Source organism: Brevibacillus sp. NPDC003359, from assembly GCF_042878995.1.
GTDB lineage: Bacteria > Bacillota > Bacilli > Brevibacillales > Brevibacillaceae > Brevibacillus.
In genome coordinates this window covers 68,428-126,098 of the sequence record NZ_JBIAOR010000015.1, presented here as the reverse complement: position 1 = coordinate 126,098, position 57,671 = coordinate 68,428, and the positions used below count along the sequence as shown (strand labels likewise).

The 57,671-nt window shown below is 45.6% G+C and carries 61 protein-coding genes (1 of these 61 running past the window's edge); 52 read left to right on the top strand and 9 right to left on the bottom strand.

The genetic code is table 11. From position 1 onward, the window contains the following. Both dnaN and dnaA read right to left on the bottom strand, forming a co-directional pair. Positions 1-112: the start of a DNA polymerase III subunit beta gene (dnaN, locus tag ACFYU8_RS25915; protein ID WP_390305248.1), read on the bottom strand. It extends 1,028 nt beyond the left edge of the window; 112 of the gene's 1,140 nt are visible here — the first part of the coding sequence; its start codon is at positions 110-112; the stop codon falls past the left edge of the window. A gap of 207 nt (positions 113-319) precedes the next feature. Next, entirely contained in the window at positions 320-1,705 is a 1,386-nt protein-coding gene (dnaA, locus tag ACFYU8_RS25910; RefSeq protein WP_390305245.1) for a chromosomal replication initiator protein DnaA, read from the bottom strand. Between the two features lie 560 nt (positions 1,706-2,265). Here dnaA and rpmH point away from each other — a divergent pair. The 16 genes from rpmH to ACFYU8_RS25830 all read left to right on the top strand — a co-directional run bounded on the left by rpmH (position 2,266) and on the right by ACFYU8_RS25830 (position 17,288). Next, on the top strand, positions 2,266-2,400 hold the full coding sequence (gene rpmH / locus ACFYU8_RS25905) for a 50S ribosomal protein L34 (protein WP_007720125.1): 135 nt from the start codon (positions 2,266-2,268) through the stop codon (positions 2,398-2,400). 164 nt (positions 2,401-2,564) lie between these two features. Continuing rightward, complete coding sequence (locus ACFYU8_RS25900; RefSeq protein WP_390305243.1) at positions 2,565-3,539, top strand: nucleotidyltransferase family protein; 975 nt, start codon at positions 2,565-2,567, stop codon at positions 3,537-3,539. 141 nt (positions 3,540-3,680) lie between these two features. Then, positions 3,681-4,061, top strand: coding sequence for a ribonuclease P protein component (rnpA, locus tag ACFYU8_RS25895; RefSeq protein WP_390305241.1), 381 nt, complete (start codon positions 3,681-3,683; stop codon positions 4,059-4,061). Between the two features lie 4 nt (positions 4,062-4,065). Then, entirely contained in the window at positions 4,066-4,290 is a 225-nt protein-coding gene (gene yidD / locus ACFYU8_RS25890) for a membrane protein insertion efficiency factor YidD (RefSeq protein ID WP_208637804.1), read from the top strand. A 38-nt stretch (positions 4,291-4,328) separates the two neighbouring features. Then, complete coding sequence (yidC, locus tag ACFYU8_RS25885) at positions 4,329-5,087, top strand: membrane protein insertase YidC (RefSeq protein ID WP_390305239.1); 759 nt, start codon at positions 4,329-4,331, stop codon at positions 5,085-5,087. After that, entirely contained in the window at positions 5,084-5,713 is a 630-nt protein-coding gene (gene jag, locus ACFYU8_RS25880) for an RNA-binding cell elongation regulator Jag/EloR (RefSeq protein WP_390305238.1), read from the top strand. The genes yidC and jag overlap by 4 nt, the downstream gene beginning before the upstream one ends. A gap of 288 nt (positions 5,714-6,001) precedes the next feature. Further along, positions 6,002-7,378: a tRNA uridine-5-carboxymethylaminomethyl(34) synthesis GTPase MnmE gene (mnmE, locus tag ACFYU8_RS25875; protein WP_390305237.1), complete on the top strand. Its 1,377-nt coding sequence runs from the start codon at positions 6,002-6,004 to the stop codon at positions 7,376-7,378. A gap of 16 nt (positions 7,379-7,394) precedes the next feature. After that, on the top strand, positions 7,395-9,293 hold the full coding sequence (mnmG, locus tag ACFYU8_RS25870) for a tRNA uridine-5-carboxymethylaminomethyl(34) synthesis enzyme MnmG (protein WP_390305235.1): 1,899 nt from the start codon (positions 7,395-7,397) through the stop codon (positions 9,291-9,293). Positions 9,294-9,304: 11 nt separating this feature from the next. Continuing rightward, positions 9,305-10,021, top strand: a complete 717-nt coding sequence (rsmG, locus tag ACFYU8_RS25865; RefSeq protein WP_390305233.1) for a 16S rRNA (guanine(527)-N(7))-methyltransferase RsmG — start codon at positions 9,305-9,307, stop codon at positions 10,019-10,021. 160 nt (positions 10,022-10,181) lie between these two features. Continuing rightward, complete coding sequence (locus ACFYU8_RS25860) at positions 10,182-10,745, top strand: MgtC/SapB family protein (protein ID WP_390305231.1); 564 nt, start codon at positions 10,182-10,184, stop codon at positions 10,743-10,745. Between the two features lie 607 nt (positions 10,746-11,352). Then, complete coding sequence (gene noc / locus ACFYU8_RS25855) at positions 11,353-12,207, top strand: nucleoid occlusion protein (protein ID WP_390305229.1); 855 nt, start codon at positions 11,353-11,355, stop codon at positions 12,205-12,207. A gap of 505 nt (positions 12,208-12,712) precedes the next feature. Beyond that, a complete protein-coding gene (locus ACFYU8_RS25850; RefSeq protein WP_087349422.1) occupies positions 12,713-13,471 on the top strand; it encodes a ParA family protein in 759 nt (252 codons plus the stop codon). Next, positions 13,468-14,313, top strand: a complete 846-nt coding sequence (locus tag ACFYU8_RS25845) for a ParB/RepB/Spo0J family partition protein (protein WP_390305227.1) — start codon at positions 13,468-13,470, stop codon at positions 14,311-14,313. The genes ACFYU8_RS25850 and ACFYU8_RS25845 overlap by 4 nt, the downstream gene beginning before the upstream one ends. 15 nt (positions 14,314-14,328) lie before the next feature. Next, positions 14,329-15,483: an aminotransferase class V-fold PLP-dependent enzyme gene (locus tag ACFYU8_RS25840; RefSeq protein WP_390305225.1), complete on the top strand. Its 1,155-nt coding sequence runs from the start codon at positions 14,329-14,331 to the stop codon at positions 15,481-15,483. Between the two features lie 24 nt (positions 15,484-15,507). Then, the gene (locus tag ACFYU8_RS25835) at positions 15,508-16,221 is read left to right on the top strand and encodes a DUF554 domain-containing protein (protein WP_390305223.1); all 714 of its coding nucleotides are present in this window, start codon (positions 15,508-15,510) and stop codon (positions 16,219-16,221) included. Between the two features lie 167 nt (positions 16,222-16,388). Next, positions 16,389-17,288, top strand: a complete 900-nt coding sequence (locus tag ACFYU8_RS25830; protein ID WP_390305221.1) for a diacylglycerol/lipid kinase family protein — start codon at positions 16,389-16,391, stop codon at positions 17,286-17,288. A gap of 89 nt (positions 17,289-17,377) precedes the next feature. Here the strand turns inward: ACFYU8_RS25830 and yyaC are convergent, their stop codons facing one another. Then, positions 17,378-17,983 (bottom strand): spore protease YyaC, encoded by a 606-nt coding sequence (gene yyaC, locus ACFYU8_RS25825; protein ID WP_390305218.1) that lies wholly within the window; start codon positions 17,981-17,983, stop codon positions 17,378-17,380. A gap of 214 nt (positions 17,984-18,197) precedes the next feature. Here yyaC and ACFYU8_RS25820 point away from each other — a divergent pair, with 214 nt between their 5' ends. The 4 genes from ACFYU8_RS25820 (at position 18,198) to ACFYU8_RS25805 (ending at position 20,470) form a co-directional block, all read left to right on the top strand. Then, positions 18,198-18,479 carry a putative Se/S carrier protein gene (locus ACFYU8_RS25820; RefSeq protein ID WP_106838613.1) on the top strand — a complete coding sequence of 94 codons (282 nt, stop codon included), beginning with the start codon at positions 18,198-18,200 and terminating at the stop codon, positions 18,477-18,479. Then, entirely contained in the window at positions 18,476-19,351 is an 876-nt protein-coding gene (locus ACFYU8_RS25815) for a mechanosensitive ion channel family protein (RefSeq protein WP_390305216.1), read from the top strand. Before ACFYU8_RS25820 ends, ACFYU8_RS25815 begins: the two co-directional genes overlap by 4 nt. Before the next feature lie 15 nt (positions 19,352-19,366). Beyond that, on the top strand, positions 19,367-19,576 hold the full coding sequence (locus ACFYU8_RS25810; RefSeq protein WP_007720174.1) for a DUF951 domain-containing protein: 210 nt from the start codon (positions 19,367-19,369) through the stop codon (positions 19,574-19,576). A 114-nt stretch (positions 19,577-19,690) separates the two neighbouring features. Further along, a complete protein-coding gene (locus tag ACFYU8_RS25805; RefSeq protein WP_390305213.1) occupies positions 19,691-20,470 on the top strand; it encodes an Ig-like domain-containing domain in 780 nt (259 codons plus the stop codon). Between the two features lie 217 nt (positions 20,471-20,687). Here the strand turns inward: ACFYU8_RS25805 and ACFYU8_RS25800 are convergent, their stop codons facing one another. Then, positions 20,688-20,774, bottom strand: coding sequence for a YjcZ family sporulation protein (locus ACFYU8_RS25800; protein WP_017246824.1), 87 nt, complete (start codon positions 20,772-20,774; stop codon positions 20,688-20,690). 357 nt (positions 20,775-21,131) lie between these two features. On the opposite strand from ACFYU8_RS25800, the gene pepF reads away from it, so the two are divergent. Further along, the gene (gene pepF, locus ACFYU8_RS25795) at positions 21,132-23,042 is read left to right on the top strand and encodes an oligoendopeptidase F (protein WP_390305211.1); all 1,911 of its coding nucleotides are present in this window, start codon (positions 21,132-21,134) and stop codon (positions 23,040-23,042) included. A 69-nt stretch (positions 23,043-23,111) separates the two neighbouring features. Here pepF and ACFYU8_RS25790 read toward each other — a convergent pair whose 3' ends face one another. Further along, positions 23,112-23,735: an NAD(P)-dependent oxidoreductase gene (locus tag ACFYU8_RS25790; protein ID WP_390305209.1), complete on the bottom strand. Its 624-nt coding sequence runs from the start codon at positions 23,733-23,735 to the stop codon at positions 23,112-23,114. Between the two features lie 216 nt (positions 23,736-23,951). On the opposite strand from ACFYU8_RS25790, the gene ychF reads away from it, so the two are divergent. The 10 genes from ychF to ACFYU8_RS25740 all read left to right on the top strand — a co-directional run bounded on the left by ychF (position 23,952) and on the right by ACFYU8_RS25740 (position 32,873). Continuing rightward, positions 23,952-25,052, top strand: a complete 1,101-nt coding sequence (gene ychF / locus ACFYU8_RS25785; RefSeq protein ID WP_390305206.1) for a redox-regulated ATPase YchF — start codon at positions 23,952-23,954, stop codon at positions 25,050-25,052. 143 nt (positions 25,053-25,195) lie between these two features. Further along, positions 25,196-25,483: a 30S ribosomal protein S6 gene (rpsF, locus tag ACFYU8_RS25780; protein WP_007720183.1), complete on the top strand. Its 288-nt coding sequence runs from the start codon at positions 25,196-25,198 to the stop codon at positions 25,481-25,483. Between the two features lie 29 nt (positions 25,484-25,512). Next, positions 25,513-25,992 (top strand): single-stranded DNA-binding protein, encoded by a 480-nt coding sequence (locus tag ACFYU8_RS25775; protein ID WP_016739386.1) that lies wholly within the window; start codon positions 25,513-25,515, stop codon positions 25,990-25,992. A gap of 40 nt (positions 25,993-26,032) precedes the next feature. Beyond that, on the top strand, positions 26,033-26,263 hold the full coding sequence (rpsR, locus tag ACFYU8_RS25770; protein WP_007720187.1) for a 30S ribosomal protein S18: 231 nt from the start codon (positions 26,033-26,035) through the stop codon (positions 26,261-26,263). Between the two features lie 101 nt (positions 26,264-26,364). Continuing rightward, a complete protein-coding gene (locus ACFYU8_RS25765) occupies positions 26,365-27,273 on the top strand; it encodes a DUF2232 domain-containing protein (RefSeq protein WP_390305204.1) in 909 nt (302 codons plus the stop codon). A 4-nt stretch (positions 27,274-27,277) separates the two neighbouring features. Then, positions 27,278-29,215, top strand: coding sequence for a DHH family phosphoesterase (locus ACFYU8_RS25760; RefSeq protein ID WP_376895154.1), 1,938 nt, complete (start codon positions 27,278-27,280; stop codon positions 29,213-29,215). Between the two features lie 26 nt (positions 29,216-29,241). Next, positions 29,242-29,685 (top strand): 50S ribosomal protein L9, encoded by a 444-nt coding sequence (gene rplI / locus ACFYU8_RS25755; protein WP_007720193.1) that lies wholly within the window; start codon positions 29,242-29,244, stop codon positions 29,683-29,685. A gap of 24 nt (positions 29,686-29,709) precedes the next feature. Continuing rightward, on the top strand, positions 29,710-31,059 hold the full coding sequence (gene dnaB / locus ACFYU8_RS25750; RefSeq protein WP_106835577.1) for a replicative DNA helicase: 1,350 nt from the start codon (positions 29,710-29,712) through the stop codon (positions 31,057-31,059). Between the two features lie 181 nt (positions 31,060-31,240). Further along, positions 31,241-32,527, top strand: coding sequence for an adenylosuccinate synthase (locus ACFYU8_RS25745; protein WP_390305201.1), 1,287 nt, complete (start codon positions 31,241-31,243; stop codon positions 32,525-32,527). 130 nt (positions 32,528-32,657) lie between these two features. Continuing rightward, positions 32,658-32,873, top strand: coding sequence for a hypothetical protein (locus ACFYU8_RS25740; protein ID WP_390305261.1), 216 nt, complete (start codon positions 32,658-32,660; stop codon positions 32,871-32,873). Between the two features lie 68 nt (positions 32,874-32,941). On the opposite strand, the gene ACFYU8_RS25735 is transcribed toward ACFYU8_RS25740, so the two are convergent. Beyond that, positions 32,942-33,313 (bottom strand): hypothetical protein, encoded by a 372-nt coding sequence (locus tag ACFYU8_RS25735; protein WP_483862296.1) that lies wholly within the window; start codon positions 33,311-33,313, stop codon positions 32,942-32,944. Between the two features lie 257 nt (positions 33,314-33,570). On the opposite strand from ACFYU8_RS25735, the gene ACFYU8_RS25730 reads away from it, so the two are divergent. The 6 genes from ACFYU8_RS25730 (at position 33,571) to ACFYU8_RS25705 (ending at position 40,777) form a co-directional block, all read left to right on the top strand. Beyond that, entirely contained in the window at positions 33,571-35,067 is a 1,497-nt protein-coding gene (locus ACFYU8_RS25730) for a LysM peptidoglycan-binding domain-containing M23 family metallopeptidase (RefSeq protein ID WP_390305197.1), read from the top strand. A 208-nt stretch (positions 35,068-35,275) separates the two neighbouring features. Beyond that, complete coding sequence (gene yycF / locus ACFYU8_RS25725) at positions 35,276-35,986, top strand: response regulator YycF (RefSeq protein ID WP_390305194.1); 711 nt, start codon at positions 35,276-35,278, stop codon at positions 35,984-35,986. Next, on the top strand, positions 35,983-37,806 hold the full coding sequence (walK, locus tag ACFYU8_RS25720; protein ID WP_390305192.1) for a cell wall metabolism sensor histidine kinase WalK: 1,824 nt from the start codon (positions 35,983-35,985) through the stop codon (positions 37,804-37,806). The genes yycF and walK overlap by 4 nt, the downstream gene beginning before the upstream one ends. Then, positions 37,803-39,185 carry a YycH family regulatory protein gene (locus ACFYU8_RS25715; RefSeq protein WP_390305190.1) on the top strand — a complete coding sequence of 461 codons (1,383 nt, stop codon included), beginning with the start codon at positions 37,803-37,805 and terminating at the stop codon, positions 39,183-39,185. Before walK ends, ACFYU8_RS25715 begins: the two co-directional genes overlap by 4 nt. Next, positions 39,172-39,945, top strand: a complete 774-nt coding sequence (locus ACFYU8_RS25710) for a two-component system regulatory protein YycI (protein ID WP_390305188.1) — start codon at positions 39,172-39,174, stop codon at positions 39,943-39,945. Before ACFYU8_RS25715 ends, ACFYU8_RS25710 begins: the two co-directional genes overlap by 14 nt. Positions 39,946-39,988: 43 nt before the next feature. After that, positions 39,989-40,777 carry an MBL fold metallo-hydrolase gene (locus tag ACFYU8_RS25705; protein ID WP_390305186.1) on the top strand — a complete coding sequence of 263 codons (789 nt, stop codon included), beginning with the start codon at positions 39,989-39,991 and terminating at the stop codon, positions 40,775-40,777. Here ACFYU8_RS25705 and ACFYU8_RS25700 read toward each other — a convergent pair. Beyond that, positions 40,772-41,008 (bottom strand): hypothetical protein, encoded by a 237-nt coding sequence (locus ACFYU8_RS25700; RefSeq protein ID WP_390305183.1) that lies wholly within the window; start codon positions 41,006-41,008, stop codon positions 40,772-40,774. The two genes, ACFYU8_RS25705 and ACFYU8_RS25700, sit on opposite strands and share 6 nt — an antisense overlap. 281 nt (positions 41,009-41,289) lie before the next feature. On the opposite strand from ACFYU8_RS25700, the gene ACFYU8_RS25695 reads away from it, so the two are divergent. The 5 genes from ACFYU8_RS25695 (at position 41,290) to ACFYU8_RS25675 (ending at position 45,829) form a co-directional block, all read left to right on the top strand. Continuing rightward, positions 41,290-42,522 (top strand): S1C family serine protease, encoded by a 1,233-nt coding sequence (locus tag ACFYU8_RS25695; RefSeq protein ID WP_390305181.1) that lies wholly within the window; start codon positions 41,290-41,292, stop codon positions 42,520-42,522. Between the two features lie 573 nt (positions 42,523-43,095). Further along, complete coding sequence (locus ACFYU8_RS25690; RefSeq protein WP_390305179.1) at positions 43,096-43,338, top strand: CxxH/CxxC protein; 243 nt, start codon at positions 43,096-43,098, stop codon at positions 43,336-43,338. Positions 43,339-43,342: 4 nt separating this feature from the next. Next, positions 43,343-43,822 carry a 23S rRNA (pseudouridine(1915)-N(3))-methyltransferase RlmH gene (gene rlmH, locus ACFYU8_RS25685; protein ID WP_390305177.1) on the top strand — a complete coding sequence of 160 codons (480 nt, stop codon included), beginning with the start codon at positions 43,343-43,345 and terminating at the stop codon, positions 43,820-43,822. Positions 43,823-43,983: 161 nt separating this feature from the next. Further along, a complete protein-coding gene (locus ACFYU8_RS25680) occupies positions 43,984-44,904 on the top strand; it encodes a helix-turn-helix transcriptional regulator (protein WP_391365912.1) in 921 nt (306 codons plus the stop codon). A gap of 79 nt (positions 44,905-44,983) precedes the next feature. Further along, positions 44,984-45,829 (top strand): DUF2785 domain-containing protein, encoded by an 846-nt coding sequence (locus ACFYU8_RS25675; protein WP_390305173.1) that lies wholly within the window; start codon positions 44,984-44,986, stop codon positions 45,827-45,829. A gap of 103 nt (positions 45,830-45,932) precedes the next feature. Here ACFYU8_RS25675 and ACFYU8_RS25670 read toward each other — a convergent pair whose 3' ends face one another. Together ACFYU8_RS25670 and ACFYU8_RS25665 are read right to left on the bottom strand one after the other, a co-directional pair. Next, positions 45,933-47,108 carry an MFS transporter gene (locus ACFYU8_RS25670; protein ID WP_390305171.1) on the bottom strand — a complete coding sequence of 392 codons (1,176 nt, stop codon included), beginning with the start codon at positions 47,106-47,108 and terminating at the stop codon, positions 45,933-45,935. 79 nt (positions 47,109-47,187) lie between these two features. After that, a complete protein-coding gene (locus ACFYU8_RS25665; RefSeq protein ID WP_390305169.1) occupies positions 47,188-47,499 on the bottom strand; it encodes an ArsR/SmtB family transcription factor in 312 nt (103 codons plus the stop codon). Positions 47,500-48,045: 546 nt separating this feature from the next. Between ACFYU8_RS25665 and ACFYU8_RS25660 the strand changes: the two genes are divergently transcribed. The 10 genes from ACFYU8_RS25660 to ACFYU8_RS25615 form a co-directional block, all read left to right on the top strand. Next, positions 48,046-49,719, top strand: coding sequence for a DUF6138 family protein (locus ACFYU8_RS25660; RefSeq protein ID WP_390305167.1), 1,674 nt, complete (start codon positions 48,046-48,048; stop codon positions 49,717-49,719). Between the two features lie 134 nt (positions 49,720-49,853). Beyond that, positions 49,854-50,342, top strand: coding sequence for an imm68 putative immunity domain-containing protein (locus ACFYU8_RS25655; protein ID WP_390305165.1), 489 nt, complete (start codon positions 49,854-49,856; stop codon positions 50,340-50,342). Between the two features lie 308 nt (positions 50,343-50,650). Then, the gene (locus ACFYU8_RS25650; protein ID WP_390305163.1) at positions 50,651-51,478 is read left to right on the top strand and encodes a helix-turn-helix transcriptional regulator; all 828 of its coding nucleotides are present in this window, start codon (positions 50,651-50,653) and stop codon (positions 51,476-51,478) included. Positions 51,479-51,564: 86 nt separating this feature from the next. After that, entirely contained in the window at positions 51,565-52,545 is a 981-nt protein-coding gene (locus ACFYU8_RS25645) for an ABC transporter substrate-binding protein (RefSeq protein ID WP_390305161.1), read from the top strand. 34 nt (positions 52,546-52,579) lie between these two features. Next, positions 52,580-52,930, top strand: coding sequence for a cupin domain-containing protein (locus ACFYU8_RS25640; protein ID WP_390305159.1), 351 nt, complete (start codon positions 52,580-52,582; stop codon positions 52,928-52,930). Positions 52,931-53,037: 107 nt separating this feature from the next. After that, positions 53,038-53,778: an ATP-grasp domain-containing protein gene (locus ACFYU8_RS25635; RefSeq protein WP_390305157.1), complete on the top strand. Its 741-nt coding sequence runs from the start codon at positions 53,038-53,040 to the stop codon at positions 53,776-53,778. Positions 53,779-54,257: 479 nt separating this feature from the next. After that, positions 54,258-54,761 carry a phage tail protein gene (locus ACFYU8_RS25630; protein ID WP_390305155.1) on the top strand — a complete coding sequence of 168 codons (504 nt, stop codon included), beginning with the start codon at positions 54,258-54,260 and terminating at the stop codon, positions 54,759-54,761. A gap of 30 nt (positions 54,762-54,791) precedes the next feature. Then, complete coding sequence (locus ACFYU8_RS25625; RefSeq protein WP_390305153.1) at positions 54,792-55,283, top strand: phage tail protein; 492 nt, start codon at positions 54,792-54,794, stop codon at positions 55,281-55,283. A gap of 18 nt (positions 55,284-55,301) precedes the next feature. Next, positions 55,302-55,817: a phage tail protein gene (locus ACFYU8_RS25620; protein ID WP_390305151.1), complete on the top strand. Its 516-nt coding sequence runs from the start codon at positions 55,302-55,304 to the stop codon at positions 55,815-55,817. Between the two features lie 25 nt (positions 55,818-55,842). Then, positions 55,843-57,671, top strand: a 1,829-nt coding sequence (locus tag ACFYU8_RS25615) for an Ig-like domain-containing protein (protein ID WP_390305149.1), incomplete at its 3' end; no start/stop codon positions are given.

Sequence of the window (57,671 nt, the reverse complement as noted above, 5' to 3'; positions counted from 1 at the left end):
CCGTTTTGATTTTAATCCCGGTCAAAATTGGAATCGTAGTTCTGCTAGAAACTGCTTTGCTAACATGCGATACGGCGTTCGACAGCTTTTCACGCTGAACGGTAATATGCATCGACGTGAGCCTCCCTCTCCGGCGCCATTATTTTTGGTTGGAATCTGCATAATGGCTGCGCCTTTATCATAACTTATTAGGATAGATCTTTTTAACAGAAGTAGTAATAGGGCCTGTGGATTTGTGGATATGTGGGTTCAGTACGTAAAAGAGAGCCTATACACATGTGGGTAAGTTGTGTATAGGCTTTTTGCGTTATGCACAGGTTTAGTGGTTTGCTTTTAACTTTTCAATGAGCGACTGAATGGTTGTTTGCATATGAGGGTCATTCGCCAGTGCACGAGAGATTTTCTCATGGGCATGGATGACTGTCGTATGGTCACGGCCGCCAAATTCATCACCGATTTTCGGCAAGGAGGCATCCGTCAGCTCTCTGGAGAGATACATCGCAATCTGACGTGGGAAAGCGACGGTTTTGGTCCGTTTTTTCGCCTTGAAATCTTCTAGTTTCAGGCTGTACGCTTCTCCGACCGTTCGTTGGATGTCCATAATGGTAATCACGCGCGGGCGGGAGGAAGGAATAATGTTTTTCAATGCTTCCGCTGCCAATTGCGTGTCGATATCGCGATTAATCAAGGAGGAGTAGGCCACGACACGAATCAGTGCGCCCTCCAGCTCGCGAATGTTGCTGTCGATCTGGTTGGCAATGTACGCCATTACCTCATTAGGGATATCGAGATTTTCTGCTTTCGCCTTTTTGCGCAAAATCGCAATCCGCGTTTCGAGGTCTGGCGGCTGAATATCAGTAATCAGTCCCCATTCGAAGCGTGAGCGGAGGCGATCCTCCAGTGTCGGGATCTCCTTGGGAGGCCGGTCGGAGGAGATGATGATTTGTTTGCTTTCTTCATGCAAGGCATTGAACGTATGGAAAAACTCTTCTTGTGTCGATTCTTTGCCTGCCAAAAACTGAATGTCATCAATTAAAAGAACGTCAACACTCCGGTATTTATTGCGGAATTCGACGGCTTTGTTGTCACGAATAGAGTTGATGAATTCATTGGTGAATTTCTCAGACGACAAATAGACCACTTTCGCCGATGGGTTGTGCTGAATGACATAATGGCCAATTGCATGCATTAAGTGGGTTTTGCCAAGTCCGACTCCTCCGTAAATGAAGAGGGGATTGTAAGCTTTTGCAGGAGCTTCAGCTACCGCAAGCGATGCGGCGTGAGCGAATCGATTCCCTGAGCCGATGACAAACGTGTCAAAGGTATATTTGGGATTTAAGATACTGGGTGGCTGGTCATCCGCGACTGTTGGCGGTTCGCTCATTTTCACCCGTGGGGCAGGTTGTTCGTCGGCAAAAGCCGCATCAGGATTTTGCAACGCAACGAACTTTACTTTCATATTGATACCCGTCACTTCATATAGTGTATCGGTAATCAGTTGTGCGTACCTGGTTTCTAGCCAATCACGAGCAAAGTCGTTTGGTGCGACGACGATCAATGCATCTTCTTCCAATGTAGTTGCCTTTGTCGCCTTCAGCCAGGTATCAAAACTGGGTTTGCTTAGCGATTTTTCTATCTTGGCGAGTACTTTGCGCCATAGTTCGCTAATCGCTGCATCCAACCAGAATCCCTCCTTCTGGGCCATCCGAAAAATTGATGAAGCACCGATCCATAATAATCGAGAAAAAGTGCAAAAACCTGCTATGTTGTGACCTAATTGTCAACACAGCCGTATGTAGCGACTGTGGATAAAAAAAGTCGAAATATAGGGATTCCGCTCGTAGAAGTGAAAAAAAGCAGACGGTTATCCTCAATCCTGTGAGTAACGACATACACATAGGAAAGAATCTGTCCACAAACTTATCCACACCCTGTGGAAAAACCGATTCACGTATCGGAGTTATTCACGCTTCAAAACAAAAACATAATAACAGATATAAGGCATGGTATCAATGGTTTTTTCATACTTATCCACAAACACAACTTCTGGTACCTGCCACATATTCACATCCCTATATTTTGTGTACAAGCTGTAGATAAACTTGTCGAAATCTGATTTTGTGGATAAAACGATATCCACAGGTCCGGGAAATAGTTTTATGGGGATATTTGCCTTGGTAATGAAATTCCACCCTCACTTGACTTTTTAGGCATATGTTCTTATAATGCAAAAGAATGTCTTTGCAAGACGGAGGTGTATACGTAATGAAACCATCTTTCAATCCTAACAACCGCAAGCGCAAAAAGGATCATGGATTCCGTAAGCGCATGAGCACGAAAAATGGCCGTAAAATTTTGGCTGCTCGTCGTCAAAGAGGTAGAAAAGTTCTTTCCGCTTAGGCCACACTTTCAGTGGCCTTTTTGTTTGTCTACATATGTCTGAAAATTCTTTTTCTTATAGAAAGAGGAAGACCTTCTCCGATGTGGAAACCTTTTGAGGGATAATCGTTACCTAGCTACTGAAAATCTTTTTATTTCATTATGGAAGGGGCAGGAGGAGGTCGATGGAGCAAGGCAAGGATGAAACCGACTTTTTTGTATCGTTGGCGCGAGATTTTCTGGATGAATGGCCTCTAGCCAGCTTGGTATGTGCCTATGCGGGTGGATCTGTCGGGAGGGGAGAAGCGGACGCGTACAGCGACCTCGATTTACATATTTTTGTGGAGGGAGAAGATGATCCTTCCTGCGAAAATCGTCTGTTTAGAGGGCATGTGATACAGCTTCATGTCCAATCTGCTCCTACAGATGAAGAAGTGTACGAAAATCCGTGGGCATGGCGTTACGTAAAGGAAGCAAAGGTTGTTCTGGACCCAGAGGATCGGTTCACTTCCTGGATGAAGGCCATTTGCGCCTATATGGATTCCCCGGCTGGAAAAGCGAAAATGTTCGCACAGGCAAAAGCGGGAGTAGTTGCATTTCACGAAGAGGCGCAGGCTGCCTTATCGGAAGGCTTTCCATATTCGGCTTACTTGGCTGCATGGGCAGGATGGATTGGGGCGTTGCAAATGCGTGCCTTTTTCCATGGGCATTCATTGAGTGATGCAGTGTTGTATCAGTTGGTACAGAAAGCAGGACATTCGGACGGAATGGATGTTTTTTTGCAGGAGACATACCGGAGTAATCAAAATGTACATGATGTACTCGTGTTATTGGCGGACTACCGAGCTCACCTACGGTCAAAAAATGAGGGGATCGAGTTTGCGTTTGCGCTGGCGGCTGAAAATGATTGGTTAGTAAAGAGGAAGGTTCAGAGATGCCAGGAGAGAAATCAGCTTGATATGGCCGGGTTTCTATTATTTTCAGAGGCGATTTGGTTATATCACAGTGTGGATTCTGACAAGTGGCTGGAGGAGCATTGGGCGGAGCTGCCTTCCCAGATTTATGTGCCACTCAAGAAATTGGGCTTTTTCCAAGCAGATGAGCAATTGCTCTCTCTCTTGCGCCATGTCAGTGCAGAAATCATCGCAGAAATTGGCTGATATCCTGTATTTTTTCCGCTGAATTTTTGATTTTGTTCTAAACCTAGTATACTTAGGGAAAAAAGTGGACGAAACAAGGATATACTGGTAGATGCTGTTTACGTTTTCTACTATAATTGTGATGTTAGGGGTTGTTTACCTTTGCATCGTTCACACCGGCTCAAAAAAAATGAGCAATTCCAAGCTGTGTTTCAACGAGGAAGTTCTGCTGCTAATAAGCAGTTTGTCTTGTATTCAGCAAAGCAAGAGGGACAAACGGCTTTTCGCGCTGGAATTTCCGTCAGTAAAAAAATTGGCAATGCTGTTGTCCGCAATAGAGTCAAGCGGCTTATACGCGAAGTAGTAGCTCGAATGGAGTCTGTTATTCCAGTCGGTCTCGATCTCGTCATCATCGCACGTCCGGGTGTGGAAACGATGACGCTTGAAGCCATTGAGCAATCTCTGTTACATGTGATGAAGCGAGCCAAAGTGATCAAACCGACACCCGTACATAATGGAAAAAGAGATGGAAAAAGAGGGTGAAACGATGATGGTGAAGATCATGGTTTGGTTGATCCGGGGATACCAACTAATGATTTCTCCGTATAAACCACCTTCATGCAGATTCGCGCCCACCTGTTCTCACTACGCGATTGAGTCGATTCGTCGATTTGGCGCGTGGAAGGGAGGCTGGTTGGCCCTTCGTCGCATTTTGAAATGCCATCCGTTCCACCCGGGCGGGTATGATCCAGTCCCGGATCAGCACAAATAAGATTACCTCAATTGAAGCGGGGAAAAGGAGGATCACCCTTGAGTAGACGTACACTCAGCATTCTTATGCTGACTATGCTGGTTCTAGTTTTGTCGGGCTGTAACCCCCAAGCTGCTGCACCAATTGGCCCTGACGCAACCGGCATTTGGGACAAGTATTTTGTCTATCCACTGTCCTGGCTGATTAAAGAGAGCGCATTGATACTCGGAAACAACTACGGTCTGGGTATTCTGATTGCAACGATCATCATTCGAATCATTGTGCTTCCATTGATGATAAAGCAAATTAAGAGCTCCAAGAAAATGCAAGAGATTCAACCGGAGATGCAAAAGATCCGGGAGAAGCACAAGAATGATCCACAAAAAGCGCAAACGGAAACAATGGCTTTGTTCCAGAAAAGCGGTGTTAATCCGTTGGCTGGATGCTTGCCAATGTTGGTACAAATGCCGATTTTGATCGCGTTCTACCATGCGATCATCCGTACGACTGAGATTAACTCGCAAACGTTCATGTGGCTGACGTTGGGAGAAAAAGACCCGTACTACATTTTGCCGATTGTTGCAGCGATTACGACGTACTTGCAGTCCAAGATGATGGGTCAGGCAAACCAAGGAAACCCACAAATGCAAATGATGATCATCATGATGCCGCTGATGATTTTGGCGATTGCCGTCACATTGCCATCAGCGCTGTCTCTGTACTGGGTATACGGTAACCTGTTTACCATTGTACAAACCTACTTCCTGTATCGTGATAAAGGAAATATGCCTACTCCTAAGGGGGGAGCCTCCAAGTGAAAAAGGTGGTAGCTACGGCAAAAACGATCGACGATGCTGTGCAAAAAGCTTTGCTGGAATTGGGAGTGTCGCGTGAGCGGGCAACGATCCAAGTTCTAGAAGAACCAAGCAGAGGTTTGTTTGGACTGATTGGGGCAAAGGATGCTAAAGTGCAAGTAGAATTTCACTTTGATCCGGTTGCACAGGGACGTGACTTTCTTCAAGACGTTTTGTCGAACATGAAGGTGAATGCCAAAGTGGAGACGCGTACAAATGAAGAGGGCATGCTGTTTGACATCCAGGGAACCAATCTGGGAATCATTATTGGCCGCAGGGGGCAAACTCTTGATTCATTACAGTATCTCGTAAACGTCGTAGCGAACCGTCATGCGGACAAACATGTACGTATCACTCTGGATGCCGAAAATTACAGGCTGCGTCGCAAGGAAACATTGGAGCAGCTCGCAGATCGTGTGGCGAAAAAAGCGTTATCGACCAAACGGGATGTACGTCTGGAACCAATGTCTGCTGCTGAACGGAAAGTAATCCACGCCTTCTTGCAAAAGAGAGCGGATGTGGTTACCTTCAGTGAAGGAGACGAGCCGAATCGTTATATCGTGATTGCACCGAAAGAAGCCTCTCGTTAGGCTTCTTTTTTTTGCCCGAATTCAAGAGAGCAAGCGACGACATTTTGAACAATCTCTTCAAGAAGTTGTCCACTGTGGATAATTGACCAAATGGTTGAGGATTTGCGAAAATGATTATACTGTGGATAACCAAAACGGACAGCAACCTTGGCGGATAGGGTTGCTTTTTCCTATTGAATGGTTAGCCACATCGATGGCTGCACTTTCTTTTGGAATTTTTCTAGACGATCTGTTATGCTAGTAAGTTAGTGGCTGACTTGTAAGAGTGGAAAGCTTGAGGTGAACAGCATGAAATTCGATACAATAGCGGCGGTCGCAACACCAATGGGTGAAGGCGGTATTGCCGTGATCCGGGTAAGCGGTGCGGAAGCGATCGAAGTTGTGGATAAGATATATAAAGGAAAGCAGCGGTTGTCCACTGTGGACAGCCATACGATTCACTATGGGCACTTGCATGAGCCAAACACAGGTGCACGAGTGGAAGAGGTGCTGGTCTCTGTAATGAAGGCTCCCCGTACATTTACGAGGGAGGATGTAGTCGAGGTAAACTGTCATGGAGGAATCGTTTCAGTTGAAAAGGTTCTGGAGTTAATCTTGGAAAATGGAGCAAGATTGGCGGAGCCAGGTGAGTTCACAAAGCGTGCGTTCCTAAATGGACGTGTCGATTTGTCTCAGGCTGAAGCTGTCATTGATTTGATCCGGGCGAAAACAGACAGAGCGATGAAGGTCGCATTGAATCAAGTAGAAGGGAAGCTGTCCAGGCTCATTCGGCAGCTGCGCCAAAACCTGATTGAAGCGATGGCCCATATAGAAGTAACGCTGGACTATCCAGAGCATGACGTTGAGGAGTTTACACAAAATTTCTTGCGAGGAAAGTGCCTGGAGGTTAAAGGTGAGATCCAACGACTGTTGCAGACTGCACAGCAAGGGAAAATTTTGCGTGAAGGCTTGTCGACCGCGATTATTGGACGTCCGAATGTAGGGAAATCTTCTCTATTAAATAGTCTGGTCCAAGAGGAAAAGGCGATTGTGACTGACGTTGCGGGAACGACACGCGATGTCATCGAAGAGTATGTCAATGTCCGCGGGGTTCCTTTGCGGCTCATCGATACCGCAGGAATTCGCGATACAGAGGACATCGTGGAGAAAATCGGGGTAGAAAAGTCCAGACAGCTGCTGCAAAAGGCTGACCTCGTGTTGCTCGTGATCAATTATAACGAGCCTCTCTCCGCCGATGATTACGCGATTTTTGAAGCGGCAAAGGGTTTCCATGTGATTGTGATTGTCAATAAATTTGACCTGCCGCAAAAAGTGGATTTGGAAGAGATCAAGCGTCATTTCCCTCAGCAGCCGTTGATTATGACGTCTGCGCGTGAGGAGACGGGGATCGATCTGCTGGAGCAGGCAATTGGGGAGATTTTCTTCAGTGGCCGTGTGCAGCAGGATGACTTGACCTATGTGAGCAACGCCAGACATATTCAACTGCTTCGTCAGGCAGAACGAGCTATAGATGAAGCGCTGGGTGGAATCGATGACTTGATGCCAGTAGACATGATTCAGATCGACATTAAAAAGTCGTGGGAGCTGCTTGGGGAAGTTATCGGAGAAAGTGTCGGCGAAGATTTGATTGACCAGATTTTCTCCCAGTTCTGTCTGGGTAAGTGATAGAGGAGGACAAAAAATGAACGTTGTACCTGCATATGAAGCGGGCTCGTTTGACGTCATCGTAATTGGTGCCGGTCATGCTGGTGCTGAAGCGGCGTTGGCGGCTGCACGTATGGGCTGCAGTACATTGCTGTTGACGATCAACCTGGATGCTGTGGCGTACATGCCATGTAACCCTTCCGTAGGTGGTCCGGCAAAAGGCCACGTCGTACGCGAACTGGACGCGCTTGGTGGAGAGATGGGACGCAATACCGACAAAACCCATATTCAAATGCGTATGCTGAATACAGGTAAAGGACCGGCTGTGCATGCCTTGCGCGCACAAGCAGACAAATTTGCGTATCAGCATGAAATGAAGAAGACGATTGAAAATACTCCGAATTTGATCTTGCGTCAAGCCATGGTGGAAGAGCTGATCGTGAACGATGGGGTTTGCGAAGGGGTTATTACGCAAACTGGGGCACGATACATGGCCAAATCCGTCGTGTTGACGACTGGAACCTATTTGCGCGGAAAGATCATCCTCGGAGATCTCCAGTACGAAAGTGGACCGAACAACATGCGTCCGTCCATTCGTCTGGCACATCATTTGAAGGAACTCGGTTTTGAAATGACGCGCTTCAAGACGGGAACGCCTCCACGTGTTCATAGCAGCAGTGTAGATTTCTCCAAAATGGAGATTCAGCCTGGTGATCCGGTACCGCGAGCTTTTTCGTATGAAACTACGGAATTTATTATGGACCAGTTGCCTTGCTGGCTGACATATACAAATGAAGAAACACATGGACTCATCAATAGCAATCTGCATCGTGCACCTATGTATTCTGGGATGATCGAGGGAACGGGACCGCGCTATTGCCCTTCGATTGAGGATAAAGTCGTTCGTTTTAACGATAAACCGCGTCACCAAATTTTCTTGGAGCCAGAAGGGCGCAATACCGAAGAAATGTATGTACAAGGTTTGTCGACCAGCTTGCCGGAGGATGTTCAGCTTTCCATGCTGCGTTCCATGGCTGGAATGGAAGAAGTCAAAATGATGCGCCCTGGTTATGCGATTGAGTATGATTCGGTCGTACCGACGCAGCTCTGGCCTTCTTTGGAAACAAAAATATTGCCGGGCTTGTTCACAGCAGGACAAATCAATGGTACCTCTGGTTATGAAGAAGCAGCGGGTCAAGGTCTCATGGCAGGGATTAACGCAGCACGCCGCGTTCAAGGGGAACCACCAGTAGTTTTGGGACGAGAAGAGGCGTACATCGGTGTCTTGATTGACGACCTTGTTACTAAGGGAACGCATGAGCCTTATCGTCTGCTTACTTCTCGTGCAGAATATCGCTTGCTGCTTCGTCACGACAATGCAGACTTGCGCCTGACGGATATCGGACGTGAAATCGGTCTGATCAGCGAAGAGCGCTACAACCGGTTTAACCAAAAACGCGAGCTGATTGAGCAAGAAAAAGAACGTGTAGCAAACACGCGCGTACGTCCTGAAATGACACATGTCCAAGAGGTTTTGCGTAACGCAGGTTCTCCTGAACTGACAGATGTCATCGAGCTGGCTCAACTGCTACGTCGTCCGGAAATCAACTACGGACACATTGCTCAAATGGTCCCTGCACCAGAAGCACTGCCAGAGGATGTAACGGAACAGGTTGAAATTCAGATCAAATACGATGGCTACATCAAAAAATCATTGCAACAAGTAGAGCGGATGAAAAAAATGGAGGAGCGCCGCATCCCAACGGATATTGACTACCACCAGATCTCCGGCTTGTCCAAGGAATCCCGCGACAATATGACCAAAATTCGTCCGTTGAACATCGGGCAGGCAGCTCGTATCGCAGGGGTTACTCCAGCAGACATTTCCGTGTTGATGGTATATCTGGAGTACAAACGCGTGGGAGTAGCCGAGTAAGGAGAAAAGCTATGACAAAAGAACAGTTTGCCGAGGTACTTGCAGCCCAGGGGATTTCTTTGACGGATCGTCAGAAGGAGCAGTTTGATCTTTTTTTCCGCCTGCTGGTGGAATGGAACGAGAAGATGAACCTGACCGGGATTACCGAGGAGGGGCAAGTGTACAACAAGCATTTTTATGATTCGATTACGCCGGCTTTTCACTTCCCATTTGATCAGGTGCAATCAGTTGTAGATATCGGTGGGGGCGCAGGCTTTCCGAGCATTCCTTTGAAAATTTGCTTCCCACATCTGAAAATGACGATTATTGATTCCTTGAATAAGCGCATGAGCTTTTTGCAGCATGTAGCAAAGGAACTGGGTCTGGAGAACGTGAATCCCGTCCATGGGCGTGCTGAGGATCGTGGGCAAGAAGCCATTTATCGTGAAAAATTTGATCTCGTAGTGGCACGTGCTGTTGCGAGACTCAATCTGTTATCGGAGTTCTGCCTTCCTTTTGCCAAAGTCGGAGGACACTTCGTCGCTCTCAAGGGAGCGGAGATTACTCCGGAGCTTGCTGAAGCGAAAAAAGCAATCAAAACACTCGGTGGAAAGACGAGAAAGGTCGAGACATTCCAGCTTCTAGAGGAAGCGGGAGAGCGGAGCATCGTCATCATGGAAAAAATAGAAGCGACACCGAAAAGCTATCCGCGCAAGGCAGGAGTTCCTGCGAAAAAGCCGTTAGTGTAGGAGTCAGTAATAAGAGAGGGTCGTAGCCGCGTGCTGCGGCCTTTTTTAATTTAGATGTGCTACGCAGGTTTACTTCTGAGATCATGGAGTCTGTAGCTTGGCATATACATAGTACTAGCTCCTTCGAAAGAATGACATCGTATGAGAGGGTGATTAGACTATGCAAGCAGCAGTACTTTCCTCCTTTTTTCCGCCAGAACTCCCTACCATATTACTTCGGCTCTTTCTTGCTTTTCTAGCAGGTGCGATCATGGGATGGGAGCGAGAGAGGTTTATAAAAGATGTGAGCAGGCAAAGAGGTGCTGGCTTTCGAACGTATAGTCTCGTGTGTTTTGGTTCGTGTTTATTTGGACTAGCTTCCATTTACGGTTTTTCTTCGAGCGGCGTAAATGATGATCCAGGGAGGGTAGCTGCACAAGTCGTGACGGGCATGGGATTTTTGGGAGCGGGAGCTATTATTAAATTCAATGGCACGGTGAAAGGTTTAACGACGGCAGCAGGGATGTGGGTTGCTTCAGCCATTGGTCTGATGTTCAGTGCAGGTATGTATGTCGCAGCGATCGTTGCCGCGATTTTTTCATACCTGACGTTAGACTTTCATAGACTTTTTCCTCGATTATTTTCTGTCACCAAGATTTCACATCCTACTGATGAGAGCATTGGAAGTGATGAGAGGCCAAAACACCGTGATGATCGCGATTTTTATGACGAAGATCACGATTGATGTTTCACGTGAAACGTTTTTCGTTAGCAGGAATTGGACGAATCTTGCAGAATTACATATATATAAATGAACCTGAAGAAAGCGTGTAAGGAAAGAAGATTAGGTCAAAGGCAATTTTACAAACCGACCGGATGGGCAAGAAGAGTCTGTTAAGCAGTATGTACTATAGGGCTTGTGAAGCTTTTTTTAAATGTAGATACATGCTGTCTCTAACGATGTATGAGGAGGATCTATGTAGAAAAAGTAGGACTAGACTCACTTACGACGCCAACACTCCATATTTCCTTAGCAGCTACAATCAAAGAACATATTCAATCTCTCCTATCCGGGCAATGGATGGGCGAGGGATACAAAAATGTTTCGAGGAAGATTCTGTCGGTGATTGGACAGGACTTTTTTCAGTTTCAAGGACGTATTCAAAAGTCGTCTTGAAGAAGGAGGAGCGGATTGTAGGAGCCCTACATGAGCACTGGACTTCGAAAGTGAACGCTAGTTTCAATGTCGCACAAGCTTTCAGGATTACTTCGTCATAAATAGATGACTTTTTGAACAACTTCAAGGAATTAAAATAGCACGGATGGAACGGGTAGAAGTGGGGGATTTTTCTATGGCAGTTAAAGATTCATTTTCTCGGATTTTTGGCTTGACGGACAAGACAGATAACGAAGAAATCAAACAAATACCAGTCGAGGAGATTGTACCGAATCCATATCAACCTCGTACTGTATTTGATGACGAGAAAATTGATGAGTTGTGTCAAACGATCCGAACTCATGGACTCATTCAACCGATTGTCGTGCGGGTTCGCGATGGTCGTTATGAATTGATTGCTGGGGAAAGACGTTTGCGCGCAACTAGAAAATTGGGCATGGAGAGGATTCCTGCGATTGTCAAAGAGTTTAATGACTCGCAAACAGCCTCTATCGCATTGATTGAGAATTTGCAACGAGAAGGTTTGACAGCCATTGAAGAGGCAGTCGCTTATCAAAAGCTGATTGATTTGCACAATTTGACGCAAGAGAGTCTTGCTCAACGTTTAGGCAAAGGACAATCGACAATTGCAAACAAACTGCGTTTGCTCCATTTACCGCAAGAAATTCAAAAGGCATTGTTGGCCAGACAAGTAACAGAGCGTCATGCAAGGGCTCTGATTCCTTTAAAGGATCCAGAATTACAACATAAAGTCCTGCTGGAGATTTTGGAGCGGGAATGGAATGTGAAACAGACGGAAGTGCGCGTGAAGCAGCTTCTAGAATTGGCTGAGAACCCGAAATCAGAAAAAGATGTTAAGCCTCGCTGGAAAGCATTTTCAAGGGATACGCGGATTGCGATTAATACTGTTCGGCAATCGATCGATATGGTGATCCAGACAGGTCTGCCTGTAGAGACGGCGGAAGAAGATCATGATGAATTCTATCAATTCACCATTCGTATTCCGAAAAACAAGGAAACAGGGAAATAAATGATAGTAACAAAAAGGGCGACAAGGTCGCCTTTCTTTTTGGGCAAATGCTGATTATTTATAGGGAATCAGGCACTCCGCATTGATTAATTTCCAGAAAAAAGCATTTTTTCGTAAAAACGCTAGGAAAATCAGTATTCTTGGGACAAAAATCAGGCTTTTTTGTCTCACCATCTAAAAAAAACAACGTACGACCAAGCTGCAAATCTGATAACATGGAGAGTACCTACCTGTGCATACTTGCAGGTTTACTTGATCATGGATGAGGATAACTTTACAGAGACCTTTTTCGTCTTATCATGTACAGGCCATGTAAAGGTTACTGAATGGCAACAAATGGAAGGGTTTGCAAAAAGATCTTCGTTTTACAAGAATACGAGCAAATCGTAAATAGACTCGAATGACTAACTAGATGAGGATACAGAAGATGACTTTGAAAGACGTACTGGAGAGTGTACTGGTCAAGCCACAAGCTTTCCTACACGACAAAAAAGAGGTGGAGAAGTTGGGAAAAATCATTGCGGTTGCGAACCAGAAAGGCGGCGTCGGGAAAACTACTACGTCCGTCAATCTAAGTGCTTGTTTGGCCGCATTGGGGAAAAAGGTGCTGCTGGTTGATATTGATCCGCAAGGAAATGCAACCAGTGGGATCGGGGTAAATAAGGCAGATGTTAAGTACTGCATTTATGATGTCCTGATCAATGATATCAACCCTGTCGATGCGACTTTGCCAACTGAAATTGAAGGATTAATGATCATTCCTGCCACCATTCAATTGGCAGGTGCGGAAATCGAGCTGGTTCCTACGATTTCTCGTGAGGTTCGTCTGAAAAAGGCGCTGGAAGTTATCAAAGACAAGTACGATTACGTCATCATTGATTGCCCGCCATCCTTAGGGATTTTGACCGTTAATTCTTTGACAGCGTCTGATTCCGTCTTAATTCCAATCCAGTGTGAGTACTATGCGCTAGAGGGATTAAGCCAACTGTTGAACACCATTCGCTTGGTCCAAAAACACTTGAATTCACAGCTTGCCATCGAAGGTGTCGTACTGACGATGCTCGATGCACGTACGAATCTGGGTTTGCAAGTGATTGAAGAAGTGAAAAAGTATTTTCAGGACAAAGTATACAAAACAATTATTCCTCGAAATGTTCGCTTGAGTGAAGCACCATCACACGGACAAGCCATCATTACGTACGATCCACGCTCACGAGGAGCGGAAGTCTATACTGATTTGGCGAAGGAAGTGGTAGGGGTATGAGTAGAGGATTGGGAAAAGGGCTGAATGCGCTTATTACTTCCAATCTCATCGAAGAAGGGGAACAGGTAAAAGAGGTTTCCATCAATGAGATTCGTCCTAACCCTTATCAGCCCCGGAAAGAATTCGAGCAATCAGCTATAGATGAACTGGCACAGTCAATCAAAGAGCATGGGATCATCCAACCGCTGATTGTTCGGAAAAGCATCAAAGGTTATGAGTTGGTAGCTGGGGAAAGACGATTGCGCGCAGCAAAAGTAGCGGGGTTAAAAGAAGTTCCGGTAGTAGTAAAGGCATACACAGATCAGCAGTTAATGGAGATTGCCCTGATTGAGAACTTGCAACGGGAAAATCTGAATCCTCTCGAAGAGGCCGAGGCTTATGACAAGCTGATCTCCCACCATGCTTATACGCAAGAACAGCTCGCACAAAAGATAGGGAAGAGTAGACCGCATGTAGCCAACATGCTGCGTTTGTTGCAACTGCCAGAGAAGATCCGAAAAATGGTTTCGGCAGCTGAACTATCTATGGGACATTCGCGTGCTTTGCTTGGGGTAACGGATAAGAAAGTACAACAACAGCTTGCAAATGACGTGGTGGAAAAAGGATTGAGTGTTCGCCAGCTGGAAGAGCTTGTGAAGCAGCTCAATGTTTCACGTGAAACAAAAAAGAAAAAGCCAGCGAAAAACGAGCCAGTATTGATCGAGATGGAAGAACGGCTACGTAGTCGTTTTGGAACATCGGTCAAGATTAAAAAAGGATCAAAGCGCGGCAAGATCGAAATTGACTTCTATTCACAGGAAGACTTGGAACGAATCATCGATATGTTGAATATAGAGAAGTAAGTCCAGGAGGTAGTCATGGCGATCATCTATTTGGATAATGCAGCTTCTACATGGCCGAAGCCACCAGCAGTCAAAGAAATGATGGCTGAGGTCATCGAAGATTTTGCTGCAAATCCTGGCCGAGGTGGACATGCACTGGCGATGAAAGCGAGTAAAGCCGTGTTTCGGACACGGGTGCAGGTGTCGCGGTTGTTTGGGATTCAAAACCCGAATAACCTCTTTTTTTATCTCAATGCCACTCAAGCGCTTAATCAGGCGATAAAAGGATTCTTACAAGCAGGAGATCATGTAATTTCTTCGTCTGTCGAGCATAATTCAGTAAGACGACCCATCGAGTACATGCGTAAAAACAACCAAGTAGAAGCTACTTTTGTAGAGCCGAGAGAAGACCATCAATTCTATGTAGAGGACTTCGCCAAAGCGATTACGCCTGCAACACGGTTAATCGTTGTGAGTCATGCTTCCAATCTGACAGGTGTTATTTTGCCTGTAGCTGAGCTGGGGAAACTGGCAAAAGAGCACGGAATTACGTTTTTGGTGGATGCTTCTCAGTCTGCTGGTGTTTTGCCTATAGATGTAGAGGCAATGAACATTGACATGCTTGCTTTTCCTGGGCACAAAGGGCTGTATGGTCCACAAGGTACAGGTGGTCTGTACGTGAGTAGTGAGCTTGATCTGGAGCCTTTGATTCATGGGGGGACAGGCAGTCAGTCTGAAGCGATCGATCAACCGACAACTCGTCCAGACCGATACGAAAGCGGGACACTCAATACGGTTGGTTTGGCAGGGCTGCAAGCAGGCGTTGATTTTGTCATGGAAAAAGGTGTAGACAACATTCGTCAGCACGAATGGGAATTGGTGAAGAAAACGATCATTGGTTTGCAGCAGATCGAAGGTGTACATGTCTACGGACCGGGGATGGAGACCGAACGCGTAGGCGTGGTTGCTTTTAATATCGGAGACGTGGATGCAGCAGAGGTGTCGTTTATCTTGGATCAACAATACGGGATTGCGACCAGATCGGGCTTTCATTGCACGCCACTAGGACACCAGACTGCCGGTACCGAACAACGTGGGGCGGTTCGAGCCAGCTTTGGAATTTTCAACTCAGAGAAAGATGTAGAAGCGCTTCATAACGCTGTTCGGGAAATAGCAGCAGCGTTTGTGTAAGGCATCTGTAGGGGGACAGCGCAAGTGATCTTGCTAGGAACATTGGTCAACGCCGGAGCAATCATCTTAGGGGCATTGTTAGGCAGAATGTTGAAGCGAATTCCGGAGTCGATGCGACAAACCGTCATGCAAGGCATTGCTCTGGCCGTATTTATATTGGGCATTAAAATGTGCCTGGGTTCGGATAATTTTTTACTCGTGATTATCAGTATTGTGCTAGGAACAGTACTAGGTGAATGGATTGGGATTGAAAAAGGCTTAAACAATCTGGGGCACTGGCTGGAGAGGAAAGTTGGGGGTAGCCAAGGCAGTATCGCTACTGGATTTATCACGACGACGCTGGTGTACTGTATTGGAGCCATGGCTGTACTTGGTGCGTTAGACAGTGGTTTGCGTAACAACCATGATGTACTGTTTATGAAAGCAATGCTAGACGGCTTCTCTGCGATCATTTTCACATCGACGCTAGGAATTGGTGTCATCTTTTCGGCAGTGCCCGTGTTTTTATATCAAGGCATGATTGCGTTATTATCTACGCACATTTACAGTGTGGTGAGCGAAACGATGCTAGATGCGATCTTGGTAGAAGTAACGGCAGTAGGTGGCTTGATGATTATTGCCATTGGGTTAAACGTTTTGGAGATCAAAAAGATAAGGGTAGCCAACATGATGCCAGCATTAGTGATTGCAGCAGTCGGAGTTCCCTTTCTTGATTGGATTTCAAAGCTGTTTTCATAGTTGGCACAGAGGCTCTTCCTTCAGGAGGAGTCTTTTTCTATGAAAAATCAACTATCATCGATAAAAATAGCATGCGATAATATGATACAAAAACTTGATTTGCGAGCAAGTATGGATAAGTGGGACGGGACAGTACAGTACGACAGCATGTTGAGGAGAGAATTACTATGTTTGGTGTAATCGTCAATCCTGTATCAGGCAATGGCACAGGGTTGAAAGTATGGAGGCAAATTGAGCCGACGCTACGACGTCTAGAAACGCCTTTTCATGTCAGGTTGACATCAGGAGAGGGGGACGCCGAAAAATTATCAAAAGAGCTGATTCAAAAAGAGGGAGTAAATAAAATCATTGCTGTCGGAGGGGACGGAACTGTCCGAGGAGTGATGAACGGGATATACGAATCGAATCAAGACTGTCGATTTGGATTGGTGCCGGCTGGTTCCGGGAATGATTTCGCTCGCGGACATGGAATTCCGATGAAACCGTTACAGGCATTAGAGAGAATTCTGTCGGAAAAAGGGGAAAAGCGAATCGATCTGATTTTATTGGACGGAAAAGTAGCTGTGAATTCAATCGGGGCCGGATTCGATGCACAGGTAGCAAAGGTAACGGATCAAGCCCTGTACAAAGCTTGGCTGAATCAGTACAAGCTAGGAGCACTAGCCTACATTTTATCGGTGATCCGCGTCGTATGTACGTATCAGCCACGTGACATCGTTCTGAACGTTGATGGTCATGAGGTTCGTTTAGAGGGTGTCTGGCTAGTGGTCGCTGCCAATATTCCGAATTACGGGGGCGGAATGCTGATTTGCCCCGATGCTATACCGGACGATGGCATTGCGGACATTTGTGTAGTAAGTGGTATGAGTCGACTTGGATTGTTAGCCGCTTTTCCGAAAATATTCACAGGGGCTCACCGTCATCATCCGGGTGTCCGTTTTTATAGGGGCAAGCAGGTAACGATAGAAGCAGCAGGACCGCTGCCCGTCCATGCAGATGGAGAAAGCGTAGCGCCAACGCCGCTAAGCGCCCAAGTGATTGAAAAGCGCCTGACGATTATTGTGTAAAAAAAATAGACCTGTCATCCGCTGAGGGAGAGAACAGATCGAAAGCAAGTTTTCTAAAGAGGGATGGAACCTTTTGCAGAAAGAAACGGTCAATCATATAAGACACTATCGAATCGACTAGGCGTAGAAGCCAATGTTACGGCTTTTGCTAGTCCGGAAGCTATGATATCTGCCATGTTCATGACGATGGAGAGGCGGGTATTTTGAAGGACAAAATACTCCATGAAGCCTCCAACGTTGACAATCCCGGTAATGTGGAAGGAACCAACAGGAGGCAGCTCTTTTTTTACACCAGCCCCTGGTTTTAGTGGACCATTAATCACATTGATGTTCCCGACATGACTAAATTGTCCTAAACAGGCATCGACCGCAATGAGTGTAGCTGTCGGATGATTCGCCTGGATGAGCTCCAATTTTTCCTTTAGATTCATGGCATGTACAGGGTCCTCAAGCGTTCCGTACACTTGCAAAAAGCGAGGTGACTGTGCGAGGAGCTTGGTTCCCACTAACGGGCCTAGAGCATCACCAGTAGAACGGTCTGTCCCAATACATACAATGACAAGGTCGTCATCGAACCGATTTAAGCGAAAGCGCTGCGCAAGGTGACCGGCGAGATGCTCGTCTGCGTTTTCACTGCGGTATTCCACTTTAAAAGGTGGCAAAGAATAATCTTTGCGATTATCGGATGTACTCATGGAAACCTCCACTCTTGCGGACTTGGCTTAAACCAACCTGTAAAAGGTTATATAAAAGTATTCACAGTATCGTACCGATATGACATTTTTATACCTGCTAATGGGAAAGTTACGTAGGTTTTGAAAAATCAGCGAGGCTGGCAAGCATGAAAACGAACAGGTAAAATAAGAGGAGCCTATGGCAGTTTGCGTGAAAAAGATGAGGGGGAGTGAAATGGGAGGAGAAACAGTGCTGATCGCGTTTGATTCCACGCAGCAAGCCTTGCGGGCAGAAATGCTGCTGGAGTACGAAGATATTGAGATCGATACAAGACCAACACCGAAAGAAATAACGGCTGGCTGCGCCCTTTCCATTGAGTTCCCACTATCGGATTACTCACGAGCGAAAACGATCATGATGGAACAACAAGTGGTAATACGAGGATACTTCCGTCAGTTTTTTGGCCTGTATAGCGAGGTCGATGAAAACGGGGAGCAGAAGGAGCGGGAGGAATGAATCAAGCTGGTTTTTTTGAGAAAATTTATGCCCAAGTATATGCGTATGTGACAGATGCAGACATGTGGGTAAACATAGGCATGATCGTACTGAAGATCGCAGCGATCATACTGTTATCACGAATCGTCGTATCTGTTGTGCAATCAGGCGTGAATAAAGTGTTCCAGCACCGTCATGGAAGCAAGATTCAAATGGATCAACGCCGAGTGGATACGATGCGGGTGCTCGTCAACAATGTCGTTCAGTACAGCATTTACTTTTTGTCGATTCTCATGATCTTGCAACTGTTGGGCATTGATTTGCGCCCTGTTTTGGTAAGCGCAGGGGTACTGGGGCTGGCAGTTGGTTTTGGAGCGCAGAGTCTCGTGCGTGATATCATTACGGGATTCTTCATTATTTTTGAAGACCAATTTGCTGTCGGAGACGTCGTAACGATCAACAACTTGACAGGTACGGTACAGGAGATTGGTCTGCGCATTACAAAGATGCGAAGCTGGACAGGTGAGCTACACATCTTTCCAAATGGCACGATTAATCAAGTGACCAATTTTTCTTTGCAAAATACGTTAGCGGTTGTAGACGTATCTGTAGCGTATGAAGAAGATCTGAATCAAGTAGAGTCTGTGCTCAAAGAAGTATTGGCATCGGCTCAAACGGAATTGACGGATATCGTAGCTGAGCCACAGATTTTGGGAGTACATGCACTGGGACCTTCCGAAGTCATCATTCGGGTTACGGCTGAATGCAAGCCGAATACGCATCACGGGGTCAATCGAAATTTGCGTGCGAAAATCAGAACGGAATTAACTAACCGCGGCATACAAATTCCGTATCCAAAAATCGTCGCGGTATCTGGAAAGGGAACAGTGTAGAGAGGAGAGAGAGAAATGGAACGCAAGCAATTTGGGCTGGGGGATGTCGTACAGATGAAAAAGCCACATCCATGTGGCACGAATGCGTGGAAGGTCATACGCATGGGCATGGATGTGCGAATTAAATGTACGGGTTGTGATCATAGCGTGATGATTGGACGACTAGAATTTGAGCGCAAACTGAAAAAAATACTGATTCGCGCGGAAGAAGAACCGCAAGCATAGTCCATAATTCTTTGATCAACCCATCTGTCTTTTTCTACAATGCCTGTAAACGATGAAGGGACACGCTTATATGCTTCAGGAAGCGGCTTTGTCGTTTTAGACGGGAGGGGTTCGATGAAAAAGATGAGTGTTCGGTGGTTGCAATGGGTAGTAGTGCTTGCGCTTTTCCTACTTCCATCACAGGGAGCGTGGGCAAAGTCGGCGAACGAATGGGGAGTGACAATATCCCCGGCTGACAAATCGGCAGAAATTGACCCGGATCAAATCATTACACTGACATTTTCGGGGCCGGTATCGTTAAAAAATGGTCAAGAGCTCTCCGACAAATCTGGTCTCTCGATCATTTCGCTCACGGATGCGAAAAAAAAGAAGGTTCGTTTTACGGCAAAATGGAACCAGACCAATCGAAGCATGACGATTGATCCGGAAGGAAATCTGGAGGCAGGGGCGTCCTATCGAGTAAGCTTGATGGCCAAAAAAGTGAAGGATCAGCGAGGCAATTTGAATCCAGAGCTGACCCGCACGTTTCAAACGAAAAAACCTGTGGATAACATCTCTCCACAAGCCGTCATATTGCCCGGTCACGGGGCTAAAAATGTAAGGCTCCAGGATAAAGTGACACTCCAGTTTGCAGAGGAGATTACTTTGGTTGGTGGTGGAGTTCTTTCCAGCAAAACGGCCGGACCGTTAGTTCGTGTGACAGATGAAAAAGGGGCTATCGTTCCCCATACAATTACCTGGAACAAAAGCAAGCGGATGTTGTCTGTAAAGCCAAAAGGAAAATGGCAGCCACATACGAGATATCAGGTAAGCCTCATTGCGGGTTTAGTAAAGGACACAGCAGGTAATCACAATCAAGCGCAGTGGATAACTTTTCAGACGGGGGCTAAATAGTCCAACCAGGTGGGTAAAAAAAAGGATGCAGCCAATGTAGGCGCATCCTTTTTCCTTTTGTACGATTAAATGTATCTCCCGGTGATGGTACTTAGGTTATGACTGATCATTATCCCTGGGCTGCATCGCCTGGTTATGATCTATGTGGAATTGGAGAAGGTAAGGCTGCTGAGGATGCAAGCTTACCTTCAGATAGGCTGGATGGCAGCGGAGTAGGTTAGTCGCAGTCGCAACCTACGATAACGAGAAGGATGAACAGGACCAAGATCAGCGCGAAATCGTCGAAGCCGTTAAAGATACCCACTTGCTAACACCTCCTACCGTAGTTTCAATACTCATGCTATGTAGGAACCCACTACGGGGTATAGGCGGATGCCCTGGTTCCAAAGAAAATAAGTTATTCACAGCATATCCACAGAAAATGTGGACAACTTTTTGCGAAGAAAAAGAGTGTCTGCAAACGATTTGGGGAAAAGAAAGCTGTTAATAAATACTTATCCACAGACTTATCCACAAAAGGGGATTTTCTCTGGATAAATTGACGGTTGTTATTGAATATTTTAAAAATTTTTATTAGTAAGAAGGAAATTGGCAGGTAAAAATATAATTACACACTTATAATTTTGGCAAAAATAGATAGAAGAAAAGGGGCGATTTAGATTTGAAGAAGCAAGTATTTGCATCTGTTACGGCTTTAGCCATTGCATTATCGACCGTATCCGTACCATTCATTCCTTACAGCACGCAGGCGGTAGCTCTTGCTGCTGAGAAGCCTTCTTATCAAACTCGCGCTGAGATCCCGAATGACTACAAGTGGAAGTTGGATCATATTTATCCAACTGTTCAGGAATGGGAAAAGGATGTTGCTAAGGTCGAATCTTTGGCAAACGCTTTCACAAAGCACCAAGGTAAGTTGGGTACATCTTCTGCTGCGATGCAGGCGGCATTCGACGACTACGTTGAGTTGATGCGCTTAAATGACAAAGCATACGTGTACGCAAACATGTCTCTCGATGTAAACTCCGCGAATCCTGATCTGCAGAAGCTGGGAGACCGCGCGGAGAAAATGTCCACACTTGTCACGGAAAAAACCTCGTGGGTACAGCCTGAAATCGTTGCGATTTCCGATGACAAAATAAAGAGCCTACTATCTGAAAAGGAGATTGAGCCTTACAAGCTGTATATCGAAGACATGCTGAGAACGAAGCCGTACTCACTCTCTGCTGATATGGAGCAGCTCTTGGCGAAATCGTCTCCATTGGGCGGTGCACCGACCAATATTTACAGCATGCTGTCAAAAGATGTGAGGTTTCCAAAAATCAAAGATGAGACAGGCAAAGAAGTACAGTTGACTCGTGCCAATTTCATTTCCTATCTGGAAAGCAAGAATCAAAATGTGCGCAGAGAAGCGTTCAAGGCGTACTATAGTGCACTGATCAATTTCCAAGATTCGTTTGCATCGACGTTGGCTGCAAAAGTGAAGGGCGATAATTTCTACGCAGCTGTACGCAATTACGATTCTGCGCTGGAAGCAAGCCTGACACCGAACAACGTACCAACGAAGGTGTATGATGAGCTGATTGACACGGTGAATGACAATCTGCCATTGCTGCATCGCTACATTTCCTTGAAAAAGAAAATGCTTGGCGTGAAGGAATTGCACATGTACGACATTTACGTGCCGATCGTTCCATCTGATGACAAATATATTTCCTTCGACGAAGGAAAGAAAATCGTCGTTGATGGGTTACAGGTAATGGGTGATGACTATGTGAAGGCAATGTCTGAAGGCCTCGATGGCGGTTGGGTAGATGTCTATTCCACAGATGACAAGCGCACGGGTGCTTACCAATGGGGTGCTTATGATACACATCCATATGTGCTGTTGAATCACCAAGGTACCCTCGATGATGTGTATACCATTGCCCATGAAATGGGACACGCCATGCAGTCGTATTACACGAATAAAAACCAGCAGTACATTTCGTCCAACTACCCAATTTTCACGGCAGAAGTGGCTTCTACCATGAATGAAACACTGCTGTTCAAGAGCATGTACGCGAAGGCGAAGACGAAAGAAGAGAAGATGTATCTCTTGAATCACTATCTGGAAAACTTCCGTTCCACGCTGTTCCGTCAGACGCAGTTCGCGGAGTTTGAGAGAGCGATTCACGAGAAGGAGCAAGCAGGGGAGTCTCTGAATGCGGAAGCGATTAAGAAGATCTACCTCGACATCAACAAAAAGTACTACGGGAAAGACATGGTTTCTGATGAGGAAATCGGTATGGAATGGGCACGTGTGAGCCATTTCTACAACTATAAATACTACGTCTATCAATACTCGACGAGCTTTGCCGCTGCACAAGCATTAGCGAAGCAAATCATGGATGAAGGTCAGCCAGCAGTAGACCGTGTTCGCAAAAACTTCCTCGAAGCGGGTAACTCTGCTCCACCTATCGAGGTACTAAAAGCAGCAGGTGTGGACATGTCGACGTCCCAGCCAATCGAGCAAGCAATGGAAATTTTCGAAGAGACATTGAATGAGCTGGAAAAGCTGGTGAACGAGAAGTAAAGAAACGCATAGAAGCAAAACAGGCTCCCTTCCATTACGGATAGGGGGCCTGTATTTTTCCTGTATCTATCAATAGGCAATGCCGACTCGCGCTCGCATGTATGCGGAAGAAGAAAGCTGCTGATACGTAAATTCCGCCGTATCCGGCACGGATATTTGCATCCCATCCACAGGCAATTGGTGAGCCTCGACCCGGTAAGTGCCCGTATACTCGCCATCAGGCAAATACGTTGGACATACAATGGTCCAATCGAGTTCGGACTGTGCCAAGAGCGAATATGCCTTGTGATGTTCCTCGGCAGCACGCGTCAATTTTTGTCTGGACTCACTGGATTGATAGCGGAGCAGGTCAGGAGAAACCCTGCTTTGCAAGATGCCAGCGGTGCCCACCGTAATAATTCGAGAAACGCTTTCTCGCTTCATTGCTTCAATAATATAAGGAGTCCCTTCGGATAACGTCGTCGCTTTATCTGTCCCGAGCGCGCTAATGACCGCGTCAACTCCACGCATGGCTGATGTAACATCCATTTGATCGAGAACATTTCCGGTCAGGACACGCACATTTTCAGTAGACAGATGAAGGAGCTTGTCTGCCGAGCGAACGAGAACGGTTATTTCATGCCCATCTTTTAATGCATAGTCCAGGATATGGCTCCCTACGCGACCAGTGGCACCGAGAAGTAAGAACTTCATCTTTGTAGTCACCTCGTTACTTTTCATTTTTCCGTAGCAAAACAGATTTTCGTTTGTCTAGTCTAGCATTTCTTTTTTTGTCCCACCACCTGAAGCTATGATGAGCACAGAAGGAGACAAGTGAAACAAAGCTTCCACAAGGAGACAATTGTAATCTGAAAACCAAATCTATATACTTAAAAGGATATCAGGATGATGATAAGGGAGTGTATATAGATGGGTGCTTCTTGCGGGATCGTCGGTCTTCCAAACGTAGGGAAATCGACATTGTTTAATGCCATTACACAAGCGGGTGCTGAATCGGCGAACTATCCGTTCTGTACGATTGACCCTAACGTAGGTATTGTGGAGGTGCCAGACGAGCGTCTGGAAAAGCTGACACAGATCGTCGTTCCGAACAAGGTAGTTCCGACAGCGTTTGAATTCGTGGATATTGCTGGTTTGGTAAAAGGCGCGAGCAGAGGCGAGGGTCTTGGTAACCAGTTCCTCGGACACATCCGTGAAGTGGACGCGATTGCACATGTTGTACGTTGCTTTGAAGATGAGAACATCACACACGTAGCAGGTCGCGTAGATCCTTTGAGCGATATCGAGACAATCAATTTGGAGCTGATTTTTGCTGATCTGGACTCTGTTGATCGTCGTATTGACCGCATTGCACGCAAGGTGAAATCCGGCGACAAGGAATCCAAGCAAGAGCTGGACGTGCTGGAGAAATTGAAGGCAGCATTTGAAGAGGGGCAATCTGCCCGCAGTGTAGAACTCGATGACGAGGAGCGCAAATGGATTCGTGATCTGCATCTTCTGACAATCAAGCCAATGTTGTACGTTTGCAACGTAGCAGAAGACGGCATTAACGATGCAGACACCAACCCGCATGTGCAGACGGTTCGTGAGCATGCAGGGAGTGAAGGTGCAGAAGTGGTTGTCATCAGCGCGAAGGTAGAGGCGGAAATCGCTGAACTCGAGGGTGAAGACAAAGAGATGTTCTTGGAAGAACTCGGTCTTACTGAGTCTGGTCTCGATCGCTTGATTCGTGCTGCTTACAAACTGTTGGGATTAGTTACTTATTTCACAGCAGGTGTACAAGAAGTTCGCGCATGGACTATCCGTCAGGGTACAAAGGCTCCAGGTGCAGCAGGCGTGATTCATACTGATTTCGAGCGCGGATTCATTCGTGCCGAAGTGATTGCTTATGATCATCTGGTAGATGCTGGTTCCGTAGCAGTAGCCAGAGAACGTGGGAAGTACCGTCTTGAAGGGAAAGAGTACGTAGTCGCAGATGGAGATGTTATGCATTTCCGCTTCAATGTTTAGTACGAAATTCTTGATTCGAGCTAGGCGGTTTGCTATAATACGATAATGCGAGTATTTATGGAGTGCATGTTTTGTGCGTTTCGTTTTAGCACTCGCTCCTTGCCCGAACAGGGCCGCTAAAGTCCATAAGGAGGTGAAAAGGTATGCGCCAATACGAAGTAATGTATGTATTGCGTCCAGACCTTGAAGAAGAGAAAGTAAAATCCAATGTAGCTCGTTACAGCGATGTTGTAACTAACTATGGTGGCGAAATCTCTAAGCTTCAAGAAATGGGTAAACGTCGTCTTGCGTACGAGATCAACAAGTTCCGTGAAGGTTACTACGTTTTGATGAACTTCAAAGCGAACTCCGATGCTGTTGCGGAAGCTGAGCGTCTGATGAAAATCAATGACGACGTAATCCGCTTTATGTTTGTTCGTGATGAGAAGTAATCATTGTCGCGATCAGAGGGGGAACCAAGATGAATAAAGTCATTCTCATCGGCAACCTGACGAAAGATCCTGAACTTCGCTACACGCCAAATGGCGTTGCCGTTGCTACTTTTACTGTGGCCGTCAATCGTCCCCGCACCAATCAAGCGGGAGAGAGAGAAACGGACTTCATTAACATTGTCGCTTGGCAAAAACTTGCCGACCTGTGCGCAAGCTATTTGCGTAAAGGTAGACAAGCAGCCATCGAAGGACGTATGCAAACACGTTCCTATGATAATAAAGAAGGTAAAAAGGTATACGTGACGGAAGTCGTTGCGGAGAACGTTCAATTTTTGGGCGGTCGAGGCAATGAATCCGGCGGAGACAATTCAGGATACGATCCAGGACCGGGCATGGGTGGCGGTAACAAACCATCCGGTCAACGAAATAATGACTATGATCCGTTTGGTGATCCTTTCGCGAGTGCAGGCAAGCCGATCAACATTTCAGATGATGACTTGCCGTTCTAGTATCGTACAACTTTCACATTCCTAAGAGGGAGGGACTATCATGGCACGCAAAGGACGTCCTAATAAGCGTCGTAAAGTATGCTTCTTTAAAGTGAACAAAATCAAGCACATCGATTATAAAGATATTGATTTGCTGAAAAAGTTCATCAGCGAACGCGGCAAAATCTTGCCACGTCGTGTAACTGGTACTTCTGCGAAGTATCAACGTGCACTGACAATCGCAATCAAGCGATCCCGTCAAGTAGCACTGTTGCCTTACACTGCTGAATAATTTTCAAAAGCTATACAAAGAGGGGCACAATTGCGTGGCCCTCTTTTTTCCATAGTTTTCTATGGAAAGTGTACATGAGATATGAATAATGAGGTGCTGACATGCCGTCCAAAACGAAACACTTGGCTGAAAATGCCCTTATGCTGGGTATCGCACTGATAATGCTGTTTCTCAGTACATATACCATACTGGGAGGACTCGTCATCTTCTTGATACCTCTGCCTTTTATCCTTTTGGCAGTAAATCGAACAGTACCTAGCATGATTTGGATCGCCTTGGCCTTTACGTTTCTGGGCTGGATCATTACCGGTCCGTTTGCAGCTACACTTGCTCTTTTCAGTGCCGCTTGGGGATCTACAATGGGGATTGTTTACTCGAAAAAAAGGGACGCCTTGCCAGCTATTGCGGCGGGTGCTGGTATCTTTTTTCTAGGTGCGGTTTCCTTGCTTGGATTCTTGGCATTTGGAATGAACGTTGATTTCAATCTAATTTTGCAAGAAGTTTCAAAGTTGCGTCCGGCGATGGTGCCAAAAGAGCAGTATGATCAACTCATCCAGTTTTTTAAAATCGTCTTACCTACAATGATAGTCATAGGCGGTTTTATATGGAGCGCCATTATTCATGGATTGGTGAGTCTGATTGGACGACGTCTGCACAGACCGATTCCAGCATTGAAGCCAATTCGAGAATGGAACTTCCCTCGATCATTGCTTTATTACTACTTCATTGCGATGATCAGTCTTTTGTTGTTTGCTGAAAGCATGCAGGGTACATTCTGGGAAATCGCCCTGATGAACCTGAAAGTCATGCTGGATGCTATTTTTGTTTTGCAGGGCTTGAGTTTTTGTCTATTTGCTGCCTTTTTGTACGGGTGGAAGAGAATGACTCCTGTGCTCGTTGTCTGTCTATTTATTTTTCCCCCCCTAAGTACTATACTTAGTCTAGTAGGGATATTTGATCTAGGAATTCGTTTGCGTGAAAAACTGGAAACAAGAGTGAAGAGGGGCTGAGGAAATGCCCAAGTTCCTGTTAAAGCGTTGGTACGGGATGCACATGGTCCTGGCACTCAGCTTTAGCTTGCTGTTGTTGGGGATTTTGACCTTGTTCCATTGGATGTACGGGGCGATCGGCATGATTTGCTTGATTGGCTTGGTTCTTTACGCTCTTCAAGCAGAAAAGGGGTTCCAACGAGACTTGCGCCTGTACTTGGCGACAGTCACCCATCGCGTGAAGAAGGCGGGAGAAGGCGTTATCCAGGAACTGCCGATCGGAATTCTTTTATACAACGAGGAAAAGGCAATTGAGTGGGTAAACCCGTATATGACGCATATGTCCGGGGATGAATCCATGATCGGGAAAAGCCTTCAAGAGGTATTCCCCCAACTGGCTTGGAAGCCGGAGCAAAAACGGCTGGAGTTTACTTATAACGAGCGGGTATACGAGGTCATTGTGCGGTCCGATGAGCGCCTTTTGTATTTCAAGGACATTACGGACTTTAAAGAATTGACGACTCGTTACCATCGAGAAAAGGCTGCACTTGCCATCATTCACCTCGACAATTTGGACGAGGTTGGACAAGTCATGGATGATCAAAGCCGTACGCTGCTCTCTACAAGCGTGGCTGGTGTGATTACAGAGTGGGCCAACAAACATGGCATATATCTTCGCCGAATCACGGCCGACAAGTTTTTGGCTCTGATGGAACGGGAAGCACTTGATAAATTAGAAGAATCGCGATTTGACATTCTCGATGTGGTACGGGAGATGACGGCTGACAACAAAATTCCGATTACGCTTAGTATCGGGGTTGGAGCGGCCGCTACTACTTACATTGAGCTGGGACAAATGGCACAATCAAGCTTGGATATCGCATTGGGGCGCGGTGGCGACCAGTGCGCTGTCAAGATTGGCAACAAGCTCACCTTCTATGGTGGGAAATCGAATGCGGTGGAAAAGCGGACACGCGTCCGGGCTCGTGTTATTGCACATGCTTTGCGTGATCTCATACATGAGGCGGAGCACGTCATCGTCATGGGGCATAAACAGCCTGACATGGATTCCATCGGGGCATCACTTGGTGTGTTGAAGGCTGTGCAGCTGCACAACAAAACGGCTTATATCGTCATGGACGAGGGCAATCATTCTGTCGAGCGTCTGATGAAAGAGATTTATGCCAATGAAGAGCTGGCAGAGACCTTTATCACGCCAGAACAGGCGATCCGACTCATCTCCGGCCGCACATTGCTGGTAGTCGTCGATACGCATCGACCATCGCTGGTGATTGAGCCGAAGCTGTTGACGGAAACAAGCCGAATTGTGGTGATTGACCACCATCGACGTTCGGAGGAGTTCATTGAGCCAGTACTCTTGTATCTGGAACCGTATGCTTCTTCGACGGCGGAGCTTGTTACGGAGCTGCTGCAATATCAGAGCGAGCGATTGAATATCGACAATCTGATTGCAACGGCACTGTTAGCAGGGATTGTGGTGGATACCAAAAGCTTTGCCTTCCGCACAGGTTCACGTACCTTTGAAGCGGCGTCGTTCCTTCGTCGTAACGGGGCCGATACCGCTGCTGTCCAGCGCCTGTTGAAGGAAGATCTGGGGCAGTATGTGAAGCGGGCAAAAATCATCATGAATACGGAAACGTACCGTGACAACATGGCGATTGCCATAGGCGATCCGTCTGAGGATTACACGCAGGTACAGGTGGCTCAAGCTGCTGAGCAGCTACTCACTTTGTCAGGTATCCAGGCGTCGTTTGTTGTTGCAGAGCGATCCGACGATACGATCTTGATCAGTGGACGTTCTCTGGGCGACATCAATGTTCAGTCCATCATGGAACTGCTTGGTGGAGGCGGTCACCTCACTGGTGCTGCGACACAAATTCAAGGCATATCAATTAAAGAAGCTACACGTCGTTTGAAAGAAGCGATTGACTCGGTCGTATAGGCCAAAATATAAAGGGGGAAACGATGATGAAAGTCATTTTTCTTCAAGATGTAAAAGGCCAAGGGAAAAAAGGCGAAGTTAAGGATTTGTCAGAGGGCTATGTACGCAACTTCTTGTTGCCAAAGAAGCTGGTAAAAGAAGCGACAGATAGCAACGTGAAAACGCTTGACGCTCAAAAGCGCAGCGAAGATAAGCGCAAGGAGCAAGAAAAGCTGGATGCTCAGGAGCTCGGCAAAAAGCTGGAAGAGCTGACAGTGAAAGTAGCAGGAAAAGCAGGCGAAGGTGGTCGCTTGTTTGGGGCAATTTCCAGTAAACAAGTAGCGCAAGCGCTGGAAGATCAGTTTAAAATCAAAGTAGACAAGCGTAAGCTCGAAATGGATGCCATCCGTGCTTTGGGCGTGACGCAAATCAAAGTGAAACTGCACAACGAAGTAACCGTGACGCTAAAAGTACACGTTGTGGAAGAATAATGACTCAATTGTGGGGGGTGTGACGTGAGCGACCTGTTTTTGGATCGTGTGCCGCCACAGAACAAGGAAGCGGAACAATCGGTACTGGGTGCCGTGTTCTTGTCTAAGGAAGCTTTAATCACGGCCATTGAGATTCTCCGTCCGGAGGATTTTTATAAGACAGCGCATCAGCGCATCTTTCAAACGATGGTGGACCTGTATGAAAAAGGCGAACCTGTCGATCTGGTTACGGTTACAGCGGATCTACAGGACCACAAGCTGCTGGATGAAGTTGGCGGCGTTACGTATATCACGGAAATCGCCAGTTCAGTTCCAACGGCTGCCAACATCGAATACTATGCAAAAATTGTAGAAGAGAAATCGCTGCTACGGCGATTGATTCATACAGCTACCAAGATTGCCAATGACGGATACTCCCGTGAGGATGATGTCACGCAGATCATCGCGGATGCAGAGAAGTACATCATGGAGATCGGTCAAAATCGCAACAGTGGCGGTTTTACACCGATTCGTGATGCCCTTCTGGAAACGTACGAGCGGATTGAGTTTTTGAGTCAGCGACGCGGTGATATTACAGGGATTTCTACGGGATATACAGATTTGGACAAAATGACAGCAGGATTGCAGCGCAGTGATCTGATTATCTTGGCAGCCCGTCCTTCCGTAGGGAAAACGGCTTTTGCCTTGAATCTCGCGCAAAACGTAGCAGCCCGTGCAGGTGAGACTGTAGCCATCTTCTCCTTGGAGATGGGTGCTCCTCAGCTGGTACAGCGTATGATTTGTGCGGAGGGCAATCTGGATGCGTCCCGGATGCGTTCAGGGTCACTGGAGGAAGATGATTGGCAAAAGCTGACGATGGCAATTGGTACGCTGGCAAAAGCGCCGATTTACATCGACGATTCTCCCGGGGTTACTGTACAGGACATCCGGGCGAAATGCCGTCGCCTTCAGACCGAGAAGGGATTGGGTTTAATCCTGATCGATTACCTTCAGCTGATTCATGGACGAGGCAAAGGAGATAACCGTCAGCAGGAAGTATCTGAGATCTCTCGTACGCTAAAAGGGATCGCGCGTGAGCTGAACGTGCCGGTTATTGCCCTGTCGCAGTTGAGCCGTGGTGTAGAGCAACGGCAGGACAAGCGACCGATGATGTCCGATATCCGTGAATCGGGATCGATTGAGCAGGACGCCGATATCGTTGCTTTCTTGTACCGTGATGACTACTATGACAAGGAATCAGAAAACAAGAATGTCATCGAAGTCATTATCGCCAAACAGCGTAACGGCCCGACCGGAACGGTGGAGTTGGCGTTCCTGAAAGAATTTAACAAATTCGTCAACCTGGATCATCGTTTTCGAAATCAAGCAGGTTAATAGATGGAATGTAAGAAAAGCCGGAGAAATTCCGGCTTTTTTTTCTATATTGAATTGCCGAACATATTAAGAATTAACTATATGAATGTTCGTATTTAGCGTTGACATGGGGAGTCACGTTTAGTAAACTTAGATTGTTTCAGGCCCGAAAAGACATGATAATATCAGGAGGTGTTTTTCGATGTCAACAGTCGTTGTCGTCGGAACCCAGTGGGGCGATGAAGGTAAAGGTAAAATTACAGACTATCTAGCTGAAAGTGCAGAGGTAGTGGCTCGTTACCAAGGCGGTAACAACGCAGGCCATACCATTATTTTTGATGGTAACAAATATAAGTTGCATTTGATTCCATCCGGAATTTTTTATAGTGACAAGACCTGCGTAATCGGAAACGGTATGGTAATCGATCCGAAAGCATTGGTAAAAGAGCTGGAGTACATTCATAGCTTCGGTTTTTCTACAAGCAATTTGAAAATCAGTGATCGCGCGCATGTGATTCTGCCGTACCACATCAAGCTGGATGGCGTAGAAGAAGATAGCCGCGGTGCTAACAAAATCGGTACGACCCGTAAAGGTATCGGACCTGCTTACATGGATAAAGCAGCACGTATCGGTATTCGTATCGCTGACTTGCTGGATCGCGATGAGTTTGCTCGCAAGCTCGAGCGCAACCTGGCAGAGAAAAACATGCTGCTGGAGAAGCTGTACAACACAACTGGCTTTGAGCTTCAAGAAATTCTGGATGAATACTTGGCTCTGGCAGAAATTATTCGTCCTTACGTAACTGATACATCTGTTGTCCTCAATGATTCCATTGATAGCGGCAACCGCGTATTGTTTGAAGGCGCACAAGGCGTATTGCTCGATATTGACCAAGGTACGTATCCGTACGTAACGTCCTCCAACCCAATTGCGGGTGGCGTGACTATCGGTTCCGGTGTAGGCCCAACCAAGATCCACCAAGTAATCGGGGTGGCAAAAGCATACACAACGCGTGTAGGTGACGGTCCATTCCTGACTGAGCTGACTGATGCAACTGGCGACCATATCCGTGAAGTTGGTTTTGAATATGGTACAACAACAGGTCGTGCACGTCGCGTAGGCTGGTTCGACAGTGTCGTTGTTCGTCATGCTCGTCGTGTCAGCGGTATCACCGGTTTGGCGATCACCAAGCTGGATACATTGTCTGGCATTGAGACTCTGCGTATTTGCACAGCGTACAAATACAATGGTGAAGTCATCGACTCGTTCCCGGCCAACCTCAACCTGCTGGCGAAATGCGAGCCAGTTTATGAGGAGCTGCCAGGTTGGACAGAGGATATCACTGGTATTCGCAATCTGAACGACTTGCCAGAAAACGCTCGTCACTACATTGAGCGCATCACGCAACTGACTGGTATTCCAATGTCGATCTTCTCCGTAGGACCGGATCGTGAACAAACCGTCATTGTTCGTGGCATTTACGGATAAGCTATAGACTATATAATAGAAGAAAGCTGTCGATCATTCGGCAGCTTTCTTTTTTTACAAGGGACAGACACGAAACGACACCCTCTGGGCATATGGATAGACATAGGGAGAAATGGAGAGGTGAAAAGTGATGATGGGTTCTGGATTTGACCAAAAGGCCATGAAGCTGCTGGGCAAAAATGTACAGGTGAAAATGATCAATGGCGTCGTCATCAAGGGAACCATGACTCATTTCAACAATGGCTACCTATGCTTTATCACCACATACAAGCAACAAAATGACGCCGAGAAAACGAAAATACGCAGACTTGCGTTAAAAGACGTTACCTCGATGCAAGAGGTGTGAGTTTTCGATGTCGATAACGAAATAAGCCATCTTTCCTAGTTAGTTAAGGGAAGATGGCTATATTTATTTTAGATCAGGCCCCCAAATGATTCAATGATCCTAGTCGCTTCATCGGCTTGTTCCTCTGGGACGACTGCTGTTAATAGGACAGTGCGGTTGTAATAGCTGTCGTTTCGATCCGCGTATCCACTGGCATCGGGATCGGCGGCTGCCAGAATGCTGGCATCCCGTCCACTTGGAAAATCTCCTGACAGTGTCAAGGAGCCTAAGCTTGGAAAGCTACCAGTAAGTGGATTCATGATTCGTTCAATCCCCTCATCCGGGATTTGCCCGATCCTGTCGATTTGAATGATGGAAAAACCGGCTTGTCGAAGCGCATTTTCCGCCTTTTGTGCATCGTCCTCGGTGAGGAATCCTGCCAAAATGTTACGTTCCTTCACATATATCAGCTCCCAGTAATGATAAATGCTACCAATTATTTGTACATATAGTGACTCTACGTCTATTTTTTTATTCGACAGCAATTTACACTTGATGTTGTCGTTAATCTTGTGGTAAAGTCGACATAGTTGATTTCTTTAGGCAATTTGGCAGATAAATGGAAACTAAATTATGGGATATACGACCTAATCAATAAATTAAAAATTTTCAGGAAATGGAACGAGTAAGTTGTATCTGTTTTCAGGAGGGACAAGTTATGCAATGGTCGGAATGGAAGGCCAAGCTGCAGGAACGGTCATCACGAATCGTTCGAGATTGCAGTGATCTGGCGAAACGTACTATGAAACGTACAAGCTCTTACATCCAGTCGCATAAAAAACAATCGCTTTCAGTTGCGGCAGGTATAGTTTTGACGATTGCTGCTGGAGCATCTGCACAATACTACTACATAAGCAATGTCAATTCTGTCTACCATGTCATCGTGAACGGCAATGAGGTAGGCGTGGTAAACGATCCAAATGTGATTCATAACTGGACAACAGCCAAGCTGGAAGAGGAAAAGGCAAAAACAGGCCTTAACTTGCAAGTGGCTGACTACATCACATTTGAAGAAGAGCGTGAATTCAAGGCAGCGTTCGATAACGATGTCGCTGTACAAGCTTTGGCATCCGTAGCGGATATCAAGGTTCAGGGTGTTAAGCTGATGATTGACGGCAAAGTAGTAGGTTACCTGCCAGACCAGCAATCGGCTGACCAAGTACTCGCTGATGTGAAGCAAAAATATTCCGGTGTTCCGGCAACCACAGGGAAAAAGGCTGTTGTAGCAGCAGCATCCACAATCCCAGTCAAACCAAACCCGGTAAAAGAAGTCGCATTTAAAGAAAACGTAGAGATGCAAACCGAAACAGTCGATGCATCTCGAATTTTGTCTGCCGATAAACTTGAGGAGTTGCTGGTAAAAGGCACCTTCAAGGATATGAAGCACACGGTCGTAGAAGGCGATTGCATCGGTTGTATCGCGAAAAAATACGGCATTACGTCCAAAGATATTTACGCAAATAATTCAGGTGTCACAGAAAATACCGTCCTTCAATTGGGACAAGAAATCAATGTAACCGCAGTGCGTCCGCTGGTTACTGTACAAGTCAAAGAAGAAGTAGATCAACAAGAAGTTATTGCTTTTAATACCCAAATTAATAACAATGACAAGGTTCCTAAAGGCGAAACTAAGGTTGTACAAGAAGGTAAAAACGGTAGTAAAACAGTTAAGTACGAAGTTGTGAAAGAAAATGGACAAGTAGTTAATCGCAAAGTCATCAAACAAGATGTCACTGTGCAGCCTGTAACCCAAATTATGGAGCGCGGTACAAAAGTAATTCCATCGCGCGGAACAGGTCGTTTGAGCTGGCCTGCTAGCGGGTATATCAGCAGCGGCTTTGGCAAACGCTGGGGCAGCATGCACAAAGGAATTGATATTGCCGGTTCTGGTTCTGTCATGTCGGCAGACAATGGACGTGTCACATTCGCTGGTTGGAATGGTGACTATGGAAAATCGGTTATCATCGACCACGGCAATGGAATGAAGACATTGTACGGTCACATGAGCAGCATTAGTGTGAAAGCTGGCGATGTCGTTAGCCAAGGAAAGAAAATAGGCGTAAAGGGTTCGACTGGGCAATCCACTGGCGTCCACCTGCATTTTGAGGTTATACAAAATGGACGAAATCAAAACCCGATTCGTTACTTAAAATAGACAAGTAATTTCTGGATAGAAAAGGGCAACTCTGATGAGGGGCCCTTTTTTTATTTGGCAGGGAGTGAATGGCAAGCCCTTCTTTACATGGCGTACATGGTGTATTGTAGAGGAATAGTGAAGGTCGAAGTGGAATCCTTGAAGAAGCGGTTTGAGAGGAAACAGACGACTGTTGGAACACGTACATTCAGAAAAAGGAGGGCGCAGGATGGCAAAACTCCTCGTAGTAGATGATGAAAAACCGATTGCAGATATTTTGAAATTCACGTTTGAAAAAGAAGGATATCAGGTCGTATGCGCCTATGATGGTGATGAGGCGCTTGTCGTGGTCAAGGATGAGCGACCGGATCTGATTTTATTGGATGTTATGCTTCCAGGCAGAGACGGAATGGACGTATGCCGAACCGTTCGTCAAACGTATGATGTTCCGATCATCATGCTGACTGCCAAAGACTCTGAACTGGATAAAGTACTCGGGCTGGAATTGGGCGCGGATGATTACGTGACGAAGCCATTTAGTACGCGTGAGCTGGTAGCCCGTGTAAAGGCCCATTTGCGCCGTAACCGCTCGAAAGTGGAAGAGAAGGATAACCAACATGTACTGCGCGTGCATGAGCTGGAAATCGATTTGAACTCGTATACCGTCGAAAAGGTGGGAGAAGCATTAGAGCTGACGCACCGTGAGTTTGAGCTGCTGGTGTACCTTGCTCGCCATCAGGGACAAGTATTGACGCGAGAGCATCTCCTGCAGTCGGTCTGGGGATTTGACTATTTTGGCGATGTGCGGACGGTAGATGTGACGATCCGTCGCTTGCGGGAAAAAATCGAGGATGATCCGAGCCAGCCGAAGTACATTATTACGCGGCGTGGTTTGGGCTATACATTACGCAATCCCGGCACGGGAGGCCAGCCTGGATGAGGCGGCTGTTCAAAACCGTTCAGTGGAAAATGGTCATCATTTACATGCTGTTGATTTTGCTTGCGATGCAATTTATTAGCGCCTATTTTGCGAGGGAAGTCGAGAGTTACTACATCAACAACTTTTCCGAGGCATTGAATGGACAAGCTAGTTTGTTGGCGAGTTTGCTGGAAAGCGATTTGCGCCCGCATGACGGGAAGGAATCAAACGCCGAACAAAATCGCCAAGACATCGACAACCTGATCAACAACCTAGTAAAAATCAATGGTGCGAATGTGCAGGTCATCGATCAGACAAGAACGGTGGTTGCGACGACGGAGGACAAAAGTACAATTGGTCAGCGGACCTCGCAGCCTGAAGTGACCGTTGCCTTGCTCGGGACGCGCAGTGAATCGATGCGGATCGATCCGAAGACGGGAGCGCGGGTAAAAGTATTGGCTCTCCCTGTAAAGGGCGATCAAATCGTGTATGGTGCAGTCTACATGATTGCGTCGATGGAGGGTACTTACGCGACGATTGGCAAAATGAACGGTATCTTGGGGACAGGTACGATGATCGCAATGGTCATTACGGCAGTGCTCGGGGTCGTATTGGCCCGCACCATTACCAAGCCTGTGAAGGAGATGACCCGTCAGGCACGATTGGTAGCAGACGGGGATTTTAACAGTAGTGTACGTGTCTATAGCGATGATGAAATTGGCCAACTCGGTATGGCTTTTAATCATATGACCCTGCGATTGCAGGAAGCGATCTTGCAGCAAGAAGAAGAACGTGAGAAGCTCGCGGGAATCTTGAGCAACATGACGGACGGTGTCATTGCTGCTAATCGCAATGGGCAAATCATTCTGTTTAATCGGGCAGCAGAAGATATGTTGCAGGTGACGATGGCTGACGTCCTTCTCAAGAGACGCACCTTGTATGAGCTGTTGGGTCTGCCGCCAGAGGATGAGATGTCGCTCTATGCGCAGGAAGAACCACTGTTTATTGAGATGACGCTGCCGAATAAGGAAGAAGTGATTCTGCGTGTCACGTTTACGCCCTTGCAGCAGGATAGCAAAAAAATGGGCGGAGTTATTGCTGTCGTAGCGGATGTGACGGAGCAGCAGCGACTGGAGCAGCAACGTCGCGAATTCGTGGCGAACGTGTCGCATGAGCTGCGGACACCGCTGACGACCATTAAAAGCTATGTAGAAGCCCTGCTGGATGGCGCAGTGGAAGAGCCGGAGCTGTCCCAGCGGTTCTTGAAAGTCACGTCGTCGGAGACAGAGCGCATGATTCGCTTGGTAAACGATTTGTTGCAGCTATCGCGTTTTGATTCGCAGGGAGTTCGTCTGCATTGTAAGGAAGCAGACCTCAATCGATTGCTTCGCTATGCAGCCGATCGTTTTTCCATGTTCAGTGAGCAACAGGAGGTTCAGCTCAGCCTGGATATGCCGAGCAAGCTTCCGCCGGTCTATATTGATCTGGATGCGATCAATCAAGTATTGGATAATCTTTTGTCCAATGCGATCAAGTATACGCCTCAAGGGGGCTCCGTGGTTCTCAAAGCAAGAGAGAGCCATAAGCAAAAGCGGGTACAAATCTCCATCACTGACACAGGAATCGGTATTCCCAGCCGTGATTTGAAACGGATCTTTGAGCGGTTCTACCGCGTAGACAAGGCGCGTTCACGCGGTCAGGGAGGTACAGGCTTGGGATTGGCGATTGCCCGCGAATTAGTACAGGCACACGGTGCAGATATCGAGATTACGAGCGAATGGAACGTGGGAACGACAGTAACGTTCTGGGTGCCATTTGCCCAAGGAGGAAAAACGGGATGAAGCGGATGTTAGAGCCTGCCAAGACCGTCTTACTCAATCTGCTAGTGCTAGCCAGCTTTGTTTTGACAGCGATGTTGTGGTCGAATCAACCTAACTTGCAATTTATTGAGCCGGCAGAGTACACGCAGTCAAAGCCGGTTCAGGAAAAACAACTCGAACAGCTCGTTACGCCGGAATCCGTTGTTTTTCACTATGGGGAAGATCGTCACACGAAAGCATCCGCAACCGATGCTCCTTATAGTTTGATCGTGCGAGAAATGTCGAAATGGATCTTTCTTGATTTTTCTCCGTTCACCATCTCCAATGAGAAATGGGAAGATATTGCCCGGGAAAAGATGGGTTTGGAAGTGCGCTTTCGGAGCACGGTTCCTTTGTCAATTGTAGGTCGGCTGGTAACCTTTCGGGATGAGTTTGACAACCGAATGAAAGGGGTTGACCGATTGTGGTTGTACTACGAGAAGGACGAAGATATCGTCTATGCGTTATTTTTGTCGACTGAGGAAGGTCGAATGATGCGTTCTCGAACGTCAATCAGCCCCAAGGATTTGCGAGAGTCGTATTTGGCTTCTGGTGATTTAATGCCTGAGCAAATCATGAAAATCGTCAAACCAGAGCGAAGCTTCGTAGATTTGGAAGGGCATGTGCCGATATGGAACACCTATTATTTGCCCAAGAATCAGATGCGCATGCAGCAATTCCGCTACAGCTATGTACCTGTTACGAATGAAAGACTGATCGAGTCCTACTTTATCGATCAATCGCTGGTCAGACAGATCATGGAGCGGGACAAAACGGTTATTTTTACAGATGGCAGCAGATCGATTCAATTGAGATCGGAGCAGCAGGCGTTTACGTTTACCGATCCGGCGTACCAACAGCGGGATCAGGAGCTGTCTGACGAAGAAAAAGTGCAGAGTGCAGTTACCTTCATGAATAAGCACTTAGGCTGGCTTGATGAGTTTCATTTTGAACGAATCAAGAAGAGCTACAATGAAAAAGACTTGATCACGTTCCGCCAGTACTTGGGGGCGTATCCCTTGATCAGCGAAGGGGAGGCCAAGCAAATCGATACGATCCAAATTACCTCTGAAGCAGGCCAGGTTGTGACGATGAGTCGTTCCCTGCTGGATTTGGATAAGTACATCGATAACAAAGAGTGGACGGTTATGTCTGGTCCGGAGCTGTATCAGTATATTCGCGATAAAAAACTGGCGGATACAGAAAAAATCACCAACGCTTATTTGGCTTACCATACCAAAGTAGGCGAAGGATACGTGGACCTGATGCCAATCTGGGTTGTGGAATTGGCGAATCAGGCGAACCTGTATATTTCTGCGCACACCAAACAGGGAGGAGGGAAGGCGCATGGATTGGAGTAGGACCAAGACGATTCTGATCTGGGCCTTTCTTCTCCTCGATTTGTTTCTCTTGTATCAGGTGTATGTGACGCGTATTAGTCTGTGGAATGACAAGGAAGTCGCGCAGAGTGAGAAATGGAATACAGAGCTGTACTTGAATCAGCAAAATATCACATTGGATACAGAAGTGCCGCAGGATACACCGGAAATGTCTAATTTGGATGCGGAGTATATCGGAATTAATCCGATTTCCTTGCATGAGATATCAGGACTTCAGGCAACGGTAGAAAAAATGGCGCTGGCTGCCAAGCTGAACCCACCGATGCAGATTCGTGGTCAGCTGAATCCTCAGGAGCTCCTGCGTCAAATTGGTCCGAGGCTGATTTATTCCGATCAATACGTAGCCGATCCGTATCAATCGAATCAAGCGCGCCTCTTGTATTGGCAGGTCTATGATAAAATGCCAGTATTCGTCGCTCCGTTGGAAATGTATTTGGATAACGGAACGATACTCGGCTACAGGCAGACCTTTTTCCACCTTCGCAAGCAGCAGGGGGAGCGACAGGTCATCTCTGGTTATGCGGCACTACGTTCTCTGGTGGACAAGCAAATCATTTCACCAGGGGAACGGATTGAGAATGTGAGCTTGGGTTATTACGGTTCTTACGATGCGGATATTCAGACGCTGGTGCCTGTCTGGCGTGTAGTTCACGATGGCAAATGGCATTTTGTCAACGCGATTACAGGAGCTCTGGAGCGTCCGATGGTAACGCAACGCTGAATGGATAGACAGCCTGGGAAAGATACGGGGAGAGGGATGTTCGGTGAGATTTAGTGTGTTGGCAAGCGGGAGCACGGGAAACGCCATTTATGTGGCAACAGACCGTGTTTCCGTATTGATCGATGTAGGCATTACAGGAAAGCAAGCAGAAGCGGCGCTGGATACCATTGGTGTCAATCCAGCAGAGCTGAACGCCATTCTCGTCACCCATGAGCACGTCGACCATATTAAAGGGGTCGGGGTCATGGCGCGGCGATATGGATTGCCGATTTACGCCAATGAAAAGACGTGGTCGGAGCTGGATGGGCAAATCGGGACGATCAAGGAAGATCAGCGACGCTTCTTTTCTGTAGGGGAGAAGAAAGAGTTGGAGGATTTGGGCATCGAGTCATTCGGAATCTCGCACGATGCTGCCGAGCCGATGGGCTTCTGTTTTTATCAAGGCAAGAAAAAGCTCAGTGTCGCGACTGACCTGGGGTATGTTAGTGATCGGATTAAAGAGACGATTCGTGGAGCAGATGCGTACGTGTTCGAGTCCAATCATGACGTTGAGCTGTTGCGTATGTCCCAGTATCCTTGGAGTATCAAACGACGTATCTTGAGTGATGTCGGGCACTTGTCCAATGAAGCGGCAGGCGATGCTTTGCTCGATTGTTTGACAGGTGGGGCAGAACGCGTATACCTCGCTCACTTGAGTAAGGAAAACAATATGATTGATTTGGCCAGACTGACGGTCAAAAACATCTTGGAGGAGCGGGGCTTGTCTGTTGGTAATGATGTACACCTGCGTGACACGTACCCGGATCGACCTACCAAGCTGGAAGAGCTATAGGATTGGTTTGATTCCGGCTTGGCGACTGGCAATGCGTTCTGTGAGTATCGCGTACGTATCGATATGGAACGTTAATTGTGTATCGAGCTCATTCATTTTGGCAGTCAGCTCATCATGTGTCAGGAGTCCTTTGGCTACTAGCAGCTCGATAAGGGCATGCAGGACAAGCGTATTGTGGTAGTCTACTTCCTGAAGGTCGGCCAGCTTGGCGATGAGGTGGACTTCTTTCAAGTCTATCAATCCTTTCAATTTGGTTTGGTAGGGAAAAGCTTTTAATCTATCATATCCGTGCTCTCGGAGAAATATTCCGGGAGCTTTTTTCTATTCCACAACCTTTCCATAATTCTCACGCCATTTTGCCAAAAGCGGGTCGTATACTAAGGGTGTCAAAAGGAAACAGACATCAACGAAATCAATCATGCAAACCAATTACGGCGCATGTCATTGTGTATACGAGTATCAAAAACCTGCAAAGCTAGTAATGGTAGAAAGTAGAAAGGGGAGTATGAATCATGGGTTTTTATGATGATTTAACTCATGTAGAGCGAAAAAAACAACGCGGTTCTGGCATTGGACGTATGGTCGTGACGTCAGTAACATCCGCGGTAATTGGGGGGATGGTCGTCCTGCTCACGCTGCCGACACTCTCCAATGCCGGATATATTAATATGGTTCAGCCTGGAACAGAAAATGTGCTAAGCAGCAATGCCTCTTCTTCTAACCCGTTTGCCAAACCAGTATCTGTAAGTGTGGGCTCTGGTACAGTAGATGCGGTGAAAAAAGTGGAGAATGCGATTGTTGGTGTAATCAACATCGGTCAGCGCAGAAACAGCTGGATGCAGAATTCGATGGATGTCGAGCAGGGCCAAGGCTCTGGTGTCATCTTTGAGAAAAAGGGCGGAAAAGCCTACATCGTTACCAACTACCACGTAATCGACAAGGCGCAAAAGCTAGAGGTCGCTCTGCCAACAGGTGAAAAAGTATCGGCGAAAGTGGTCGGTGCCGATGGTTACACTGATCTGGCCGTACTGGAAATCGACGGCTCCAAGGTTACGGACGTTGCTGAGTTTGGTGATTCTTCTACCCTACAGGTGGGCGAACCGGCCATTGCCATCGGGAACCCACTGGGCATGCAGTTCTCCCGGACCGTCACACAAGGCATCATCAGTTCCAAGGAACGCTCCATGCCAATGGACATTAACGAAGATGGTCAGGACGACTGGGAGCTGGACGTCATTCAGACAGATGCAGCGATCAACCCTGGTAACAGCGGTGGTGCCCTCGTAAACATTGAGGGCCAGGTCATCGGGATTAACACCTTGAAAATTTCCAAAGCAGGTGTCGAAGGGTTAGGTTTTGCCCTCCCAAGCAATGATGTCAAAGTGACCGTGGACCAGCTGATGGAAAAAGGCAAGCTGGAACGTTCTTACCTCGGTGTGCAGCCACTCGACTTGGCCAATGTGCCGCGCTACGAATGGAAAGAAACTTTGAATCTGCCTGACAATGTGAATGCTGGCGTCGTCGTGCAAACAGAAGTAGGCAAATTCTCTCCTGCGGGTGAAGCAGGCTTGAGACAGTTCGATGTCATCGTCAAGCTAGATGACAAGAACATTTCTAACAGCGCTCAGCTGCGCAAGTACTTGACGATGAGCAAAAAACCGGGCGATACGATGGACATTACGTACTATCGTGACGGTATTCAGAAGACTGCCAAAGTGAAGCTGACCGCACCGCCACAGCAGTAAGAAGCACTGACCAAGCCATTTTGCGGGCAGGCATGTGAAGGAAACAAACCTTGATGGGCAACTCCGGGATGCATTTTATCCCGTTTGCATAAATGCAGTATCTGAAGTTCCCCCCCTCTATCTATTTTTAAATAGATAATTCTTAAGAGCGTCGAGCTGATTCGGCGCTCTCTTTTTTTCGTTAGACGGGCTTTCGGTGGAGGAGAGAAAAAAGAAGAAAACGCTCAAGTTCTTGGGATACCTGCTAGGGGTTAAGACTGCCCAGCTCCATGGAAAAAAAGAAACCCGCGTCCAAAGTCGCGCAGCTACGTAGTGTCTCAGAGGTGGACGCTAAAGGCAGGTTTCATTTTTTCCATTGCGCTTCGGTTGGTATCCCAAAGACTTTCGCCGTTTTCTTCTTTTTTCTCTCAACAGCTTTAACTGTCCGTCGAGGATTTAAAAACAAAAATTATAAAATGCAGGGGCTTATGTTTGTAAACTCGTCGATGTCCTTTTGGGGGATTCATTTGTTTTGTTGCGGTTCTGGGGTAGAATAGGAAGCGACATTATTTGAACGGAAAAGAGGCATTTGATATGGACATGAAGTTGAAAAGCATACAAATAGAAGGCAAGGAAGTTGAGCTGTTGGCGGAATATCCGGTGCGGTTTGCTTGCATGGAGCATTTGGAGCAGGAGTTGGATGATTACGTAAACGATTTTGAGACGGCGCCGGATACGTATGCAGCGCAGGCGATTGAGGGCGATGGGGTAGACAAGCGTTGTCGGGAATGTGGGGAGCCTGGGCAGATTGCGCTTTTGAAAGAGAAGGGAATGTAGGGTCATGCAAATATCGATTATTACGGTAGGGAAGCTGAAGGAGAAATATTTGCGTGAGGGCATTGATGAATACAGCAAACGTCTGTCTGCTTACTGCAAGCTGCAAGTGATCGAGGTCAATGATGAAAAGGCGCCGGAAGAGATGAGTGCGGCGGAGATGGAGCAGGTGAAGCGCAAGGAAGGCGAGCGTATTCTGGGTCAGATCAAGCAGGATCAGTATGTGATTGCGCTGGCGATTGATGGGCAAATGTGGTCTTCGGAGAAGCTGTCTGCGGAGATGGACAAGCTGGCTTTGCATGGGCGCAGTCAGGTGGCGTTCGTGATTGGCGGGTCGTTGGGGTTGGCTGATCAGGTGTTGAAGCGGGCGGATGCGTTGTTGTCTTTCTCGAAGATGACGTTTCCGCATCAGTTGGTGAGGTTAATACTACTTGAGCAGGTTTATCGGGCGTTTCGGATTAGTCGGGGGGAGCCGTACCACAAGTGATAGTAAAGCAGCGGATCGAGCTAGAAGTACAGTTGAATCAGATAAGAAAGTAGTATTTACTTGAGAAAAGAACAAAATGACCGGAGGGGGCAGGGAAGACTCCGTTCGGTCTTGTAGAAAAGAATAAGAGAGGATACGTTGCAAATCAACGTAATATATAAATGCGCGTAGATCGATTACTATCCATGTTACTCATTATCTCAAAAAAAGGTACGGTTACAGGCAAAGAGCTTGCGGAACATTTTGAGGTGTCCATACGAACAATTTACAGAGATATAGAAAAGTTAGGTGAAGCAGGTATCCCAATCGCATCCATTGGTGGTAAAGGTGGGGGCTATTACATTATGGAAGGCTATAATGTGGACAATCTTTTTTTAAACAAAGATGAAGCTTCTACTTTCATGGCGATAATGAATAATCTAAGTTTTCTATTTGGGAAAAACACAACGTTTCATGATATTGTTTTAAAGATCGAGAATACGCTTAAACAAGAAAAGAATACAAGCAAGTTAGACATTAATCTGTCTCATTTCAGTATGGAAAATGAATTAAAGGAATACCTGCTTCTATTAAACAATGCTATTGAAAAAAATAAGCTTGTGGTATTCGAATATGTCAACAGAAGTATGGAATATTTCGAAAGAACAGTAGAACCGTTTCAAATTACATTTTCCGCCGGTCAATGGTATTTGGTGGGCTTTTGCAAAGAAAGAAATGACTACAGAAGGTTCAAGCTAGTACGGATCAAGAATTTGAAAATGGGTGAGAGCTTCGAAAAAAAGGATATCTCAAATGAAGAAATCCAGGAAATAATTAGGAATAGTTATCTTACGCGAGGTATAACCGTTACCTTAAAGTTTGCTCATAAAATGGGAGAGCAATTAACTGAGTATTTTCAAAAAGAGAAAATAACTAAAACACATAACAATCAATATATCGTTGTAGATCAATTTCCATATGAGGAGGGATTACTGAAATTTATTTTAAGCTTTGGTAAGGAATGCGAGATATTGGAGCCCTGTTATTTGAGAAATGAATTACAAGAATATATAAAAACAATATTGCTACCATACAATGACTGACATACAGGTGTCAGTTATTTTGTTTTATAGTAGGGGTGTAAGTAGTCCGGAAATAGCGTATATTCAAGGGGATGAGATAGTGAGCAATACAAGGATGAAACTCATGATAGACCTGCAAAGAATTGAGAAGGAACATTACCAGCTTCGTGAAGGTGAGCGGACACAGGATTTTTTAACTCTAATGCTGCAATTTATCGGGGATCCTCAACCGGAATTACGGGATGAACTGATCTATCCGACACTGTATACATGGATTTATGAAGAGAATCGGTTTACGGAAACGGAATTGAGCACTCTTCTGGCAATTCTGACCGATGAGCATCATTTGTTCTATCATATTGGTAGCGAAGGTGATCAGTCTGTTTTTACAAGAACGTTCTCTGTTCTGCCAGTAGCTTTAATAGTACGGCTTCACAGTAAGAAGCCTTTTCTGGATTATACTGAATTCCAGAATCTTAAGCATTCACTGCTCCGCTATTATAAGGAGGAAAAGGATCTGCGCGGCTATCTGCCTGAAGGAGGCTGGGCTCATAGTGCGTCACACGGTGCGGATGCTTTGCTGGAGCTGATCAAGTGCCCGGAGAGCGATACAGTGGTACAGCTTGAAGTACTTGCTGCTATTGAGGGGATGCTCCATAATGGGAAACAAATTTTTAGCGATGAGGATGATGAGCGGATCGCCAGTATCGTGGATACCATGATTGAAAAGGGTCTGCTTCCACAGCAGGAGATCGCTGACTGGATAAACGGCTTGACACAATGCGTCGACTGGCCGAGAAGCCGTATTCAGGTGATCGCTCGGGTGAACAGCAAGAACTTTTTGCGCAGCCTCTATTTCAGAAGGGGACAGGATAGTCGAGGGAATGATCTTGGAGCTACCTTGCTTGCCGTTGAGGCTACTTTAAACAGGTTTACGATAAAGTAAGTACAAATTTTTTTGATCGAAGACGAGCTAACAACACAGTGGCAGTCCTGAACACGAAAACAATATTCTAGACTGCCACGTTATATTGATCGATTCCGTTCGTTTAACGTACGTTTACTTCCTCTGCGTTCGATTTGGAGATTTTTATTTTTACCATGATCAATAGGAAAGCAAGCAGTGAAAACATAATGCCGCTCCAGATTAGTTGATGGATGCCCAAGTGGGAAATAAACCAACCGCCGATAAAAGTCCCTACAGTAATTCCAAGATTGGAAAATGAGACAAACAAGCTGTTGCCGAATTCGGGAGCTTCTTTCGCCTCAATCGTTAACCATGCTTGACTGACAATAAGCCCCCCAGAATGCACTGTCCCCCAAATGAATACGATAACAGCCATCGGAAAGAAAGAAGAACCCAGATAATAAGTGAATACGTAAGTGACCGCATAGAGCAGAGGATACAAGATGACGGTCTTTGTAATGCTTTTATGCAAAAAGCCCCCAAATAAAAAATTCCCGAAAATCATGATGATTCCAAAGGCCATCAACATGATACTGATCCATGACCCGTTCATATGTGTTACTTGTCCTAAATATTCAGCAAAGTAGCTGTACACAGAAAACATAGCTGCAAAGATAAAAATAACGGTCGCGATCGTTAACCACAATTGAGGTTTGCGTAATATACCAAGCTGCTGGCCATAAGACATTTTTTCCGTAACAGGCATGGAAGGAAGCCAAGCTAGTATTCCTACAAAGGCAATCATGCTTACAACAGCTCCAAATAGGAAAGCAGCTTCTAATGATATCTTGTCCGCGAGATAAGAAGTCAAAGGCACGCCAAAAGCAAATCCGACCGTTATTCCGGCGAAAACCTTTGTGACCGCTTTGCTGCTTTTTTCCGGAGGGACAAGTTTGGCTGCGGTCACCAAGGCAATTGAAAAAAAGACGGGATGAAAAATAGCAGGGAGAATACGGAAAGCTAGCATCACATCGAATCTGGTTGTGAAGGCATAAACAATATTTGAAATCGCAAAAATAAGCAGAGCGGTTAATAAAATGACTTTACGATTAATACCAGAAGCGAGTAATGTCAAGAATGGACCTGAAATGGCAACGACTAACGCAAATATGCTTACAAGCCATCCGGCCTGTGCAGTCGAAATATTGAATTTTTGAGTGACCTGAGGGAGAATACCGATAATCCCCATTTCCGTTGTTATAATGCCGAATACGCCTAAAGCCAAAATCATGATAAGCAAAGGGTTAACCTGTTTCATGTTAAATGTAAGCCTCCAATCATATTTATATATACAGAATTATAGATATAAATAAACAAAAAAAAGAACTCCTTTCCGTTTATAGTTTCGTTTTGATGTACTCAGAAAATTCCTGTATTGTCTTTTCGTTCCGACGATAGTACGTCCACTTCCCAATTCGCTCAGATTCTAGCAAACCAGCTTTTTGCATAGTCAACAAATAACTCGAAATAACAGACTGTGCAAGTCCCGATTTTGCCTGAATATCTCCCACGCATACACCAATCCGAAAATTGAGGCCTTGTTGTAAATAGAGCTTTTCATCAAAGAATTCCTCTGGATTCTTTAACCATTGCATAATTTGACTACGAGTCTCGTTAGACAACGCTTTATAAATCAATGAAGGTTCCATACAGATCATTATATCTATTTTTATAGATTTGTAAATATGAGGGTTATTTTCTCCGATGTCTCTTTGCTCAGAGGGTTGGGGTCTGTTCAGGTTCTCCTAATAAATTCGCTGTTAGACCTGTTAAGCTGAGTCTTATCATAAGTAAGCACAAAGTTATCCTTAATGGAAGCGTCAAAGAACAATTCAATGTCCTTGACGCTTCTTTGTTGTGGTCTTGTACCTGAGTTTACTGTGATTTTGTTAATGAAAGAGTGAAGTAAATCTTTTTGTGTTTCTGGGTCTACCTTTCTTACATATTTCGAAAATCCCTTAAGGATTGTATAAACCTTCTCAAATAAAACTTCTTTATATATTTATCTGACTTCCCGGAGACTCTTGCGAACCAAGGAGTACAAATTGAGAAGTTTATTGGTGAAACTGGGCAAAGTTATTTAGGATTGAGCCTTAGCCGATACCAGGGAGAGGCATACAGTTTCAACAAGGTTTCCCATTTTCATAGTATGATTATGTTGAGAAAAGATGGAACACGCGAAAAGGCGGGAGACAATGAACGAATTGCAGAAAGAAGCGCTGGAAGAGATGAAAACGGCGATTCATAAATGGTTTGACGAACAGGAGACTCGAAAGGACGCAGAGGAAGTGGTCTTACGCACCACGCTGCAAGTAGGCATCTTTAACTTTGTCATGCTGGATTATCGGCCAGGCAGGACTAGGGCTGACAGTTCGAAATCTCCGGGGAGTGCCGCAGGCAAAAAGTCGATGAAAGCTTCGCCCTTTACGCGGGAGCAGATATTGCATGAGGTTCAGCCCCTGTTGGCGGAAATCGTAAGGGAGAGGCTGGATAAGCTGGAAACGTCGCCGTTGATCAACTACCGTTTTACCTTCCAAGGAACCTTCGCAACGATGGACGGGCTTGTGGAATTAACGGTGCTAGAAACTGTATATGAAGAGAAAAAGCGGCAGCTTCTGGAGCGAATTCAGTCCTATATTGAGGAAAAACTGGAGAAGGGCTCTTACCCGACAGACAGGCGGGAAACCTTCTTTTTGGCGCGTCATCTGCTGGATCCGTATTTGTTCCCCGAACCGGAAGCCGCAAAGACGGTAGCTTTATTTGACCGGATTCAGGAGTTGAATAAAGAACGGGTTGAGGCTCTCGCGGAGCATCGAAGAGATATCATTAGGGCCTTAACTGGCTGGGCCGAGAATGTATTTTTGCCGCGTTACTATGACGTCACTCGTTCCGAATACAGGACCAATGAGTATGTGATCAAGCCGGATGCTGTTTTTGAGAATAAGGATGAGCCGAATCAGCCTATCGATCTTCTGTTGTACGGAGCGGTGATGATTATTCGTTACGAGCCGGACTTCAACAAATTCATGGGCCAGACTTTTCTGGAGCTGGCGAAGCAGCTTGGCAGCGGTAGAGCCGAGCGTATGCTGAAGGAGGGCAGCGACAGCTTCTCACAAGAAGACGTCCATATGCGCCATGAATTGGTCGAATGCAACGCTAACGATGTTTTTTCCCTCTTCACAATCGTTATTCGCAAGGAAGAAGCCGGGGCGTACGAGCGGGCGATTTCGTTTATTCTCTCCCTGCTCCGAAAGGACTTCCCGAAAAGCTACAAAATCAAGTTAAAATCCAGCGTGAGAGAGTATTTGCCCATCAAGGGGCTAGCCAAATCGGACACGCACCGTTTTTTTGCGAATGCTCTGGCTTATTCCGAGCTGCATCCTTTATTGGAGGAATACGCTCGTGAGGCGATGGAAGAGTATGAATGGTACGAGGATACGGAAAGTGAAAGAAGCGTAATGCCGGGCAGTTATGCTGTGTTCGGGCTGGGGCTTTCGTCCGAGCGGTATTTTCCGCTTGTTGAAGCTTACATGGACCTTGTGGATGATGAGCATCAGCTGGTGCATGACATGTTCACAGCCGTTTTTGCCGAAACCTATGGCATAACGGAACGCTCGACTCCCACTTTGATCGCCTGCCTGCTGCGCTCCCACGATTCGCTAAAGCTGAAGATTCAGCCGGAGCTGGAAAGCGAAGACAAGCTGTCGCTATTAGTACAGCAGATAGAGACTCTGTCAGATGACGAGGCCGAGTGGGTACTGTACCCGATCTGGGGCAAGGCGGAGAAGCTGGTTGCATTGGCTCGCAAGGCGCAGGGACCGCGCAAGGAGCTGATAATTCGTCTGCAAAAGGCCGTGGGTATAGTCTGACGGTGGTTCGGTGAAAGCTGCATTGATAAGTATGCTTTTGAGAGATTAAGCGTAGTTAAAGCCTATGACCCCTTAGATAATGAAACTATCTTATTTAGATCATTACAATGCTTAAAAGAAAGTGGGAGAAGAATGTGTACATAAGCAAATGGTGGGGAGATTTAATTGGCGGTTCCGATGATTCGCTAGCATTAATAGACTATTTAGAGCAATTGGACTCAACGGATGTGACGCTCAATCAGATTTTAAAGGACTTAGGTCTGGATGTTTTGCTTTCCGAGGGAGACTTGAAAAACGGCGGAAGTATTGGATTTGATATAAAAAATGCTAACGGCGCGTTTCGAGCAGAACTTGATATTGCCTGCTCAGCTCTAATCGATCTTTCAGCCATTGTGTTGGAATCTCAAAAATCAGGCTATGTCGATTTGCATGATTTGGATGAGGATAGGCAGCCGTGCAAACTTTATATAGATGCCTCCGAAGAAAAAAGGAACCTGCTTCGGGATGAATTGTACAAGTTTTCCCGTGATCCGCTGGCTTACGAATTAGCCGAGCTTGTTCCGGCCGGTGATATGAGAGAGCTTGCGGAAAAGGCAAAAATGATCGCAGATGAGCTGTTATAACTTTACCCAGCTCACTACAAGGCGACCGCAGAAGGCTTTCGGATATTTCGGTACATTTAAGGAAACACGTTATGATAGGCATTCATTGAACTAACGGAAATAATAGTTGAATCATCCTCCCGCCCCCCTATTTTTGAGAACATCTTGACCTGATGCCGCTACCCGGCGATTTGAACATTAGCCGGGTGCGGCATTTTTATTGTTCATATAGGTTGACAGTGATAATCGTTATCAATAATGTGAATATAGGATGTACAACGATCAATCTCAGGATTACTGCAAACTACTATTGAAATGAGGTATGCAATGTGAAAATCGACGTTGATCAGTTAGCAGAGCATTTAGCACACATTCCTTTTCAAGTAGAAGGAGTATACCGATATGCTAGAAATCCAGGTGTGCCTTACGCTGACTATACAGATTCTTTTCCTGGATTTGTGTTTCCACTTACAGGGAAGGTACAATTTCAATTTAATGGCACGCCTTATATCCTTTCGCCAGGAAAAGTTGTGCATGGCGGTGCAAAAATGAAACTAGCTCAAAAAATGTTTGGTAACACCAACTGGGAATATATTCTCGTCTTATACCGGATATGTAACTCAGAACTAGAAGAGTCAAGCTTTTCTCACCAGCATTTTGAATTATCAACAGGACAATCCCCTCGTCTGATTGAATTAATCATGCGTCTTTGGCATGTGTATAATCAGCGTGGAGGCCTTTCGATGTTTCAGACCGAAATGCTGTTTCGCGATGTACTGAATGAAGCCTTAGTATGTGTTGTTAATAGGCAAGATAGCTGTGAATCACATGCTTTATTCGAACGGGTATCTACTTATATTCACGAATACTATTATCAAAGCCTTACAATAGCATCGCTTGCAGAACAATATAACGTTAATCGAAATCGACTTTCTTACGTATTTAGAAGACATGCAGGCATGGGACCAGCAGAATATTTATTAAAATATCGTATAAACATGGCGCAAAAAATGCTATTTACAAGTGATGCACCTGTGCAGCAAATTGCGCAAACTGTTGGAATTGCTGACCCCTTTTATTTTAGTAGAGTGTTCAAGAAACAATTTGGTATTTCTCCTACTGAATATCGAGAGAAGTTCATCAATAATCCATGCTAATTTCAACAGGCATCCATTTTAAACGAAAAGTGACTTTACTATACTGATGGCAAGCCAAAGAAAACATCATGTCGGAGGAATTTCGTATGCACAAGATGAAAGGCTTGCTAATCTCCCTGCTATTATTAGCAGGCATACTAGCAGGTTGTAATGAAACACCTGCTGAAAATAAAGGAACTACAGAAAGTACATCTACATCAGCAGTTAAGGCAGATGCACCTGATTGGCCAAGAACATTTAAGGATGCCTTAGGTAAAGAAATTGTTATCGAGAAAAAACCAGAAAAAATAGCCTCGCTATGGTATTTTTATCCGGAAATATTAGTTGCATTAGGTGAGCCGCCTGCTGCTTCCACTGAAAAAGAGTATCTATCTTCTTTATCTTATTTAAATGGAAAGCTGGATTCAGCTGAAGAATTAGGAGATAAAGTGTCTCCTAATATTGAGAAAATCCTATCTATTGAGCCTGATTATATTTTAGCAACAGAACAACATGAAAAAATGTATGATTCACTAGAAAAAGTTGCGCCAGTCATTACGTTAAAATCCAAGGACATCTATGAAAATTGGCAATATGGACTCCGTACAGTAGCCGAGATTATTGGGAAAGAAGACGAAGCGGAAAAAGTAATTGATAAAATGATGAAAGAAATCACAACTGGGCGTGAAGCATTACAGTCGATTCAAGGAGAGTCAGTAGCTCTTATTTTGTCTTGGGATGGAAAAACTTTTAATGTTCTAGGTGAAGGAAATCCTGTCTATACACTTGCGTTTGATAAAGAAAAGGGACTGGGGCTTACACCAGATGATACATTTAAAGGTACTACTAATAAATTTACTACGTTTGAAGGGATTTCAACTGTTCAAGCAGACCACATCTTCCTTATAGGTGACATTACAAAAAAGGAAATATTAATGAATGACTTAAAGCAAAGTAAGGTATGGAATAATCTGAATGCCGTGAAGAAAGGCAATGTCTATTTAATGGATACTTCCGCTATTACTGGTGGCCCGTTAGCTATCGAATACGCTTTACAAAATATAACAAATGCCTTGCGTAAGCTCTAAATAATGCAGGCCAAAAATATATGGAGGGATTCATATGCATTATCAAGCTATTAATCTGAATGAGAAGCTATCTACATTCAACGATCTCTGGTCTCCGAAAGTCATTGCTGAATTGAATGACTATCAATTTAAGCTTGTTAAGATTGCTGGGGATTTTATATGGCACGAGCATCAAGGTACGGATAAGGTATTTATCGTGCTCGAAGGAGAGATGTTCATTGATTTTCGTGATGGTCAGGTGAAAATTTCCAAGGGTGAGATGTTTATTGTTCCAGGGGGAGCCGATCAGAAGCCTTTCGCCGAAAAGGAATGCCATATCATGTTGGTGGAGCCTAGAGACGTAGGAAACACTGATCGTGAGAACGTGAAAGAGGCAATTAATTAGGTATTTCCTGTAATTTTCCATGTCGTGTTATGATAAGTGTTCGATAAGATTTTGAATATAGTGCTATAAAAAATGAAAAACCCATATGAAATGATGGAGCGATATGGATGAGAGCGTATATACAGGCAAACAAAAGTGGAGAATTCTACAATGTAAATGCATTTATTGCTTTTGAAGGTTTCTCTTCATTAGGATGGGAGATCATTAAGTTTCATGATATTAATGAAGTGAAAGAAAAGAATCCAGAAGACATAGTAGTTGGCGGTATTGGCAACGTGAGAAGACGTCTTGAAATATTGGGGATTGAAAGAAGCCAAGGAGAGATAGATTATCCAGATTCTTTGTCTAGTTATTTTGGCAGGAAAATATGGACTACAACTATTCAACAGCTTATTGAGAATAAACAGGATTGGAATGTTTTTGTAAAACCGAAAGATATAACAAAAAAATTTGGTGGAACAGTGGTTAAAGACTATAAAGATTTTATAGGATTGATTGAACAACATAAGGACACGAATATTTGGTGTTCGGAAATCGTTGATTTTGTGACGGAATGGCGCTGCTTTATACGATATGGAGAAATACTTGATGTCAGGCAGTATAAAGGTGCCTGGGATTCAAAATTAGATTTACGTGTAATAAAAAGTGCTGTTAAGGATTTTATTGATGCGCCAGCTGCATATGGTTTGGATTTTGGAATTGATCGAGATGGGAATATGAAGCTGGTAGAGATCAATGATGGTCACTCCTTAGGGACTTATGGTATTGCTCCTATAAAGTATGCGAAGTTTCTTTCAGCCAGATGGTCAGAATTAACAGGGACGAAAGACTATTTAAGAAGCTTATAGTTTATGATGCGAACTATGCCTGAGAATGTTCAAGGAAGCTGGATCAAGCGGACCAGAGCGTTTCAAATTAGGGGAGGCAAAATAAAATCATATACTTTGACTTTTGCGGAGTTTTTAGAACGGTTGATCGACGAGCGCAATGGCTGACTGGAGGCTCTCCAACTATTAGATCAAGTCAATGGCGGATTCATTCGAAGCACGAATCGAGAACAATTTTATGAATGGTAAGCAGTTCAATTTTAGGGAGTCCCAGATGTTGGGGCTCCTTTGCTTTTTCATCCGCAGCTAGACGCGTTCTTCTAGATAGATGAGATTTCCGGACTGGTATAGCGCATAACAAGCCTATGTTTTTTTGAAATCGTTTTGTGAGAATCTTGTGAGTTCTCTCCGGTAGAATGTTATTGAATTTGGAAGAGGTAGGACAAGTTGGATTAGGCTACATAAGTTAAATCAAAACGAGACAGAAAAGGGGCTTGCAGATGGGTGATCAATATTTAGGCGAAATTCGGATGTTCTCTGGGGACTATCCCCCAAAAGGCTGGGCTTTTTGTAATGGGCAAGTAATACTGATCCTTGATTATCCCAACCTGTTTTCACTCATTGGCACAACATACGGAGGAGATGGGATTACGACATTTGCGTTGCCAGACTTGCAGGGAAGAATCCCCGTTCATATGGGCAAAGGTACTTTATCAGAATATAAATATGGACTAGGAAAGAAAGATGGAGCTGAAACGGTGACGTTATTAATGTCTCAAATTCCAGCTCATACACATGAAGTTAATGCGCAGTCGGCTGGAACGACTACAGATGCCGCGAATGCTTATTGGGCGACGAGCTCTATTAATCAATATTCTGAAGGTATGCCTAACGTTACTATGAATCCATTATCTATTAGCGCTGTGGGTGGGAATCTTCCTCACGCTAACATGATGCCGTTTCTGGCAGTCAATTTTATTATTGCTCTGGTAGGAGAGGTCTAGAGAGATACAAATTTATTTGGAGGGATTAAAATGCCAGAACCATTTGTTGGTGAAATTCGTTTGTTTGCCATGAAAGATGCTCCAACAGGCTGGGCTCAGTGTAATGGTCAGATTTTGTCCGTGAGAGAAAATGAGCTGCTCTTTGCTGTGATTGGCTCTAAATATGGTGGGGATGGGAGAACCACTTTTGCGCTACCCAATTTACAGGGGAGGGTGCCCATGCAATTAGATCCGAGGTTGGTTGGACAAGCACAAGGGGAGGAAATGCATACGTTAACCATAACGGAAATTCCTTACCATACTCATATTGCAAATGCAGCAAAGACAGTGTCTAGCGATACTGTGGGAGGGAATTATTGGGGTTCTGGTACCATTTCTTGTTATGGATCAGATAAAGATGTAAAGATGAGCGCGAATGCTCTTACTATCGTTGGCGGTAGTCAGCCTCACAGTAACATGCAGCCTTTTCTGGTGCTAAATTTTTGCATTGCAATAACGGGATATTATCCACCTAAAAGCTAAAAGAAAGAAGGGGAAAAAATGGACTGTTACGTTGGAGAAATTCGCCTATTTGCCGGTCAATATGCGCCTGTCGGATGGGCTTTTTGTGATGGTAGTTCCTTACCCGTGGCGAAAAATATGCCGCTCTACACCATTATTGGCAATAAGTATGGTGGGGATAACAAAGAGTTTAAGCTCCCTGATTTTAAGAATCGTGTACCCATGCATTTTGGTACTGGTAAAGATTTAACCCCGCGGCCATTAGCCAGTTACGGTGGGAATGCAACCGTAACTTTAGCGTTATCACAAATACCAGCTCATTCACATATGCCTAATGGCGTTACCCAACAAACAGGGAAAGAACCTGCGGGAGCGGTATGGGCTAATTCAAAAGCTAGATTGGGAGCGCCTGTATATTCTGTAACTACAGATGTAACTATGAATGCGAATGCAATTGCTCCGGTAGGAGGGAGTCAGCCTCACAATAATTTGCAACCGTATCTTGCGTTGAATTTTATTATTGCACTTCAGGGAGAGTATCCAATTAAAGGCTGAAGGATATCTCTGGTGGGAGGAAGTCGTGAAAAAGTCCTTATACATGTTTTTATGCTTTTTGATTTTCATGCTAAATTTTCAAGATGTTCATGCGAGTTCAACAGAATTAATAAAGCATCCGGCTTTAGACGGAACATGGGATAGTACGGGGTATAATCCTGATTTGGAAGATAACTGGGTTGGTTATTCAGGAAGCTATGGAAAGCAACGGACATACATTCAATACGATTTATCGGATATCTCTGAAGGTTTTACAGAGGCGAAGTTACATCTTCAAGTAACAGAATATCAAGACTTAAACCCAACTGATGGAGCCGTTCCATTCATTAAAGTGGTTGGCTCTAGTAAAAATTTGAAAAGCGGCGGCTTTTATGAACCGAACCCAGGTGACCCTGTTTTGAATCCGACAGACATGAGTATTATGAAGGGGCAAGAGAAGGTTATTGATGTAACGGCTTTTGTTCAAAATAGGATGGAGCTCGACAAAATAGTAACTTTTACATTAATTGGTGATGAAGTAGTACCGAATGTACAAGCTAGTATAGGTGGGAAAACTTCTCCTGATGTTTCAAAGCGACCCAAACTAGTTATAAAAACTGGCGTAGTCACTGAAATTACAGCAGTAACGAATCCGACAGCGATCGCGGGTCTTACAAATGGAACAGCGAAAAGTGCGACTGCGCTGGGTTTGCCGTCTCAAGTGGAAGTCACATTGAGTGATAACACTAAAAAGATAGTGGACGTAATTTGGGACGTAGCAAGTACGACGTATGATCCGATGAAGAAAACGTCACAAACCTTCACAGTAATAGGAACATTAAGTAATTTGCCGGCTAATGTGAAAAACAAAAATAACAAAACGGCAAGCATCAGCGTAACGGTAGATGCAGAAGTACCGAAAACAAAGGACATCATCTCGGTAGCTACTTTGCCAGCGAAAACAGGTCTAGTAAATGGAACCGAGAAAACAGAAGCAGCACTAGCTCTACCCATGGAAGTGGATGTCACATTAGATGATAACAGCACAACCAATGTAGATATCATCTGGGATATCGCAAGTGCAACATATGATCCGGCGAAGAAGACGAAACAAACCTTTACGGTAGAAGGTATTTTGACGCCACTGCCTGCAAACGTGACGAATACCACCGACAAAAAAGCGAGCATTAGCGTAACGGTAGATGCAGAAGTACCGAAAACAAAGGACATCATCTCGGTAGCTACTTTGCCAGCGAAAACAGGTCTAGTAAATGGCACGGATAAGACAGTAGCAGCGCTAGGGTTACCTGTAGAAGTGGATGTCACATTAGATGATAACAGCACAAGCAATGTAGATATCAACTGGGATCTTGCGAGTACAACATATGATCCAACAAAGAAGACAAAACAAACGTTTACCGTAGAAGGCACCTTAACGCCACTGCCAGCAAACGTGACGAATACCACCGACAAAAAAGCGAGCATTAGCGTAACGGTAGATGCAGAAGTGCCGAAAACAAAGGACATCATCTCGGTAGCGACTTTGCCAGCGAAAACAGGTCTAGCAAATGGAACCGAGAAAACAGAAGCAGCACTAGCTCTACCCATGGAAGTGGATGTTACATTAGACGATAACAGTACAACCAATGTAGATATCATTTGGGATCTCGCAAGTGCAGCATATGATCCGGCGAAGAAGACGAAACAAACCTTTACGGTAGAAGGTACTTTGACGCCACTGCCAGCAAACGTGACGAATACCACCGACAAAAAAGCGAGCATTAGCGTAACGGTAGATGCAGAAGTGCCGAAAACAAAGGACATCATCTCGGTAGCGACTTTGCCAGCGAAAACAGGTCTAGCAAATGGCACGGA

What these genes read in the sequence shown, in the direction of transcription:
- yidD (WP_208637804.1), top strand. Translation starts at nt 4,066, where the DNA reads ATGATGGTGAAGATCATGGTTTGGTTGATCCGGGGATACCAACTAATG.
- ACFYU8_RS25805 (WP_390305213.1), top strand. Translation starts at nt 19,691, where the DNA reads ATGAAAAAGATGAGTGTTCGGTGGTTGCAATGGGTAGTAGTGCTTGCG.
- ACFYU8_RS25810 (WP_007720174.1), top strand. Translation starts at nt 19,367, where the DNA reads ATGGAACGCAAGCAATTTGGGCTGGGGGATGTCGTACAGATGAAAAAG.
- ACFYU8_RS25630 (WP_390305155.1), top strand. Translation starts at nt 54,258, where the DNA reads ATGGGTGATCAATATTTAGGCGAAATTCGGATGTTCTCTGGGGACTAT.
- ACFYU8_RS25745 (WP_390305201.1), top strand. Translation starts at nt 31,241, where the DNA reads ATGTCAACAGTCGTTGTCGTCGGAACCCAGTGGGGCGATGAAGGTAAA.
- ACFYU8_RS25715 (WP_390305190.1), top strand. Translation starts at nt 37,803, where the DNA reads ATGAAGCGGATGTTAGAGCCTGCCAAGACCGTCTTACTCAATCTGCTA.
- ACFYU8_RS25840 (WP_390305225.1), top strand. Translation starts at nt 14,329, where the DNA reads ATGGCGATCATCTATTTGGATAATGCAGCTTCTACATGGCCGAAGCCA.
- ACFYU8_RS25730 (WP_390305197.1), top strand. Translation starts at nt 33,571, where the DNA reads ATGCAATGGTCGGAATGGAAGGCCAAGCTGCAGGAACGGTCATCACGA.
- ACFYU8_RS25815 (WP_390305216.1), top strand. Translation starts at nt 18,476, where the DNA reads ATGAATCAAGCTGGTTTTTTTGAGAAAATTTATGCCCAAGTATATGCG.
- noc (WP_390305229.1), top strand. Translation starts at nt 11,353, where the DNA reads ATGGCAGTTAAAGATTCATTTTCTCGGATTTTTGGCTTGACGGACAAG.
- ACFYU8_RS25620 (WP_390305151.1), top strand. Translation starts at nt 55,302, where the DNA reads ATGGACTGTTACGTTGGAGAAATTCGCCTATTTGCCGGTCAATATGCG.
- rsmG (WP_390305233.1), top strand. Translation starts at nt 9,305, where the DNA reads ATGACAAAAGAACAGTTTGCCGAGGTACTTGCAGCCCAGGGGATTTCT.
- ACFYU8_RS25760 (WP_376895154.1), top strand. Translation starts at nt 27,278, where the DNA reads ATGCCCAAGTTCCTGTTAAAGCGTTGGTACGGGATGCACATGGTCCTG.
- mnmE (WP_390305237.1), top strand. Translation starts at nt 6,002, where the DNA reads ATGAAATTCGATACAATAGCGGCGGTCGCAACACCAATGGGTGAAGGC.
- ACFYU8_RS25665 (WP_390305169.1), bottom strand. Translation starts at nt 47,499, where the DNA reads ATGGAACCTTCATTGATTTATAAAGCGTTGTCTAACGAGACTCGTAGT.
- ACFYU8_RS25775 (WP_016739386.1), top strand. Translation starts at nt 25,513, where the DNA reads ATGAATAAAGTCATTCTCATCGGCAACCTGACGAAAGATCCTGAACTT.
- yyaC (WP_390305218.1), bottom strand. Translation starts at nt 17,983, where the DNA reads ATGAGTACATCCGATAATCGCAAAGATTATTCTTTGCCACCTTTTAAA.
- ACFYU8_RS25635 (WP_390305157.1), top strand. Translation starts at nt 53,038, where the DNA reads ATGAGAGCGTATATACAGGCAAACAAAAGTGGAGAATTCTACAATGTA.
- ACFYU8_RS25670 (WP_390305171.1), bottom strand. Translation starts at nt 47,108, where the DNA reads ATGAAACAGGTTAACCCTTTGCTTATCATGATTTTGGCTTTAGGCGTA.
- ACFYU8_RS25710 (WP_390305188.1), top strand. Translation starts at nt 39,172, where the DNA reads ATGGATTGGAGTAGGACCAAGACGATTCTGATCTGGGCCTTTCTTCTC.
- ACFYU8_RS25900 (WP_390305243.1), top strand. Translation starts at nt 2,565, where the DNA reads ATGGAGCAAGGCAAGGATGAAACCGACTTTTTTGTATCGTTGGCGCGA.
- ACFYU8_RS25690 (WP_390305179.1), top strand. Translation starts at nt 43,096, where the DNA reads ATGGACATGAAGTTGAAAAGCATACAAATAGAAGGCAAGGAAGTTGAG.
- ACFYU8_RS25830 (WP_390305221.1), top strand. Translation starts at nt 16,389, where the DNA reads ATGTTTGGTGTAATCGTCAATCCTGTATCAGGCAATGGCACAGGGTTG.
- ychF (WP_390305206.1), top strand. Translation starts at nt 23,952, where the DNA reads ATGGGTGCTTCTTGCGGGATCGTCGGTCTTCCAAACGTAGGGAAATCG.
- ACFYU8_RS25640 (WP_390305159.1), top strand. Translation starts at nt 52,580, where the DNA reads ATGCATTATCAAGCTATTAATCTGAATGAGAAGCTATCTACATTCAAC.
- dnaA (WP_390305245.1), bottom strand. Translation starts at nt 1,705, where the DNA reads ATGGCCCAGAAGGAGGGATTCTGGTTGGATGCAGCGATTAGCGAACTA.
- rlmH (WP_390305177.1), top strand. Translation starts at nt 43,343, where the DNA reads ATGCAAATATCGATTATTACGGTAGGGAAGCTGAAGGAGAAATATTTG.
- rpmH (WP_007720125.1), top strand. Translation starts at nt 2,266, where the DNA reads ATGAAACCATCTTTCAATCCTAACAACCGCAAGCGCAAAAAGGATCAT.
- ACFYU8_RS25695 (WP_390305181.1), top strand. Translation starts at nt 41,290, where the DNA reads ATGGGTTTTTATGATGATTTAACTCATGTAGAGCGAAAAAAACAACGC.
- ACFYU8_RS25740 (WP_390305261.1), top strand. Translation starts at nt 32,658, where the DNA reads ATGATGGGTTCTGGATTTGACCAAAAGGCCATGAAGCTGCTGGGCAAA.
- ACFYU8_RS25645 (WP_390305161.1), top strand. Translation starts at nt 51,565, where the DNA reads ATGCACAAGATGAAAGGCTTGCTAATCTCCCTGCTATTATTAGCAGGC.
- ACFYU8_RS25790 (WP_390305209.1), bottom strand. Translation starts at nt 23,735, where the DNA reads ATGAAGTTCTTACTTCTCGGTGCCACTGGTCGCGTAGGGAGCCATATC.
- mnmG (WP_390305235.1), top strand. Translation starts at nt 7,395, where the DNA reads ATGAACGTTGTACCTGCATATGAAGCGGGCTCGTTTGACGTCATCGTA.
- ACFYU8_RS25860 (WP_390305231.1), top strand. Translation starts at nt 10,182, where the DNA reads ATGCAAGCAGCAGTACTTTCCTCCTTTTTTCCGCCAGAACTCCCTACC.
- ACFYU8_RS25820 (WP_106838613.1), top strand. Translation starts at nt 18,198, where the DNA reads ATGGGAGGAGAAACAGTGCTGATCGCGTTTGATTCCACGCAGCAAGCC.
- ACFYU8_RS25625 (WP_390305153.1), top strand. Translation starts at nt 54,792, where the DNA reads ATGCCAGAACCATTTGTTGGTGAAATTCGTTTGTTTGCCATGAAAGAT.
- walK (WP_390305192.1), top strand. Translation starts at nt 35,983, where the DNA reads ATGAGGCGGCTGTTCAAAACCGTTCAGTGGAAAATGGTCATCATTTAC.
- ACFYU8_RS25680 (WP_391365912.1), top strand. Translation starts at nt 43,984, where the DNA reads ATGCGCGTAGATCGATTACTATCCATGTTACTCATTATCTCAAAAAAA.
- rpsR (WP_007720187.1), top strand. Translation starts at nt 26,033, where the DNA reads ATGGCACGCAAAGGACGTCCTAATAAGCGTCGTAAAGTATGCTTCTTT.
- ACFYU8_RS25765 (WP_390305204.1), top strand. Translation starts at nt 26,365, where the DNA reads ATGCCGTCCAAAACGAAACACTTGGCTGAAAATGCCCTTATGCTGGGT.
- rpsF (WP_007720183.1), top strand. Translation starts at nt 25,196, where the DNA reads ATGCGCCAATACGAAGTAATGTATGTATTGCGTCCAGACCTTGAAGAA.
- ACFYU8_RS25845 (WP_390305227.1), top strand. Translation starts at nt 13,468, where the DNA reads ATGAGTAGAGGATTGGGAAAAGGGCTGAATGCGCTTATTACTTCCAAT.
- yycF (WP_390305194.1), top strand. Translation starts at nt 35,276, where the DNA reads ATGGCAAAACTCCTCGTAGTAGATGATGAAAAACCGATTGCAGATATT.
- ACFYU8_RS25660 (WP_390305167.1), top strand. Translation starts at nt 48,046, where the DNA reads ATGAACGAATTGCAGAAAGAAGCGCTGGAAGAGATGAAAACGGCGATT.
- rplI (WP_007720193.1), top strand. Translation starts at nt 29,242, where the DNA reads ATGAAAGTCATTTTTCTTCAAGATGTAAAAGGCCAAGGGAAAAAAGGC.